Genomic DNA, 57,671 nt, shown 5'->3' with positions numbered 1-57,671 from the left:
ATTAATGCCGAGCTGGATGTCCGTCACCGGATCATGCTTGCCCGGAAACTCCAGGATTTACGTTGCCAGGTGTTTATTACGTCCATCGAACACCCCGAACCGGATGTGTTGTGGACGGATAGACAGGCACCAGAATACAGAATGTTCCACGTGGAACATGGAAAATTGACGGAAGAATAAACTGGGTAAGGTTGCAGCAGATCCTTTAAGTACTGCTGAATCTGTTACCGGGTATCACCTTCAGGAGTCTCGTTAATGAGTGAGTCGAATTACAATTCCTCCAGTATCAAAGTCCTAAAAGGGCTGGATGCGGTGCGTAAACGCCCGGGCATGTACATCGGTGATACCGATGATGGAACCGGTCTGCACCACATGGTCTTTGAATTGGTGGATAACTCCATCGATGAGGCTTTGGCAGGTCACTGTTCTGAAATCGGTGTGCTGATTCATCCGGATGAGTCCGTCACCGTTCAGGATAACGGTCGTGGTATCCCTGTGGATATTCACGAAGGAGAAGGTGTTTCTGCCGCAGAAGTAATCATGACCGTCCTGCACGCAGGCGGTAAGTTCGATGACAACTCCTACAAAGTATCAGGCGGTCTTCACGGTGTAGGTGTTTCTGTTGTTAACGCCCTCTCCTCAAAGTTGACGTTGACCATTCGTCGTAATGGCAGGGTGTATGAGCAGACTTATACACACGGTGTTCCGAACGCACCCTTGGGTGAAGTGGGTGAAACCGATGCATCAGGCACCAAGGTACACTTTATTCCGTCACCTGAAACCTTCACCCAGATTCAGTTCCACTACGATATCTTGGCGAAGCGCCTGCGGGAACTAGCGTTCCTGAACAGTGGCGTGCGTATCCGTTTGACCGATGAGCGCAGTGGCCGAGAGGAAGTGTTTGAGTACGAAGGTGGATTGCGCGCGTTCGTTGAGCACTTGAATACGAACAAGACGCCCATCAACCAGGTATTCCACTTTAACCGAGAGCGTGAAGACGGCATTGCTGTGGAAGTGGCGATGCAGTGGAACGATGCGTTCCAGGAAAACCTCTACTGCTTTACCAACAACATTCCCCAGCGTGATGGTGGTACACACTTGGCAGGCTTCCGCGCTGCCCTCACCCGCTCGTTGAACAACTACATCGAGCATGAAGGCCTGGGCAAGAAGGCGAAGGTGGCCACCTCCGGTGACGATGCACGGGAAGGTTTGACGGCTATTGTCAGCGTGAAAGTGCCTGATCCGAAATTCTCCTCCCAGACCAAGGATAAGCTGGTTTCTTCAGAGGTGAAGACCGCGGTTGAGCAGGAGCTGTACCAAAGCTTTGCCGAATACCTGCAAGAGCATCCGAACGAAGCCAAACTGATCGTGAACAAGATGATCGAAGCGGCTCGTGCTCGTGAAGCAGCCCGTAAAGCCCGTGATATGACTCGCCGGAAAGGTGCGCTGGATATCGCTGGTCTGCCGGGCAAACTGGCGGATTGTCAGGAAAAAGACCCCGCCCTCTCTGAACTGTTCATAGTGGAGGGTGACTCTGCGGGTGGTAGTGCCAAGCAGGGTCGTGACCGGAAGACGCAGGCTATCCTGCCTCTGAAAGGTAAAATCCTGAACGTAGAGAAGGCGCGCTTCGATAAGATGTTGTCCTCTGCCGAGGTTGGCACGCTGATCACTGCATTGGGTTGCGGTATCGGCCGAGAGGAATTTGATCCTGACAAGCTGCGTTACCACTCCATTATCATCATGACGGACGCCGACGTGGATGGATCTCACATCCGCACCCTGCTGCTCACCTTCCTGTTCCGTCAAATGCGGGAAATCATCGAGCGTGGCCATGTCTTTATTGCTATGCCGCCGCTGTACAAGGTCAAGCGTGGTAAGCAGGAGCAGTACCTGAAGGATGAGAAAGCCAAGGTGGCTTACCTCACACAGACTGCTATCGATGGCGCTCAGTTGTTTGTAAACCCGGATGCCCCTGCGATCAAGGATTCCGCTTTGGAAACCATGATCAAGGACTACCAGGCCGTCATGAACATGATCGAGCGCTTGTCCCGTGCCTACCCGGCCAAGGTGCTGGAGCAGATGGTTTACAACGATACCCTGACGTTTGAACAGCTGAAAGACGAAGCCGCCGTTGCCGCTTGGGTCGGCCGCTTGGGTGACGGCTTGGAGCTGGATACTCGCACGGGCACCAAGTACACCTTCTCCGTAACACGGGATGAAGAGCGTAACTTGTTCCTGCCAAAGGTGACGGTGTTCATGCACGGTATTCCGTATGAGCATGTATTTGGTCATGACTTCTTTGAGTCAACGTCTTACAAGGCGATTGCCGATCTGGGAGAGACCCTTGAGGGTCTGATCGAAGAAGGCGCCTACATCCAGCGTGGCGAGCGCAAGCAACCGGTTCTGTCTTTTGCCGGCGCACTGGCGTGGTTGATGAAGGAAGCTCAGCGCGGCTTAAACATTCAGCGCTATAAAGGGCTGGGTGAGATGAACCCGGAGCAGCTTTGGGAGACCACTATGGATCCTGAAAGCCGTCGGATGATGAAGGTCACCATCGAGGATGCCTTTGCGGCAGACCAGATCTTCACAACCTTGATGGGGGACGATGTTGAGCCCCGCCGTGAATTTATCCAGACCAATGCACTGGAAGTTACCAACCTGGATATCTGATTCATCAGAACATCCGGTACAAAAAAACGGTGGTCTCCGAAAGGAGCCACCGTTTTTTTATTGAAAGAATAAACTGGGCGAATTACTTAGAAGACTGCGCCCTCTTCCGCTCTTTTTCCTTCTCTTTTTCAATCAGGTGCGGAGACATTACCTCTTCCAGCGTGTGCCCGGTAAGCCGGCGAATAGTCCGCCACAGGTACCAGAAGATCAGCATCATCATCACCATGGACGGAATAGCGATCATCGGGTAGCTGACCAGTGTCATGCGCCCCAGCTCTTCGTTAAAGGCTTGTGTACCAGCCGGACTGACCACAATCCACTTGGCCAGCACGTAGTTCATGATGGATGAGAACAGGAAGGTACCGGCGAAAAAGTAACTGGCTTTCAACAGACGGTTTTCGAATTCATCCACACTGTCCCGCTCTTCCAGCGACTGGTGAATCTTATCCACATCCAGCACATTCGGGTTATACAGCAGCGTTCTTACTAATGGGTACTTGGTACGGGTAGAGATCAACACCGCTAGACCAATCACGGCGGGAATGGCCGCTTCTTTGATGGCTAGCCAGCCGGCATCCAGTTCAAGCAGACCAATACCTCCGGTTAAGGCGACACTGATCAGGCCTAACAGAGCAATAAAGTTCTTTTTGCGATACCGGATCAGTTCGAACAAGCCCCAGCTTAGAGGGAACGCTAAACCGATGATCAGTGCGTTCACGCTGCCCAGATGCTCGTCGCCACTGAACTTCATAAGAATGACTGAAGGGATGACGATACTGACCAGAAGATCGACCCACGGGCGTGGCTGGTGGTCAGGAATAGTCGGGGAATTCGGGGACGTCATGATTACCGCCTGATAAATAGTTCAACGAGAGGAATAACACAGCTGAAGCCGCTTAGGCCTCCAGCAGTATACGATGAATTGAAAGGCCAAGGTAACCGCTTCCGGAGGTGTGCTTGTCTGGAAAACGGCACTAGGAAAAACGCCGGGCGTTGGCCCGGCATGCCTAGATTACGCGGGTTCAGGCGCCGGTTTCTTTGAGGCATTCCTCAACAATCGCCAGGCCTTCTTCCAGTATGTCGTCCTCAATCGTAACAGGCATCAGAAAGCGTAAGGTGTTGCCGAACATGCCGCAGCTGAGCAGTATCAGGCCTTTCTCTTTGGCTCTCTTGGTAACCGAAGCGGCTAGATCCGGAAGCGGCTTCCGTGAGCTTTTACTTTCCACCAGTTCAAAGGCTGCCATCGGGCCCAGATTTCGGACGTTATCCACATGGGCAAATTGCGTTTGCCATTGTTCGAAGCGTTTTCGCAAGGTTTCGCCCAAGCGCTGGCTTTTGCCCAGTATGTCTTCCTGCTCGATCACGTCAAATACGGCCAGAGCTGCCGCACAAGCCGTGGGGCTGCCTGTGTACGTGCCACCCAAGGAGTTGGGCCCGGAGGCGTCCATCACCTTGTCGGTGCCAACCACGGCGGAAATGGGCATACCGTCAGCCATGGATTTGGCCATGGTCATGATGTCCGGTTCAACGCCGCTGTGTTCAATCGCAAACAGTTTTCCGGTGCGGCCAAAGCCGCTCTGAACCTCATCGACGATTAGCAGGATGTTGTTGTCATCGCAGAACTGCCGTAGTGCTTGAAGAAAACTTGTCGGGGCCGCATAGAAACCGCCCTCCCCCAGTACCGGTTCCAGAACAATGGCGGCAGTATCCTGTGCGGGCGAATCAGTCTTCACGGTCATCATCAGGCCGCGGAGCGCATCGTCCTCGGAGACACCGTGGTACGGAACAGGGTATGGCGCCCGGTAAACCAGCCCGGGCATCGGGCCGAATGAGGTTTGGTAGGGCGCGGCCTTGCCGTTCATGGCCATGGTGAAGAACGTTCGGCCGTGATAACCGCCATCGAAACAGATGATGTTGGGCTTGCCGGTGGCAGCGCGGGCAATCTTGACGGCATTTTCCAGCGCCTCGGCGCCGGAGTTGGCCAGCATGACTTTAGCGTGGCCCCGAATCGGCGTGACTTCACTCAGCTTCTGGGCGACTTTCACATAGCCCTCGTAGGGCATCACGGTCTGGCAGGTGTGCATCAGTTTATCGAGCTGTGCTTTTACCGCGGTCACCACTTTCGGATGGCGATGACCGATGTTGAGGACACCAATGCCCCCGGCAAAATCGATCATTCGTTTACCATCGGCGTCCCACAATTCCGCGTTCAGGGCATGATCGGCAAATTGTTCATTGGGACTAGCGGCCCCTGCAGCCACGTACCGCTCTTTGAGTGCTTGCAGTTCTTGGTTGTTCACGTGTGCATCCCCCTGCGTCCGAGTGACGAATGTCTAACTTCAGTGTAGGAAGTACGCCGGCAGTACACAAACCGACCACAGAGGGCGGCAGGCACACGCCTGCGTTCTGCAGTAAACTCAGGCCGGTATCTGGATAACTTTATCCACAGCCTGATAACTGATTCCGCTCTGAACTTGAGGATGCCCTGTGCGCGCTTACGCCGATAACGATTACCCAGCCGACCACAAACCCGATTGGAAGCTGGTTGCCGGGCTCTGGCCTTATCTGGCCGAATTTCGTGGCCGGGTTGTGCTGGCGCTGTCTCTGCTGGTGCTGGCGAAGCTGGCCACGGTCGCCACGCCCATAGCGCTGAAATACATTGTCGACTATCTGGACCAGACCCATGCAGCCGACGTAGTGCTGTGGATCCCGGTGCTGTTGGTGTTGGCATACGGTGGCCTGCGCTTCGGCAGTACCCTGTTCAGCGAATTAAGGGACGCGGTGTTTGCCCGAGTCGCTGAACGGGCTATGCGGCGGGTGTCTTTGCGAGTATTCGAGCACTTGCATCAGCGAGAGCTGAGTTTTCATCTGGACCGAAAGACCGGCGGACTGGCACGGGACATTGAACGCGGTACCAACGGCATCAGTTTCCTGCTGCGCTTTACCTTGTTCAACATTGTACCCACGCTGCTGGAAATCCTGATGGTTGCCGGCATTCTGTTGGTAGTATTCAACGTCGGTTACGTACTGGCCATATTGGTGGCGGTAGTGGTGTATGTGGTGTATTCCATCAAAATTACGGAATGGCGCACCCAATTTGTCCGGGAAGCCAACGCGCGGGACAACGAGTCCAATTCACGGGCGATCGATAGTCTGCTGAACTACGAGACTGTCAAATACTTCAACAACGAGCGTTATGAGGCAGAGCTGTACGACCAGGATCTGGATAGCTGGGAACAGGCACGTCTGAAGAACCGGCTATCACTGGCGGCCCTGAACACCGGCCAGGCGTTGATTATCGGTGTTGCGCTGATTGTCATCATGACGATGGCCGTGCGGGAAGTAGCCAGCGGTGAGATTACGTTGGGCGATTTCACCATGGTGAACGCCTATTTGTTGCAGCTGTTTATCCCGCTGAACGCTTTGGGGTTCGTTTATCGGGAAATTCGTCAGGCCCTGGTAAACGTAGAACGCTTGTTCAAACTGCTTGGGGATAAACCGGCGATTCAGGACGCACCAAACGCCACCGAACTGGCTGTGGATAACTCGGAAGTCCGGTTTGAGCACATTCATTTTGCCTATCGGGCAGACCGGCCGATTCTTCAGGACGTTAACTTCTCGATTCCGGCTGGCCATACCGTGGCGGTGGTCGGTGCCAGTGGCGCCGGCAAGTCTACCCTCGCCCGTTTGTTGTTCCGCTTTTACGATGTGGGTAACGGGAGCATCTGCATTAACGGGCAGGATATTCGGCAAGTGGCTCAGGACAGTCTGCGCTCGGCCATTGGCGTGGTGCCGCAGGACACGGTGTTATTCAACGATACACTCTACCGGAATCTAGCCTATGGCCGCCCGGATGCAACCGAGGAAGAGGTGCATCAGGCTGCTCGGATGGCCCATCTGGAAAACTTTATCCACAGCCTGCCGGACGGTTACAACACCAAGGTGGGTGAGCGGGGTTTGAAACTTTCGGGCGGGGAAAAACAACGGGTGGCCATCGCCCGGGTGATCTTGAAGAACCCGCCCATTCTGATTCTGGATGAAGCGACCTCGTCACTGGACTCGTTGTCCGAGCAAGCGATCCTGAGCGCGTTGAAAGAAGTAAGCCAGCAACGCACTACCTTGGTGATTGCCCACCGGCTTTCGACGGTCCGTGATGCCAATACGATTCTGGTGATGGATGCGGGCCGTATTGTCGAGAGCGGCAGTCATAACGAGTTGCTGGCCCACGGCGGCTACTACGCTCATTTGTGGGAGCAGCAGCACCGCAGTGATGACGACAGCGAGGCTTAATCCTCGCTGAGGCGTTGGGCCAGACCTGAGGCGCGTACAACCTGTGTCTCGACGCTGTCCTGCAACACCTTGGCGTCGCCAGTGATCAGACTGAACCAGTGCCTGGCTCGAGTAATCCCGGTATACACCAGTTCTTTAGTCAATACCGGGCTGAGCCGGTCGGGCAGCACCAGACAGGTGTGGATAAACTCCGAACCCTGAGATTTATGCACAGTCATCGCGTACACCGTTTCCAGTTGCTGCAGCCGGCTGGGGGAAATCCAGCGGATACCTTCGCTGCTGTCACCACTCGGGAAGGCCACTCGCAGGGTATCTTTGGCATCGCCGTTGGCGGTTTTATCCCAAGGTACACGGAAGGCAATGCCGATATCGCCGTTCATCAAGCCGAGGTTGTAGTCGTTACCGGTCACTAGCACCGGACGGCCGGGGTACCAGCCTTCCGCTCGTGAAATCAGTTTTTCCGACAGCAGGTGTTTAGCCACCCGATCGTTCAAACCTTCCACGCCCCAAGGCCCTCGGCGCAGCGCACAGAGGATCTGGAAGTCGTTGAAGGCGTTCAGTACCTGAAGTGCCAGCGCATCCCATGCTTCGCGGGGACTGTCTGCATTGAGGTTATGATCCCGCATCATTTCGAGGTAGTGACGATAGCCCACCGGTGGCGGCAGCGCTTCACCGTTCACGACCCTGCCCTTGCCAGCGTTACGAAAACCCTCCGGACTGCCGGTAATGGCATGCTGGCAGATTTGATCCAGAGTCGTTTCCAGCTCGGGCTTTTGCGTGTGGCCATTCAGCCAGATCACGTCATCGAACTCGGCTTCGCGCATTTTCTGGCGCACGAAGTTATCCACAGCACCACCATTGACCGCCTCGGACACAGCACGAATGCCACTGCCCTCACCGAAACGGTAACTCTTGCGCAGCATTGCTACCGCTTGGTCCAAGGCATGGCCGTGGGTGTCGATCAAGGTCTCTGGTACCTGAGTACCCGTAATGGAGGCGAGCCAGGCGGCGGTATTTGGCGTGTAATGGCCTACCTTGGCGCGCTGGCACAATTCACCCAGCACAGCACCGGCATCCACCGAGGCCAGCTGGTCTTTGTCCCCTAATAGGATCAGCTGGGCTTGGGCGGGCAGCGCATCGAACACCGAAGCGATGAGGTCTACATCGACCATGGACGCTTCATCGATCACCAGAATATCCACCATCAACGGGTTATCTTGGTTATGCCGGAACTTACGGGAGTCCGGGCGGCTGCCGAGTAGCCGATGCAGAGTGGTGACTTTGGTGGGGATATCGTCCAGTACAACTTGTCCGGGCAACTCAGTAAAAGGCAAACGGTTGGCCGCTCCGGAAATGGATTCGTTCAGGCGCGCGGCGGCTTTACCGGTCGGCGCCGCGAGGCGAATGCGGTATTTGCGACCTGCTCGTTCTGGGGATTCACCCGCGACCGCTTGTAGTGCCGCCAGCAGCTTCACCACGGTGGTGGTTTTCCCGGTGCCCGGGCCGCCGGTGATCACCGAGAAGCAGCTGCGAGCAGCCACGGCACAAGCGAGCTTCTGGTAGTCGATGTCTTCGCTCGGAGCGAACAGCGTGTTCAAAGCCTGCGAGAGCGTGCGCGCGGCGGGCGCATCGGGCTCCGCCACTGGGGATGGCAAAGCCAACCGTTGCAAAATGCCCTCGGCAATACGCTGCTCGTAACGCCACAGCCGGCGCAGGTAAAGCCGGCCTTCGGTCAGAATCAAAGGTGACATGCGGGTGCCTTCACTGACCGCGAAGGATTCCGACAATGCGGATACGCAATCCGACAGAGTTATTCGGGCCAGTAGATCCTCCGGTTTCAGGTGGTTCAAATCCAGGGGCGTGGCTTGATTCAAGTTATCCACAAGTGGCTGCGCCTCGTTGGAAGATTCCTCCGGGGGGAGCGACAAGGTGGCATCGGCGTCGTCCAGCAGAGTGGCCAGATCAATGCACACGTGGCCTCGGCCGACTTGGTGGGAGATCAATGCCGCCAACAGAAACACCAGGGGATGCAGTGGCTCACCCTGCTCTTCGGACAAATCCCGAAGGAGTCGGGCAAAGCCCAGATCCAGAGGTCGAATCCACTCAGCCTGCTGCCATTGTTCCAGCAGTGCATCGGTTTTATCCACAGTGGCCAACAAGCGTGAGTTATCCACAGTCGGGTTTGAGGGCTCAACAGTGTTCTCATCACCCAAATCCATCGTCATCTGGTGGTCATTATTTCGGGTACGGCTCATGCGGCCACCTCCCCTGAAGCAGAGTCGCCATCAAACAAGGCATCCAGTTGCTCGATCAGCGCCTTCGGTGGTTTGTCGACGAACGCGCCACCGGTGGCAGAGTTCACGCCTCGCAGGAACAGATACACCGCGCCTCCAATATGCTGGTCGTAGTCGTAATTCGGCAAACGGGCTGTTAGCAAACGGTGCAGGGCCAGGAGGTAAAGCACGTACTGCAAGTCGTAGCGTTTATCCAGAATGGCCTCACCCATGGCTTGGTCGGTGTAGGCACTGTCATCTTCACCCAAAGTATTGGATTTATAATCCAGCACGTAATACTGCCCGTTGTGCTCGAACACCAAATCAATAAACCCTTTGATCATGCCATTGAAGCGTTTTGCCTCGGCCTGCGGTCGGTCGGCGGCGTTGAGCGTGTGTGCTTTAACCAACTCGTCGAGCTTTTGCACATTGACGTTGCGGCTTTCGAACCAGAATTCCAGTTCCGGGCGCAGGCTGGTTAGCTCGGCCAGGCTCACACGTTCATCGCCCGAGCGTTGCAGTGGGATGGGCTGAGTCATCAGCGCCAGCAGCCAGTGCTGCAAGGGTTCAACCCAATCACTCCAGCCGCGAGTACTGCAGCGGCGGGTCAGTTGCTCCCGCAGTTGCTCGGGGTTATCCACAACCCACTGGAAGCCGTGGTGGGTGCACCATTCCAACAGCTCATGCAGGAAGGTGCCGGGGCCCGCGCCTTTCGGAAAGTGGTGATGGTTTCGCTGGTCTGCCACCACTGCAGTGTCTTCCTCGGTATTCTGGGCGCTTTCTTCCAGCAAGTTCTGGGTTTCAGCGTCTTCAACCTCACCGGTGAACACAATGCCGGTGCCAGCCATACCGGTGTATTCGATCGACGAATAGCTGGCAATCCACCAGTCTTCTTTGGCTTCCCGGCTGGAAACCAGTGCCGGACCAAGGGCTTCCGGTGCCTGTTCGGTGTAGAGTGTGTCTTCCGGTTCCGGTAGCGGAGTGACTGTAATCTCCGGCCTGCCCTCACCCAAGGTGTTCAGGCACTGGCCGATGCTTTCTGCCCCGCTGCCGGAAATCAGGTATCCCAGCCCGCTTTGTTGCCAGTTATCGAGGGCTGCGGCACCCACCCAAGTGGCGAACCTTGCCCGGGTCAGCGCTACGTAGATCTTACGGATGTCTTCGCCCAAGCGTTCCTGATCGGCTTTGGCGACATCCTCGGCACTCGGGTCGAATACGGTGATCAGTTTGTTGTCGCTGTCGTGGTAGCTGACAAACGACTGCTTTTCACTCTGGGCCCGGTAGGCGGTGCCAAAGGGCAGGAACACCAAGGGATATTCCAGGCCTTTGGACTTATGCACAGTAATCACTTTCACCAAGGCGGCATCGCTTTCGAGGCGCAGTGTGCGGTGTTCATCTTCCTCGTCGGCAGCGCGAAGAATTTGGGTGAAATGGTGTACCAGCGCGTGTTCGCCGTCCAGCTGCAGGCTGTCTTGTTGCAGCAGTTCGGCAATGTGCAGAATGTCGGTCAACCGGCGCTCGCCATCGGGCCGTTGGAGCAAACGACCGGGCACTTCAAAATCCATCAGGAAGCTGCGCAGCATCGGCAGCACGCCTTGGTTCTGCCACTGCTGTTGATAACCTATAAAGCGCTCTATTTCCCGTTCCAGCACCAGCTCATCGGTGAGCAACTGGTTCATCGCCTGCCAGGATTGACCCAAAGTGGGGGTTGCCAGCGCAGCCCGGATGTAAGCCAGTTGCCGGGGTTCGGCAAAGGCTCGCAACCACGACAACACTTCTTTGGCTTCCGGCGACGTCAGCACCGAGCCCCGGTCGGACAAGTAAACGCTTTTGATGCGCCGGCGGCCCAAGGCATCGCGAACGGCACTGGCTTCATCCCGGTTGTTGACCAGCACGGCAATGTCTTGCGGGCTGACCGGTTCCAGATCGTTCGGATCATCCTGCAACACAAAACCAGCCTTCTGGCCCTGCCCCAGCGTTAGCAGGCGCGCAATTTCACTGGCACAGGTTTCGGCGATATCGGCGGTGGCGGTGCCTTTGGCGATCGCTTTGGGGCTGCCGTCTTTATGGGTATCGCCGGATTCGTGGGTCCAGAATATCAGGCTGGGTTGCGGTTCTCCGGTCACCGACCACACCCGTTTGGTGCCGTTGGCCGCGACACCCTGAAACGGCAAGGGTGAGGTATCGCCCTGACCAAACAGGAAGGCACCGTTGCGGCTGTGTTGGTCGCTGTATTCGAAGACCCGGTTTACAGCGGACACCATGGTTTGTGCAGAGCGGAAGTTTGTCCCCAAGGTGTAGGTGCGGTCTTGCACTCCTTGGCGAGCCTGTAGATACGTGTAGATATCCGCGCCTCGGAAACCGTAGATGGCCTGTTTCGGGTCACCGATCATCAGTAGGCAGGTATCTGGGTTGTTCTCTTCAACCTGGTAAATACGGTCGAAAATCCGGTACTGAACCGGGTCGGTATCCTGAAATTCATCAATCAATGCAACCGGAAACTGGCGGCGAATGGTGGCGGCCAGTTGTTCGCCCCGAGGGCCGTGCAGGGCATCGTCCAGCCGCGTCAGTAGATCGTCAAAGCCCATTTCCGAGCGTTTCTGTTTTTCATCTTCCAGCCGTTGGGCGATCCAGTGACTGGCGTGGCGCAGGATGTCGGATTTCGCGCTGGGCTGGTTCTGGCCGAATTCCATCAGGTCTTCGATGGCGTCGAACGCCGGATGATGCGGGGCCGGATCGTCGCCTTTCAGGATGTTATCCAACCCTTCGGGGGTCTGGTTTTTGAAGCCCGCGGCTGAGTCCAGCTTCTCCGGTAGCAAGTCGTTGGAGCCAGCCCAATCCACCAAGGTGTCCCAGACTTTCAGCATGGCGTTCTTGCTGCCACCGTGTAGCCGCTTGTTTTTGTTGAGCTCGTTCAGCAGATCGGCTACTTCCCCCTGCCACTTGGCCCAGTCGTAGCGTTTCAGCGCTTTTGACTGGTTTTCTCTTGCGGTGACCGCCTGTTCGATGGCGTTATGCACATCTGTGGGTGGCGTGCCGAGGCTTTCGGGATCGCCGATTAGGTTGCGGACGGCCGCACGAAGATCCGTTGGGGTTTTCCAGTGACTCAGGGCTTCATCCATCAGTGCCGGCGGTAGTGGGTAAACAAAGGTACGCCAGTAATCCCGGGCGACCTCGTCCAACAACTCGCTCTGGTCGGTTTCCAGCGTAAGTTTGAACAGGCTGCCACTGTCGAAGGCGTGCTCGCTCAACATGCGGTTGCAGAAGCCGTGGATGGTGGATACCGCGGCTTCGTCCATCCACTCCGCGGCGAGCAGCAGTTTTTTGCGGCAGTCGGGCCAGCTGGCCGGGTCCGGGTAGCTGTCGTCCCGTAGTTTGTGGATAAGTGCCGTTTCCGGTGATGGCTCAAGGCTGGCGGCGTGCTCGGAAAACACCTCGGCGGCCTGGGTCAGCCGGGTGCGGATACGGTCCCGGAGTTCTTTGGTGGCTGCTTCGGTAAAGGTCACCACCAGCAGGTTGGGCGGCAAGAGGTCCTGCAACGGGCTTTGTTCCGTCTGGCCGTGGCCTAGCACTAAACGCACATACAGAATGGCGATGGTAAAGGTTTTCCCAGTACCGGCACTGGCTTCGATCAGGGCGCTGCCGTTCAGGGGCAACGCCAACGGGTCGAGATTGGGGTTTCGCTTGTTCGTTTGCTCTGTCATTCCATGTTCTCGATCTGTTCAGCCGCGGACTTGCCCTGCTCTGCTTCCCACAGGGGTACATATAAGTCGTGCAAGAGCGCTTCAAATTCTCCACTGGCCATGAGTGATTCCGGGGTTTCGAAGGCACCGCGCAGGTAGCCGGTGTCTCTGCTCAACGCAGTGGTATAGGCGTTCTCGGCTTCATCAATGGCGCGTTCATGATTGCCCACGTGTTTCTTGCCGCCGTAGAAACTGGTGACCCAGGCAAAACCGGCATCGCAGTGAATCGGCAAGGCCCGGGTGGTGGCTTCCATCCAGCGCTTCACAACGGTTTCAAAGTGGTGCTTGGCGGTCTCGGTTGTCATTGGGGCAAAGGTAAACTTGCGGTCTTCTTCCTTACCCAGAATCAGCGTTGCAAACGGTTGGCCGCTGAGTTGCCCGGCGAGATGAATTAACCAGTCCCGCAGTAGGTTGGCGTAGCGTACTTTCCGATTGGAGCCCGAGCCGGTAAGCAGACCAGAGTTGGCGACCACCAGCCGGCACAAATCACCGCTGGGGTTGCGGCGCAGGCCATCAATCAGGTCGGCCACCTCCACGACACCGGTGGTATTTTCAAACGCGTAGTTGAAGGCCAAGGGTTCAGCCACGGCTTCCGGCCATTCTGCCAGTGCGATTTGGTAGCGCCCGAACAGGTTCGGCAAGCGCCCGGACAATTCGCTGCGCAGGCGGTGCTCAGTCACTCCCATGCCGAGATCACCCCGCCGTGCCATGCGGTCCAGCGTGGTTTCCAGCCGCTTGTTCAGTTCCTCTTCGGTACCGGCTTTGAGCAGGCTCTGCTGAATCAGTTCGTTATCCAGCCGCCAACGGTCCAGCCCGTTCAGGTCGAAGTTTTCGTTGTCGGTATCGTCGTCTTCCACCTCTTCAAAACGCACCTGAAGGCGGCGTTGATAGAAGGTATCGATGGGCTTTTTCAGAAAGCCGGCCAGGTCATTCAGGCTAATAGGCTCTTCCGGCGCCTGATACGGCAATGGGGTTTGAGTTTGTGCTGCCGGTTCAACCCCGTGGGCGCTGCGCCATTCCCGTTCATAGGTGAACAAGTTTCGGCTTTCCAGAACCTCAGCCAGAGGCTTGGCGGTGTCTTCCGAGCTGTTTTCTTTTGCATTGGCCTTGGGGAAGTAATCGCGGCTGAAGGGCTGCAACGGGTGTTGGGTGGTCAGCGCTTTCGTTACCTTCTGGCCCGGCTGCCCCGATACTGTCCACAGGCTGTCGAGGTGATCCTGAAGCTGGCCCACCAGCACCGATGGCGGCCGCTCGGAATCGTCCTTGATGCTGCGCCCTACCCAGCTGATGTACAGCTGTTCGCGTGCTGATAATAAAGCTTCCAAGAACAAATAGCGGTCGTCCTCGCGGCGGGAGCGATCTCCCGGGCGGTAGTCTTGGGCCATCAGATCAAAATCCACAGGTGGTCGGGAGCGGGGGTAATCGCCGTCGTTCATCCCGAGCAGGCACACTTTGCGAAAGGGAATCGCCCGCATAGGCATCAGGGTGGCGAAGTTGACCTTGCTGGCCAGGAAACGCTGGTTCAGGCCGCCTTCGTCCAAGCCGGACAGCAACACATCTTTGACGATATTGAGCGGCAGGGACTGATCGCTCAACCCGGCCGCCAGGGCATTTTCCAGCCATTGCTCCAGATGCCGGCGGAAGCGGTTAAGCAGCAACAGGTCACTGCCTTCTACCTTGTGGAAAAACTGCTCCAACATGCCCGAGAACAGCGTCTCCCACTGCTCGGGGGTGCGTTGGGTTTGCAGTGCCTGCCACAAGGTTTCCAGTTGATGCACAAAGTCACTGAGCCGGCCGGCCAGATCGGCTTGCAGGCCGCCGATTTCGCCATAGGGCTCTACGCCTGCCCAAGGGTCGTCCTCACCCATGCCGTAACCTAGCAGCATGGATCTAAGCCCCGATTGCCAGGTATTGCGGTCCAGTTCTGCGGGTAAATCCAGACTTTCCCGGTGTTGACCGTGCAGGCCCCAGCGGATGTTGGCCCCTTCCACCCAACGCCGGGCCAGCGGAATATCGTCTTCGTGGATGCCAAAGCGATCCCGAATGCCGGGGACTTCCAGCAGGCTGATGATTTCACTCACACCGAAGCGACTGCGGGGCAACGACATCAGCGTTTCCAGTGCGATCAACACCGGTTCGTGGTGGCGCTGCCCTTGGTCAGAAATGGTGAACGGAATGTGGCGTTTACGACCGGGTTGGTAACGGCCAAACACCGCCTGAATATGAGGGGCGTATACGTTGATGTCGGGCACCATCACGATGACATCGCGGGGCCGAAGGTTCGGGGCGGCATTAAAGGCTGCCAGCAGCTGATCGTGAAGAACTTCTACTTCTCGCTGAGGACCGTGGGCTTCGTGAAAGGCAATGGAATAATCCTGGGTCAGGTCCAGCTCGCGGGCTTGCTCTCGAATTTCCTGCAGCGGTGTCAGGTTGTAGATGTCATTCTGCAGTTGGTTCAACAGGCTGGGGGCCTCCCCGTTGCCGTGCTCCGAGAAGATATCGATCTTCTGGTCCGGGGTCTGGAAGCTGCTGCGGTATTCCTCCGGGTTGTCGAATTCGTCCAGCAGGCGAATATAGTCCCGGCCTTGTTTGCCCCAAGCCGCCAGCAACGGGTTGGCGTGTTGGTGCAGTTGGTCTTTATCATCGATCTGCGACAGTACCGGATGGGCCAAGCCACGTTTACGGTTGGCGCGAAGCAGTTCCCGGTCGCTGATGATATCGGCCCAGTAAAACTGGCTGGGGTTGTGCACACACAGCACCACCTGACTAAAACGGCTAAGCACGTACAGTGCTTCCAAAGCCTGTCGCGGCAGTGAGGAAACGCCAAACACGACGATGCGTTTGGGCAGTCGGGCCGGGTTAGCGGGCGTGGTGATGCGCTGGCCCTGTTCCATAAAACGAGTGTGTATTTGCGAACGGCTGGTACGTGAGGCTTCGCCCACATCTTCAACCAGCTTGCGCCACAACAACGGCTGCCAGAGAGTTTCCGGTGTCAGTGGTTTTTCTTCGCCCCTGGGCGTAATGAGAACATCCCGGCCCTGCTCCCAAGCAGCGAGCCAGTCGGCGCGGAAGACCTGATATTGGTCGAACAGATCCGCCACTTTTTCAGCCAACTGGAAGTTCCGCAGTTCGGTGTCGGTGCCTTCCAGAAAACGGGCTAGCGGAGTGAAGGCTTCGTCTTGCCCGACCAGTTCGGGTAAAAGCCGGTATAACCGCCACACCAGCCGGCTTTTATCGAAGGGTGACTGCTCGGGTACTTCGCCGTCCGGTAACACTGCTCGGTAGGCTTGCCAGATAAAACGGGCCGGGAATAGAAAGTCCATGCCGGCAGCAATACCCAGCCCGCCTTCCATGCCGTCTTCGGTGCGCTTTTCAGCCAGTGCCAGCTTCAACCATTGGGCAATGCCGTTACTTTGCACCAGAAACGTTTCGCTCTGTAGCGGCGGCATCGGGTTTTGCCGGCAGATGTACACCACCGCCCGGCGCAGATCTTCCAGATGGTTGGCGTGGATGGCGTGAAAGCCGGGTTCAATACTGTTGGTCTCAGGCATACCAGTGTTATCTTGATTCCGGAAAATGGGTCTGGGTGACAGGTTACCCCAAACCCGAGTTTGTTTCGTTAGGCAGGATATCCCTTTCATGCGACAAATGCGGTCGTATCCGACCACGGCGGATCTTGAGAACCCGTTGTACTACCTGGAAAACATGAACACCTTGGTGGACTGGGTGGCGGCGCATCACGGCGATCTCCTGACCGAGTTCGAGCGCGCGCGGCTGGCGAATTTCCGAGCGTTGCCGGTGGCGGCGCGGGCGCTGCTGACTCGCATGGTCATGCGCACCGGTGACTTGTTCCGTGTGGATAAGTTGAATTACCCCGAACTGCCTCAACCGGAAACCGAAGCCGTGGCCGAGCTGATTGCTCAGCAATGGTTGGAGCCTGCCCCGTTGCTGGGCCTAGAGGATGTGTTTCGGTTGTTTACCCTCGCCGAACTTCGGCCGCTGTTTGCGGACTGGTTGGCGCAGAACCGTTTGCCCAAAAGCTTACCCAAAGCCCAGCTGCGTGAGGCCCTTGCCGCCGCCTTGCCCGAACCCAAGCCGGTTCACCGCTGGTTTGATCAACCGGTGCCGCAGGTGGTGCAAGTACAGGATATGGCTCTGTTTGATCGCATCCGCCTGATGTTCTTCGGCAACCTGCGCCAAAGCTGGACCGACTTCGTGTTGGTGGAGCTGGGCGTACAGCAATTTGAAACGGTGCCCTTTACCCCCGAATCCCGGGCCTTCCAGCAGCGTGCTGAGGTGGACAGCTACCTGCAGATGCATCAGTGTCGGGAGCGCTTGGATGCCGGTGAGGCGGCAGACGAGGTTTGGCCGGATATTCCAGAGCCTGTGGATAACTCATGGTTAGTCAGCCGCCGAAACCGTCTGCTGTTGGAACTGGGCCGACAGGCCGAGCGACAGGGTAACCCGGAATTGGCGCTACAGGCTTGGGCCGCCAGTGGACACCGGGAAGCCCGGCTCAAGGAGTTACGATTGCTGGAACGCCTGAAACGGTTCGAGGAGGCCTGGGCCATCGCCGGTCAGTGGCAAACCGGCGAACTGAGCGATGCCGAAGCTCAAGGACTGGAGCGAATTCTGAAACGGCTGGCACCGAAAGTGGGCGAGCCGAAACCACAGGCGCCGCCCAAGCCGTTGATCCGGGAAATGACGGTAACCCTCCCCAAACCGGACACCGGATCAGTCGAGCAAGCAGCGTTGGCACACCTCAGCACCGAAAGTGCCCCGGTGTTCTATGTGGAAAACACACTGATCAATGCCCTGTTCGGCTTGCTGTGTTGGCCGGTGATTTTCAAACCCATCGCTGGCGCGTTCTTTCACCCCTTCCACATTGGCCCGGCAGACCTGACTCGAGAAGACTTTGTAGCCCGCCGACAAACGGAGTTTGACCAGTGCTTTGCTCTGCTGGAAACGGAGGCCTATCGGCGAATAATCCGTGAAACCTTCAAAGCGAAACAGGGCCTTGCGAACCCGTTTGTCGCGTGGCCGGTGGTCACCGAAGACTTGCTGGAATTGGCCATGGAGTGTATCCCGCCGGCACATCTCAGAGCGCTGTTTGACCGGCTGCTAACCAATGTGAAGGAACACCGCAGCGGCTTCCCGGATTTGATTCGTTTTATCCCCAACGGAGAAGCCCCGGAACACCGTTATGAAATGATTGAAGTGAAAGGCCCCGGCGACCGACTGCAGGATCACCAACGCCGATGGCTCGCTTTTTTCGACCAACAAGGTATACCCGCCAGCGTGTGTTACGTGCGTTGGCAGGATGCGGGGGGCAGTTCATGAAGGTGGCCGTTCGTACCCTGTGTGAGTTCGCTGCTCGCCACGGCGATCTGGACTTCCGATACACCCCGGCCCCCAGCGCGGAAGAAGGCATTGCGGGCCACCAAGCGATTCAGGATAACCGCGGTTACGGTTACAAAAGCGAGTATTCACTTACCGGTGAGTGCTTGGGTTTAGAGCTATCCGGAAGAGCTGATGGTTATAACCCGCACAACGGCCGGCTGGAAGAAATCAAAACCCACCGGGGCGATGTATCGCGTATTCGCGAGCACCAACGGGCGCTGCATCGAGCCCAATTGCGGGTTTATGGGGCACTGTTATGCAAACAAGAAAAGCGCAAAAAGCTGGAGCTGGCGCTGGTCTATTTCGACATCGGCAAGAGCAAAGAAACCACACAGGTAGAAACCGCCAGTGCCGACGAGCTGTGGCAGGAACTCGAAGCTCTATGCACCCTGTATCAAGCCTGGGCCGAGCAGGAAGAACATCATCGGGAACAGCGCAATGCGTTGTTAGCCGAGCTGAGCTTCCCTTTCCCGGACTTCCGCCCACGCCAGCGGCAGCTGGCGGAAACGGTGTACAAGAATGCTGTAAAAGGTGAAACCTTATTGCTGGAGGCACCCACCGGGCTGGGTAAAACTTTGGGCACCCTGTTCCCGGCGTTAATGGCGATGCCCGCCGCAGGACAGGATCGGTTGTTCTACCTCACCTGCAGAAACACCGCGCGGCAATTGGCGCTGGATGCTGTGGATAAGTTGCGTTCGGCTCAAGACCCACTGCATCCCTGGCCGCTGCGCACCTTGGAATTGGTGTCGAAAGACGACGCTTGTGAACACCCGGACAAAGCCTGTCACGGCGATTCCTGCCCGCTGGCGAAAGGCTTTTTCGATCGTTTACCGGATGCGCGAGCCGAAGCTATTCAAAGCAAAAGCCCGCTAACTCAAGATATTTTGCAGCAAATCGCTGCAGGTCACGACATTTGCCCTTATTTTCTGGCTCAAGAAATGGCCCGTTGGAGCGATCTGGTGATCGGCGATGTGAACCGGATGTTCGACCAATCCGCCCTGCTCCACGGTTTGATCCGCCAAAACAACTGGAAAGCCAGTGTACTGGTGGACGAAGCCCATAACCTAGTGGACCGTGGCCGCGGCATGTACTCGGTACGCCTGGACCAGCAGCGCTTGCTGAAGGTTAAGAAAACTGCGCCCAAACCGCTGAAGTCAGCTTTGGACCGAACCGCTCGGGCCTGGCAGAGCCTGATTCGCGATCATGGCGATCAAAGCCAACCGGTGTTTCTGGCCACCCTGCCCTCACAGATATTGGGGGCCTTGCAGGCGATGGTCTCCACCATCACAGATTACCTCGCCGACAACCCGCCAGACCTCCCCTTGCAAGACGTGATGTTTGAAAGCGTGGCTTTTATGAAGCTGGCGGACAGCTTCGGTGATCACTCGCTGTGTGAATTCCAGCGCAGTGGCCGGGGACGGGCCAGTTTAACTTTGCAGAACCTGATTCCGGCAGATTTTCTCCGCGATCGCTTTGCCGCCGCCGACTCGGTGTTGCTGTTCTCCGCCACCCTAAGCCCCGGCGTTTATTACCGGGACTTACTGGGTATGACGGAAGACGCACGGTTTACCTCCCTGCCCAGCCCGTTCAGTGCCGATCAACTGCAAGTGAACTTTACCCCCGGCATCAGCACTCGGCAGGTTCACCGAGAGGCTTCGCTGCAACCCATTGCGGAGGTGATTGCCAGCCAGTACCGGCAACGCCCGGGCCACTACTTGGCGTTCTTCAGCAGCTTCAAATACGCCAAAGAAGCCAGCGACGCATTGTTGGCATACGCCTCAGACATTCCCCAGCGCAGCCAGCAACCGGGCATGAGCCCGGAACAGCGGCGCGAATTTCTGGCGGGGTTCCAGAACCCGAATGGCAGCGTGGCATTCGCGGTATTAGGCGGGGTGTTCAGTGAAGGCATTGATCTGCCCGGGGACCAGTTGATCGGTGCCTTCGTCGCCACCTTGGGCCTGCCGCCCTTCGACGCCTGGCACGAAATCCTGAAAACCCGACTGCAGCAGCGGTTTGGCAACGGCTACGACTACACCTACCTGATTCCGGGATTACAGAAAGTCGCTCAAGCGGCGGGCCGAGTCATCCGAACACCACAAGACCAAGGGGTGATCTGGTTGATTGATGACCGATTCATGAAACCTTCGGTGAATCGGTTGCTACCGGGTTGGTGGTTTCCTGCGACTAATTACTATTGCTAATTTAGATTGCATGCTTACAATTCGCCAGCTTCTCCCGCTTTCTTCACTTATCCTCAGGGCAGACACTGCAGATGAATAACACGGATCTTGTATTCCAGAGCTATGGCCGTTGTTGCCGAACAGAAGAGTTTTTTGTCGACTTCTACGATTTCTTCATGGCGAGCTCAGAGGCTATTCGCAAACGTTTTGCCAACACCGATATGTCGGCCCAGCGTCATCTTTTGCGGCATGGCGTTATGCAGATTATTCTCGTGGCACGAGGCATGTCTGACCGAAAACTCAGAGATTTGGGAAAAAGTCACAATCGCGACAACTATGACATTCAGCCGGAATGGTACGACTTGTGGGAAGAAGCGCTGTTGAAAACCGTGCGACTGCATGACCCGGAATATTCGCCAGCCTTGCGACAAGCCTGGAAAGACGTGTTAAAGCCGGGGATTGATCTGATTCGCGGGGCTTATTGAGGCTGAGGCGCCGAGTTTTTCTGAAGGTAGAAAAGGCCCTGTAGTTTTGAGCTGCAGGGCCTTTTTCGATCAACCGAACTGGAAGAACGCCAGCTTGTTGCCGTCTGGATCGCGCACGTAAGCACCGTAGAACTGGTTCGGGATACGCTGCCCCGGCTCACCGTCGCAGGTGGCACCCAGTTCAATGGCTTTCTTGTAGTAGCTGTCTACGGCTTCTTTCGAACCCGGCTGAAGGGCCAGCATGTTGCCGTTGCCCGGGTTGTTCGGTTCACCGTTGAACGGTGTGCACACCGCCAACATGGGCGAGCTCATGTCTTTGCCAATGAACGCAATGCGCCCCATATCCAACAGTACTTTTGCGCCCATGTCTGCCAGCAGGTCGCTGTAGAACTGCTTGGCCTTTTCCATATCGCTGACACCCAGAGTGACATATCCGATCATGATGAATCTCCGCTTAGGGGTTAATGTTGGGTAAAGCACTGTACTGAACAATACTCCGGTTACGAACAGGTTGCACCGAAATACCGAAAGCCGCCGCTGGAAGCGAGCGTGCAACTCCTCTTCCAGCCTGCATGCGAAAACCTTTGCGGTGGACGGAAATAGGCTGCTTTTAGGCTCGTTCAACTTTGACCCGTGATCGGTTTATATCAACACCGAGCTAGGCTTTGTAATTGAAAGTCCGGAACTGACTCAGTTGATGGAAAACCACTTTGAAGAGCAAGCGCGGATAACCGCCTACGAGGTGGTGCTGGACGATGAAGGCGATTTGCAGTGGGGTGAGCGAAATGGGGAGAAAGAGATCCGGCACAGCCATGATCCGGGCGTTGGGGTACTCAAGCAGATGAGAGTTTCGGTGTTTTCGTTTTTGTCGATCGAGCATTTGTTGTAGAGAGGCGCTTCACACACGCCTTCGCTATTCGATGACACAAACAAACTCACCGACTACTTGATACTGAAGGGCGCTGTCCTCATTCAGCTCAAGGCTCTCGAAGCTTTGATCATAGGAGTTGGGCTTGAGCTGAATGTGCGTATGGCGCCAACCGTGTTCGTCCTCGGTTTTAAAGCTTTCATACACTTTTACGGTGTAACGTGAACCGAAGTCGGCATCGACGCTGTCCGTGTATTCTACCAGTACGGTCTTGCCGTTTCGGCTGCCGCCACTATCAGGGCGGAACAGGCACAAAGTGCCATTGGGGATAACCCGATTCATCGATTCTCCGATCACCCGGCAGGCAAACATCCCTACCCGTACTTGAACTCCGTTGGGCACGATCACCCAGTCGTTGCTTTGTGCTTTCTGTAGGTCGCTGAACGTGCCGGCGGCTGCTTGTAGGTCAAACAAGGGCACAGCGTTGACGTAGGGCTCTAGGTCCACGACTTCCGAGGCTTCAAGTGCCGCCTGGCTGGGAGCACGGAGAGGAATGTGTTGTTTGAGGTATTCCCGAAGCGCCTTATCACAAGCATAAACGAAGGTTCCCCGAATTCCCCGAAGCATGATGGTTCGGTAGATATTGATGATGTATTGCTTCAGCTCTTCCGGATCTTTAATGCCCTGACCGCCAGTCCGGTCGAAATAGTTGGCCTTATCGATGACGATGGATTGGCTTTCCGTATCGAAACGGATCTCTTCCCCGAATATGATGCCGGCGTAGTTTAGGTCATAGCCCTGTGTGGTGTGGATGCAACCGACCTCGCTGTGCGAGCCCTCTTTGTTAATCCAATCGGTATTGGTGCTGTTCCAGCGAAGCTGCACGCCACCGACAACAATGTCATACGCTGTATTGTCTTTTTTCGAGATCCACGGCCATGAATAGCCGGCAATTAGCCGGGACAACCCGACCTGCGTTTCTTTCTCGTTGATGGCCTGTACCATATCGCCGAGCGATTCGAACACTTCGAATTCATAGTTTTTGGCTCGGAAGACTTCCTCTTCTTTAACACGACCGTTGAGCAGGTTATCAACAAACTCGACGTAGGGTTGCCCAGCTTTTACGCGGAACTGAGACAGGAGCGAATGTGTCACTGAATCCTTGGCGGCTTTAAGACGCAGGAAAACTTCCGTATCGGCATCCGAAGGTTTGATCGATTGCCCTTGGTCATAGAAGAAAATGGCTTTTTCAGATTGCTGGCACACCCAATCAACTTCGCTACAGCTGTGTTTGTCCATGCCCAATGCGGCACAGGTTTTGTCAAAGCCACCGAAGTAGGCGCCAAGGTTTTTGCGCTTTCGAAGGCGATGGGATTCATCCACCAACACGATGTCGTAGTGCTGTTTTGCCAGTTCAGACGGACTGATAACCATGTTGGGACTGAGGCCTGAGACGTGTCTGAAGGCCTTCTTCAGTGTGGTTCGAAAGGACGTCATCGGCACCACCAGTGCCATCTTTGGCTTGGGTTTGGCCTCCCGTAATTTCGAAAGTAGCGACTGAATTTCTGTTTCGTCTTCGGAGAAATCTCGAAGATCAACGTGATGATTTTCTGAGAGTAGCAGCTTGAACAGAAAGATCGCCAAGACGGATTTTCCGGTTCCTGCGCCGCCTTCAACCACGATGTTTTTTACACCGGGGTTGAGCAATTCATGCATGATGGTGAGCAGCCCCTGACGCTGATCGAAGGACAGTGATTTATAGGGGGAATATTTGAACACATCGGAGTTGTCGAGGTGATCCAGAGTACGAGATACCACCCCTTTGGCGATCAAGCGGTTCCAAACTTCTCGGAACACTTCGTTGTAGAGAGCGTCACGCTGGTAATAGTTGTGATCGGCGAGCCCGAGATTGCCGTTCAGCAAAGTATATTTGCCATCCGCCGCCATGTACTTAATCAGCAGCGATTCAACGTCCAGAGTCGCCGATTTGTTGAAGTATTCGCTGGTGATCAGATGAACAGCCGTTAGCAGTTGTTTCTCGTTGTGCTTGAGGTGGGTGCTCATACGGGTGAGCGTGTCTGTGGTTTCGCCGATGTAAGCACGTCGGTGTTTTTCATCACTGAGGACATACACCAAGGGCCAGCTATCTGCGGCAAAAGCGTTGTTACGTAACTCGCTTATAGCATCCTGGCTGAAAGGGTAACGTTGTACTTCTACCATCGACGCTTGCCTCATAGCTCCGTGTATTTTTTAGCGGTTCCTTTAGCCTTACTAACGGGGTATTTCTGCTCGTTCTTGGCAATCTTGTCGAGGACGATTTGTTCTAGATTCAGATCGTAGCTGTCTGCCAGTAGCAAGGCGTAGGCAACAACGTCTGCTAACTCCTCTTTCACTTTCTCTACATTAGCCTGTTCGGGGGACTTCCAGAGAAACAGTTCCAGCAACTCTGAAGCTTCGATGCTCAGAGCCAGCGATAAGTCTTTGGGGTTATGGAATTGTTTCCAATCTCTGTCGTCCCGGAATTGTCGTAGCCGGGCCAGTGCTTCCTTCATGTACGCCCCCTTCTATTTGATTGAAATATGGTTGGCAGCAAATCGCTGCTTTAAATATCGAGCATCAACAATTTGTTTCCAGAACATTAGCAGACTTACGAAGGATACAGAAATGCCATCCCGGAAAGGGGCATAGAGTGATAACAAAGAGGGAAAAAGAAAGAAAAGCGGGAAAATGGTCGGCGTGGCAGGATTCGAACCTGCGACCCCTTCGTCCCGAACGAAGTGCGCTACCAAGCTGCGCCACACGCCGATCAACGGCCGGTATTATACGGATTACCGGCCATTTTGCTAGCCCCTTCCTTGGGGAAATACCTACTTAAAACTGCGTGTTAGCGCTCTTAACCGGCTGTAGGTAGCAGGGAAATATCCGCAACGCGCAGGAACAGGTTGCGAAGGCGATTGAGCAGCGCCAACCGGTTGTTTTTAACCGCTTCGTCGTCGGCCATGACCATGACTTCGTCGAAAAAGTTATCCACAGGCTCGCGCAGGCTGGCCAAGGAAGTCAGAGCCGTGGCGTAGTCGCCCTGCTCAAACAACGGCAGCACTTTTTCTGCTTGCTCTTCGACCTTCTGGGCCAGAACCTTTTCGGGTTCATCCTGCAACAAAGCGTTGTCGACGGTTTCGCCGATGCTGTCGCCACCCTGCTTGGTCAGGATGTTCGATACCCGCTTGTTGGCGCCGGCCAGGGCCAAAGCTTCTGGCAATTGGCGGAAGGCTTCAACGGCTTTTACGCGGCGATTGAAATCCAGTGGGCTGGTCGGGCGACGTGCGTGCACGGCCAGATAGACTTCGGCACTGATGCCCTGCTCGTCGTAGAAGGCTCGGAAGCGTTCCAGCATGTAGTTGACCACGGTGCTGGCGGTGTTCTCTTCGGTCAGGACCGTAAAGTTCTCTTCGGCCCATTCACACAGGGTCTGCAAGTCCAGTGGCAGTTCGCGCTCGATGATGATGCGCAGAACACCGAGGGATGCACGGCGCAGGGCAAACGGGTCGCGGGTACCGGAAGGTGGCTGATTGATGCCAAACAGGCCGACCAGTGAATCGATGCGGTCAGCGATGGCAACGGCGCAACCGGTCAGCGTAGTCGGCAGATCGTCGCCGGCAAAGCGCGGCATGTACTGCTCGTTTAGTGCCTTGGCAACGTCGGCGTGTTCACCGTCGTCGGCGGCATAGTAGCTGCCCATGATGCCTTGAAGATCGGTGAACTCCAGCACCATTTCGGTAACCAGATCAGTCTTGGCCAGCATAGCAGCGCGCTCGGCCAAAGCAGGATCACTGTCGATGGCTTCGGCGATTTTCTTGGCCAGTGCAGCGACGCGCACAGACTTGTCGTAAATGCTGCCCAGTTTTTCCTGGAATACGATCGGCTTGAGCGCATCGATACGGTCTTCGAGCTTGGTTTTGCAGTCGGTTTCGAAGAAGAAGGCGGCGTCCGACAAGCGTGGGCGGATGACTTTCTCGTTACCAGCAACAACCTGAGCCGGATCTTTACTTTCCAAGTTGGCGACGGTGATGAACAACGGCAGCATCTGGTCGTTGTCGTCGACCACGTGGAAGTATTTCTGGTGTTCCTTCATGGAGGAGATCAGCGCTTCGGCAGGCACTTTCAGGAAGCGCTCGTCGAAGCGGCCGATCAATGGCACTGGCCATTCGTTCAGGGCAGTGACTTCGTCCAGAAGGTCTTCGTCAATAACGGCGACACCACCGGCTTCGTTCTTGGCCAGTGCGTTCACGCCTGCCCGAATCTGCTCGCGACGCTCGGCGAAATCGGCCAGTACGTAACCTTCTTGCTTGAGTACGGTTTCGTAGTCGGCCGGGGTCGGGATGATCAGTTCTTTCGGGCAGTGGAACCGGTGGCCACGGGTTTTGTTGCCGGGCTTCAGGTTCATGATCGGGGTTTCAATCACGTTGTTGCCGTACAGCATGATCAGCCAATGGACTGGACGCACGAATTCTGTGCGGTGGGCACCCCAGCGCATGCGCTTGGGAATCGGCAAAGCAGACAGTGACTGGTTGATCAGTTCAGGCAGCAGCTCAACGGTGGGCTTGCCCTTTTCGACGGTGCGAAACACCAGCCAAGCGCCTTTGTCGGTTTCCAGCGTGTCCAGTTGATCGGGGGTAATGCCCAACGAGGTGGCGAAACCGGTCAGTGCGCGGGTCGGGTTACCCGCATCATCGAAGGCGGCTTTAACCGCGGGGCCGCGTTTTTCCACAGACTTGTCCGGCTGAGCATCGGCGAGATCCCGAATGCGCACGGCCAAGCGGCGTGGGGCTGCGAAAGCTTCTACTTCGCCGAACGCAACACCGGCGTCTTCCAAACCTTTGATAATGCCTTGGGTGAAGGCGTCAGACAGGCCTTTGAGGGCTTTCGGAGGCAGCTCCTCAGTACCCAGTTCGACTAGAAAATCCTGTGTAGCCATTATGCTTTCCCCTGTTCCTGCTGAGCCTTTTTCGCTTTTCCGGACTTCTTGCCTTTGGCTTTGGCGTCAGCCGCATCGGCAGCTGCCAGCACCTCTTTGCGGAGCTGTTCGGGCGCCAACGGGAAGCCTTGCTTGCGACGGCTTTCAAAGTAAGCCTGAGCAACGGAGCGAGCCAGGGTGCGTACACGCAGGATGAAACGCTGGCGCTCGGTCACAGAGATGGCGTGACGAGCATCCAACAGGTTGAAGGTGTGGGAGGCCTTGAGTACCTGCTCGTAGGCCGGCAGCGGCAGGCCGGCTTCGATCAGGCGGGCACTTTCCCGCTCGTAAACGTCGAAGCTGTGGAACAGGAACTCGGTGTCGGCGTGTTCGAAGTTGTAGGTGGACTGTTCCACTTCGTTCTGGTGGAACACGTCGCCGTAGGTGACGACGCCGTCCGGGCCGTTGGTCCAAACCAGATCATAAACGCTGTCGACGCCTTGCAGGTACATCGCAATACGCTCAAGGCCGTAGGTCAGCTCACCGGTGACCGGGTAGCATTCCAGACCGCCAACCTGCTGGAAGTAGGTGAACTGGGTGACTTCCATACCGTTCAGCCAGATTTCCCAGCCCAGGCCCCAAGCGCCCAAGGTCGGAGATTCCCAGTTATCTTCCACAAAGCGAATGTCGTGTACCAGCGGATCCAGACCCAAAGCACGCAACGAGTCGAGGTACAGCTCCTGGATGTTATCAGGAGACGGCTTAAGAACGACCTGAAACTGGTAATAGTGCTGCAAGCGGTTCGGGTTTTCACCGTAGCGGCCGTCGGTTGGGCGGCGGCTGGGCTGCACGTAGGCAGCGTTCCAGGTTTCGGGCCCGATGGAGCGCAGGAATGTGGCCGGGTGGAATGTGCCGGCGCCGACTTCCATATCGAGAGGCTGTAGTACCACGCAGCCATGCTGCGCCCAGAAATTCTGCAATGCCAGAATCAGACCCTGAAAGGTCTTGATGTCTGGCGCGGAGTTATTGGTTGCCTTGTCTGTCACGACGATTGCCTGCTGGTCAGTCTGTGTGTGGCGCTCCGGTTTTACGGAGCACTCCGAAATTTGAAAACGCGCATTATACGCTGGCTGGCGCCGCTTTTCTAAGTGCCAATCTGCGTATTGATTTGCCGGGGAACCATCAGAAGAAGGTGAGCCCCACATGGAATAGCTTCTCGACGTCCCGGATCCGGGATTTGTCGACCAAAAAGAGAATAACGTGGTCGTTTGGCTGCACGCGCAAATGATCGTGTGCAATCAGCACTTCGCCATGGCGCACAATGGCGCCGATAGTGGTGCCCGGCGGCAGATGGATTTCATCCAGCCGTCTGCCAACCACTTTGGAGGAGCGGTGGTCACCGTGGGCGATGGCCTCAATGGCTTCGGCTGCTCCTCGGCGCAGAGCGTGTACGTTAACCACGTCGCCCCGGCGCACGTGTGTCAGCAAACTGCCAATGGTGGTCTGCTGTGGCGAGATGGCAACGTCGATAACACCGCCCTGAATCAGATCCACATAGTCCGGGTTGTTGATCAGCGTAAGCACCTTACGGGCACCCAAGCGCTTGGCCAACAGCGACGCGATAATGTTGGTTTCATCGTCGTTGGTGACCGCGCAAAAGACATCGGTATTCTCGATGTTTTCTTCAAGCAAGATGTCTTTGTTGGCACCGCTGCCTTCGAGGACCACGGTCTTACGCAGTTTTTCCGACAACATCACGCAGCGGTCGTGGTCCCGCTCCAGAATTTTCACCTGATAGCGGCTATCAAGCGCCCGTGCCAGCCGGTAACCAATGTTGCCGCCGCCACAAATGAAGATGCGCTTATACGGCTTCGACAGTGGCTGTAGCTCACTCATGACCGAGCGGATGTGGTCTGTGGCGGCGATAAAGAACACTTCATCACCATCTTCGATCACGGTATCGCCTTTCGGGATGATGGCACGGTCTTTCCGGAAAATGGCGGCAACCCGTGTGTCGATCTTCGGCATATGGGTGCGCAGATAGGACAGTTCGCGGCCAACCAGAGGGCCACCTTCGATGGCTTTGATGGCGACCAATCGGGTAAGACCTTTGGAAAACTCCAGCACCTGAAGCGTACCGGGATACTCGATGAGCCGGGTGATGTGTTTGGTGACCAGCTGTTCCGGGCTGATCAAGACATCAATGGGAAAGCCTCGAAGTTTATCCAGGTCTTTCTCTGTATCTTTGTTATAGAACAGAGCGGGATTGGCCAGATACGAGCCGGCGCGCACCCGACAGATGGTCGTGGGCGTTTTGTGCAGCAGCTTGGCAACCTGACAGGCCACCATGTTGGTTTCATCGCTGTTGGTGACGGCGATGACCATGTCGGCATCCTCGGCATTGGCCTCGTTGAGTACCGCAGGATAAGATGCCTTGCCGTGTACCGTGCGAATGTCGAGGCGATCTTGTAACTCCCGGAGGCGAACGCTGTCGCTGTCGATTACGGTGATGTCGTTGGCTTCATTGGCGAGGTGTTCGGCCAGCGTACCACCGACCTGGCCAGCACCGAGAATCAGGATATTCATGCGTCAGGTTTCTCCAGCACGGCGTAGAAAAAGCCGTCATGGCTGTTGGGATCCGGCAGCAAATTACGACCGGCATCCATATCCAGGCCCCAGCTCGCTTCGATCGGAATCAGCTGTGCGTGTTCTTGCTGTTTCAGGAAGCGCTGAATTATACGGTGGTTCTCTTGTGGAAACACCGAGCAGGTGGCGTAGACCAAACGGCCTCCGGGTTTCAGGATAGACCACATGGCGTTGAGCAGGCCAAGTTGGATGCCGGCAAGCGGCACAATGTCTGATTCACGGCGCAGCAGTTTGATGTCCGGGTGCCGGCGGATGACGCCGGTGGCGCTGCAGGGAACATCAAGCAGAATACGGTCGAAGGCCTGACCATCCCACCATTGCTCTGTGTCAGCCGCGTCCGCCTGTAACAGGCTGGCGGACAGATCGAGCCGGTCCAGATTTTCCTGAACTCGAGGCAGGCGATCTTGCGACTCGTCGATGGCAATGACTTCGGAAAGTTCGGCGCAGCTTTCAAGGATGGCGCAGGTTTTTCCGCCGGGCGCTGCGCAGGCATCCAACACTCGCTGGCCGGGCTGCAGATCCATCAAGGTGGTACACAGCTGCGCAGCTTCGTCTTGAACACTGACGGCGCCGTCGTCAAACCACGGCAGGTAGTCAACCGGAACCGGGCGCTCCAACTGAATGCCAAACGGGGCGAAGCGGGTTGCTTTCGCGCCAATGCCGGCGTCAGTCAGTAGCTTCAAATATTCATCGCGGCTAAAGCGCAAGGCGTTGACGCGCAGAGTCATTGGAGCCTGGGTGTTGTTGGCATCGAGAATGGCTTGCCAGTGGTCCGGCCAGTTGTGGCGCAGCTTTTCCACCATCCAGACCGGGTGGCTGTAGCGGCTGCTGTCGTCGCTAGGCTGCGGCGCGCCTTCCCGCTCGGCCGCTCTTAATACGCCGTTGACCAGCCCGGTCAGGTGCGGCCGATCGAGTGCGCGGCACGCTTCCACGGTTTCATTGAGCACGGCGTATGTAGCCTGTTCACTGAAACGAAGCTGAAACAGTGCCACCAGCATCAGATGATGAATAACCCGGTCGGGTTTGCGAATGGGTTTCTTCAGGCGCTGGTTGAGCTCGCCGTCCAGTCGGTGAAACCAGCGACAGGTGCCGTAGCAAATAGCCTGCAACTGGGGCCGTTGCTCCGGTGGTAGCTGGCTCAGTGCGTACGGTAGGCATTGTGAGAGCGACTGACCGTTCTCGACGGCGAGCAGCACGTCGGCTGCAACCGCGCGAAACGGCAGGGAGTCATAGAACATGATCAGTTCAGCTCCTGTTCGGGCATTAACACGGGTTTGCCGCCGTTAATCAAGTCGTTCACGCTCAGCGCGCGGGTGCCGGGTAGCTGCACCTGGGTGACTCTCAAGCTGCCGGTGCCACAGGCAATGTCGATGCCTTCCCGTTCACGGCGAACGACGGTGCCGGGGGCTTTGTCGCTGTCCTGCTCGAACGCCTGGGCCTGATGCAGGCGGATGCGTTGCTCACCCAAATCGGTAAAGGTGCCGGGCCACGGATTGAACGCGCGAATCAGTCGTTCGATGTCGGCGGCGCTTTTCGTCCAGTCGATGTGGCCTTCCTCTTTGGAAAGCTTGTGGGCGTAGCAGGCTTCGTCGTCGTTCTGGGGCTCGCCGGTCAGTGCGCCTTGGCGCAGTTTTCCCAGAGCGTCGACAATCGCTTCGCCACCCATATCGGCCAACCGGTCATGCAGACTACCGCCGGTGTCGTCCGGGTTAATTGGGGTGGCGGTTTTCAGCAGCATGTCGCCGGTGTCCAGGCCGACATCCATCTGCATGATGGTGATGCCGGTTTCCGCGTCACCGGCGGCAATGGCCCGCTGAATGGGTGCGGCACCGCGCCAGCGAGGTAACAAGGACGCGTGGATGTTCAGGCAACCGTGGATGGGAATATCCAGAACCGCTTTCGGAAGAATCAGGCCGTAAGCCGCAACGATCATCACGTCCGGTTTCAGCGCGGCCAGTTCCTGTTGTGCCTCTTCGGGCTTCAGGCTCTGGGGCTGGAATACCGGAATATCGGCATCCAGTGCCACTTGTTTAACCGGGCTCGGCATCAGCTTGCGACCCCGGCCGGCTGGCCGGTCAGGCTGACTGTAAACGCCTACGACAGTGTGCCCAGTCTCAAGAATGGCTTTCAGGGCGATGGCAGCGAAATCCGGGGTTCCGGCAAAAACAATGCGCACGGTGGTGTTATCTCTGTGTCGTTGAATACGAAAAAACCGGGTCGTAACCCGGTCCTGAATTCGGTCTGAAGTTGAGCGGCGCTACTCGGCTCGGATTCAGGCGCTCTGCTTGTGGAGCTTTTCCAGCTTCTTGCGAATGCGGTTACGCTTGAGAGAGCTGAGGTAATCCACAAACAATTTACCGTTCAGGTGGTCCATCTCGTGCTGGATGCAGACCGCCAGAAGGCCGGTGGCTTCGAGTACAAACTCTTCACCGTTCTGGTCTTTGGCCGTAATCCGGCAGTGTTCGATGCGTTTTACGTCTTCGTAAAAACCGGGCACCGAGAGGCAGCCTTCCTGCATGGCTTCCAAATCGCCATCCAGTACTTCCACTTTCGGGTTGATGAACACCCGCGGCTCGCTCTTGTCTTCGGACAAATCCATCACGATGATCTGCTTGTGCACGTTCACCTGTGTCGCCGCCAGGCCAATGCCGGGCGCATCGTACATGGTCTCGAACATGTCGTCGATCAGCGTACGGATTTCGTCGGTTACCTCGTCTACCGGCTTGGCAATGGTGCGAAGGCGCGGATCCGGGTACTCAAGAATATCTAAAATCATAGTGCTCTGGCTTCTCTGAAATGCGACAGCGTACTGCGCAAATTTTCTTCACAAATCTATTATGAAGCATGTGTGATGGGGGTATTATCCGATAAATTACCGATTGAGTACAAACTGATCAGTTAATAGTAGGATTCTATCGAGTATTTCGCAGAATTTACTGGAAGAACAAAAGATAACATCACAAATCCCCATACATCTTCTATAGTAACGGGAATAACAGTGTAACAAGCCGCGGGTGAACTGTGGTGCCGTTACCGAACGCTAAGATTCAAGGCACGCGATCAAGGATACAGACAATGAGGAAATTGTTGTACGCTCTGGCGGCTACTACGCTGCTGTTTACCTCCTGGGCCCACGCACAACCCGAGTTCAAGGCTGACCATCCTGAGCGTTACACGGTCGTCAAAGGGGATACCCTTTGGGACATTTCAGGGCGTTTTTTGAATAACCCCTGGTACTGGCCGGAAATCTGGCACGTTAACCCGCAGGTTGCCAACCCTCACCTGATCTATCCGGGTGATCGTTTGGCGTTGGTTTACATTGATGGCAAACCGCGCATTACCAAGGTTGCCTCCGGCGATGTGAAACTGTCTCCGCAGATTCGTTCTGAAGCCATTGATACTCCGATTCCCGCGATTCCGCTGGATGCCATTGCCAGCTTCCTGACCGACACGCGCATTGTCAGCCCTGAAGAGATCAACGGTGCGCCTTATGTGCTGGAAGGTGAAGATGGCCGCATCATCACCGGCGCCGGCGACAAAATCTACGCCCGTGGGGAAAAGCCCGCAGATCGCGTTGGCGTGTTCCGCCGCAGTCAGGAGTTTGTTGACCCGGATACCGGTGAGTTCCTGGGTCTGGAAGCGCGCAGCATTGCTCGTGGTAACGTCGCGGCTGAGAACGGTGACGTATTGACGGTCAACCTGACGAGTTCCAGTGAAGAAGTTCGCATTGGCGACCGCTTGCTGGTGAGTGAAGATCGCCGTCTGACCACCAACTTCATGCCCAGCTCACCTGATGAGCAGATCGAAGGCAAGATGATCTCTGTCGATGGTGGCGTGAACCAGATTGGTCAGTACAATGTGGTGGCCATTAACCGCGGTGCCCGTGAAGGCATGAAGGCCGGTAACGTGCTGGCGGTGATGAAGGCTGGCAACCGTGTTCGCGACCCAATCACCGGTGAGACCATTGAGCTGCCTTCCGAGCGTGCCGGTCTGTTGATGGTATTCCAGGTGTATGAAAAGTTGAGCTACGGGTTGGTATTGAAAGCAACTCGTGCGCTGTCGGTGGGTGACAAGGTCGTTAACCCCTGATACTTCCCTGCCCCTATATTCAGTGAAAGCTGGTTGTGGGGATAGCAGTACCACTGAATGGCTGGGCCGGAGCGCCCGGCCATTGTTGTTTTCAAGGATGAAAAAATGTCGGAACAGGAGTTTCTGCAGTCTGAGGCTGGCCGCTGGCTGGTGCTTTCTCTTCTCCCCCGGTTTGGTGTGCGAGTTCGTGAGCGCGTGCAAGCCAACACCTCCAGTTTGATTGATGCGCTTGATCTGAATGCCGCTACCCTCAAAGCGTTGGGTATGGGTACAGAAGCCATTGAACTGGTGCATGCCTGGCAAACGGTGGATATCAGTCACCCGAAAATCCACTACGCGCTCCGGATTCATCAATCGTGTCTGCAATATGGCATTGTGTTAATTGGCCAGAGTCATCCCGATTTTCCGGAGGCGCTACGGCAGATACATAATGCGCCCCTGGTGCTTTACCTTTTGGGCGACAGCCGGTTGTTGTTGCAAGACCAGATCGGCTTAGTGGGTAGTCGCAATGCCACCCGGCAAGGCTTGGATCATGCCCGTCAATTTGCAGCAGAGCTGAGCAAGCGCGGCCTGTTGATCACCAGTGGGCTGGCACTGGGCATTGATGGCGCAGCCCATGCAGGCGCGCTGGATGCAGGGCACCCGACCATTGCGGTGGTGGGGTGTGGATTGGACCGGCTCTACCCGGCGCAGCATCGCAAGCTGGCGCACCGCATTTTGAATAACGGGCTGATTGTGTCGGAATACCCGCCGGGTACGCAGGCACGGGCCGCCTATTTTCCGCAACGGAACCGGATCATCAGTGGTTTGAGTCGAGGCGTGCTGGTGGTGGAGGCGAGTTTGAAAAGCGGCTCGTTAATTACCGCGAGAACTGCCCTTGAGCAAGGCCGTGAGGTGTTTGCCATTCCCGGCTCGATCCACAGCTCGGTCGCCAAAGGCTGTCATCAGTTGATCAAGCAGGGAGCCCGGTTGGTCGAAACGGCGGATGATGTGCTGGAAGAATTAGGTACCTGGTGGTCGATGCAAGACAAACCGGCGCCAGTGGCTGCCAGCACGATTGAGAAGCCCGATCTCGACAGTCGGGAAATCGCGGTATTCGAGGCTTTGGGGTATGATCCACAGTCTACCGATGCACTGAGTCTTGCCACCGGATTACCGGCCGACCAACTGATGCAGTCGCTTTTGCTTCTGGAGTTGGAAGGTTTGGCGTGTTCTGCCCCGGGTGGGTATTTGCGGCGAGGCTGATCCGTGCATTTCCATTGTTTGATTAAGCAGGTTGTACGATTTCTCTATGTCGCCGACGTCGTCCTTGAATGCCTGGCAACTGCACTGTGCTCGTCGCACCGTGTTGGCCGGCGGAGTAATTGCTTACCCCACCGAAGCGGTATGGGGTTTGGGGTGTGATCCTTGGAATCATCAGGCTGTTGAGCGCATCCTGGAGCTGAAACAGCGGCCGATGGAAAAGGGCATGATTCTGGTGGCGTCTTCCATCGATCAGGTACGATTCCTTCTGGACCCACTGCCACGTGTGCTGCAATGGGAAGCAGAGCAGCACTGGCCTGGGCCAATAACGTGTTTGATCCCGGACGTACTTGAGCAAATCCCGGAATGGGTGAGGGGCCAACACAGCACCATCGCGGTTCGAGTATCTGATCACCCCTTGGTACAAGACCTGTGCGAAGCAACCGGGATGCCGCTGGTTTCAACTTCGTGCAATCCGGCAGGCCGCGCGCCTGCACGCAATATTTGGCAAGTGCGACGTTATTTCGGCAAGGAACTCGACCGCGTGATACCGGGAGCACTCGGGGGCAACCGTAATCCCAGCCGTATTATCGATATCCTCACCGGAAAACAGTTTCGTTAGGAGCAAGCATGTCACAGCAGCCAGACTCTCAGGCCGTTAAAGCGTATTTACTGAGCCTTCAGGACCGCATTTGCCAACGTCTGGAAGCACTGGACGGCCAAGCGTCCTTTATCCGAGACAGTTGGGACCGGCCGGAAGGCGGCGGCGGTATCAGCCGGGTGATTTCTGAGGGCAAGGTGTTTGAAAAAGGCGGCGTGAACTTCTCCCACGTGATGGGCGCCACCATGCCGCCGTCGGCGACGGCGCACCGACCTCATCTGGCGGGTGCACCCTGGCAGGCTATGGGGGTGTCTTTGGTGATGCACCCCGAGAACCCGTATGTGCCAACCTCCCACGCCAACGTTCGCTTTTTCATTGCCACACCTGAAAAGGGTGAACCGGTGTACTGGTTTGGCGGTGGATACGACCTGACCCCTTATTACGGTTTCGACGAAGACTGCGTACATTGGCACCGCACCGCGCGCAACGCGTGTGAGCCTTTCGGCGACGATGTTTACTCGAGGTTCAAGCACTGGTGCGACGAGTACTTTTACCTGAAGCACCGGCAGGAGCCTCGCGGTGTCGGTGGTCTGTTCTTTGACGATCACAATACCGGCGATTTCGATCGGGACTTTGCCTTCATGCAATCCGTGGGCGACAGTTATATTGAGGCCTACGAGCCGATTGTAAAGCGCCGGATGGATCATGCTTGGGGCGAACGGGAACGCGATTTCCAGCTCTATCGCCGTGGACGTTATGTGGAATTCAATCTGGTGTATGACCGTGGCACGCTGTTTGGCTTGCAGTCGGGTGGCCGGACGGAATCCATCCTGATGTCGCTGCCACCGATGGTGCGCTGGGATTACAGCCGCCAGCCGGAGCCCGGCAGCGAAGAGGCCCGGTTGACCGATTACTTCCTCACGGACCGGAACTGGTTGGAGGGTGTTGATGAAAAATGAACTCTACGCGGTGGTCGGAAACCCGATCAACCACAGCAAGTCGCCCCGGATTCACAGCTTGTTTGCCCAGCAAACCGGTGAGCCGGTGGAGTACACCGCGATTCAGGCTCCCTTGGACGATTTTGCAGGAACCGTAAAACAGTTCTTTGAAGCTGGCGGCAAAGGCCTGAACGTCACCGTGCCGTTTAAAGAGCATGCCTGGGCGCTTGCCGAGCACAGAACGCCCAGAGCGGAGAAGGCCGGCGCGGCTAATACGCTGTATCTGGATCAAGAAAACGATCTTGTGGCCGATAACACAGATGGTGTCGGCATTGTTCGCGATTTGCGTGAGAACCAGAAGGTACAGCTCCAAGGCGCGCGTATTCTCGTGTTGGGGGCTGGCGGTGCCGTGCGGGGAGTGCTTGGCCCGATACTGGCGGAACAGCCTGCGGCACTGACCATTGCCAATCGCACCGTTGCCAAAGCCGAGGCTTTGGTACGGTTGTTTGCCGAAGAGGCGGCCTCGGCTGAGTTGTCAGCCTGCGGTTTTGAACAGCCGGCACAGCCGTTTGATGTGGTTATCAATGGTACCAGCGCCAGTTTGCAGGGTGATTTGCCGCCGATCTCGGGGAGTGTAATCGGGCCGGATACCGTGGTGTACGACATGATGTACTCTCTGCAAACCACCACGTTCAACCAGTGGGCGCAGGATAACGGCGCCCAACGGGTTTACGACGGTTTGGGCATGTTAGTCGAGCAAGCGGCAGAGGCGTTTCATGTGTGGCGGTGTGTCCGCCCTGAAACTGCACCGGTTGTGGAAGAACTTAGAAACGACTGAGCCGGGGTTGATAACGTCGGCCATAAAGGATGGTCATGGATATTCTGACGCTTGTAGGGCTGCTTGCCGGAGTTGTGATTGTGCTGCTTGCCATGTTGGCAAACGCGTCGATTACGACCTTTCTGAATCTGCCGGGTTTGGCCATTGTTCTTGGCGGCACCTTCGCCGTTACTCTGATTAAGTTCCGGTTAGCCACCGTGGCCAGCGCGTTTCGGCTTGCGGCTAAAACCGTGTTTACCGATCGCCTTCCCCGCCCTTCTTCGTTAATTCTAGAAGTGGGTGAGCTGGGCCGGATGGTCCGTAAAGAGGGCATTTTGGGCCTCGAAGAGCACGAAGCCAGCGATGAGTTTCTGAAAAAGGCGATCAGCCTGTGTGTCGATGGCCACCCACCGGAGTTGGTGGAAGAGGCACTGCTGCAAGAAAGTCAGCAAATTGCCGAGCGCTACGAAGTGGCCGAGCGGGTATTTCGGGGTATTGGTGAATCAGCACCGGCGATCGGTATGCTGGGCACCCTGATCGGGTTGGTGCAGATGCTGAATACGCTTGATGATCCCTCCACCATCGGGCCCGCCATGGCCATTGCCCTGCTGACGACTCTATACGGGGCATTTCTTGCCCAATTGATTGCCCTGCCCTTGGCTGAAAAGCTGCAGCTGAAAGCCGAAGACGACGCTCGAAATCAAATGCTGATCATCACCTCCATCAAGAGCATCATGCGAGGCGAAAATCCCAGAGTGATGACAGAGCTTCTGTCATCCTACGTATCCCCTGAGCACCGAACCGATCTTGCGCCTGAAAAGGAGGCATAAGGTTTGTTGCTGCCCCGGCCTCGCAAACGGCAAAAAGCCAAAAACGGTGCGCCAGACTGGATCGTAACCTTTGCCGATCTGGCCACCCTGCTGCTGACGTTTTTTATTCTGCTGTTGTCGTTTGCGGAAATGGATGTGGAAAAGTACCGAGCCATGGCGAATTCCATGTCGGTGGCGTTTGGTTCCCAAAACGTTATTGGCGAAGGGATTGGAGGATCGCCGATTACGCTGGTGGTATCCAATACGGTGTCACTGCCGGAGCCATCGGACACGTTGCAAGACCAGCCAGAGTTTATTGACGAACGAGCGGAGCGGCCGGAAATCCGCCAGGTCCCGGGTGGTGTTCTGGATTTGAGTTCCAGGCTGGTGCGAGAGCTGGAACCGGAAGCCGCGGCCGGTACGTTGCAAGTGAACTATGACGAAGATCAGGTGGTGATCCGCTTTGCCGAAGAAGCGACGTTCCGGTCTGGGGATGCGGCCATCAAGCCCAGCATGATTCCGATTATTGAGCGGGTCGTGACGGTTTTAGCCGGTTGCGAGGGCGATGTGGTGGTGTCTGGCCATTCGGACGATCGCCCGATTTCCAGCAATAAGTACCGTTCCAACTGGGACCTTTCGGCCGCACGGGCGGTCTCGGTGGTGCATGAGCTGGTGATGAACCGGCAAATTCCTGCTGACCGTGTGATGGCGGCGGGACGAGCTGAAACCCGCCCATTGGCGGCGAACGATAGCCCGGAAAACCGCGCCTTGAACCGCCGAGTGGAAATCTCCATCCGAAACCCGGAGTGCCAAACAGACGAAGCGGTGGCTGATCTTCCTATCGAAATTCTGCCCTGACACCGGCTGTCTTATGCTTGCAGTGCAGATCCTCATAGTACTTTCATATAACTGAAACAGATTCAAAACCTTATACTGTGCGGCCTAAACATTTTGAATCCAGAAGGAGTGATATCAATGAGCGGACCGGATAAGCCAAAAGTTCTTGATGAAGTTTGGAGTGACGAGCGGGTAAAAAGCTTCCTGGACCTTGAGCCCTATGACAAGACGATTCAGGCAGACCACTTCGTACTGTTACGCGCCTATGAAGCCATGCGTGCCGACGATTTCGAGCGTTTTGTCGGTTTCTTTGTCGCCGCCGGTCGTAACCTGGACGCTACAGACGAGCACGGTGAAACCATGCTGGACCGTATCTCCAAGCATGGCCGTAGCGGCGATTACGCCCGCGCGCTGGAAAACGCAGGCGCCAAGGCGGCCGCCGGAAACTGAGTTCCGGCAGAGGTTATTCTGAAGCTTCGAGGTATTCGTTCTTCAGCTTCACGTAGTTGGCAGCGGTGTATTTGAAGAAGGTTTTTTCTTTGTCGCTCAGAGCCCTGGCTTGTTTGCAGGGCGAGCCGACATAGAGATAACCGGATTCAAGCCGTTTGCCCGGAGGTACCAGTGTACCGGCACCGATGATCACCTCGTCCTCGACGATGGCCCCGTCCATGACGGTACACCCCATGCCGACCAGCACCCGGCTGCCAATGGTACACCCGTGCAGCAGTGCTTTGTGTCCCACGGTCACATCGTCGCCCAGAATCAGCGGCCAACCACCCGGGTTAAAATCACTGGCGTGGGTGATGTGCAAAACCGACCCGTCCTGAATACTGCAGCGGTCGCCAATGCGGATTTTATGCATGTCGCCGCGGATAACGGTCATCGGCCAGACTGAGCAATCGTCGCCCATTTCCACATCGCCGATCACCACGGCACTCTCGTCTACCCAGGTACTTTCACCAAATTTTGGTGTGCTACCCTTGTGAGTTCGTACATTCGCCATTACATATACCTTTTACAGGCCTCGAATTGAGGGGAAGGAGTCTTTGGGAGGAGAGCTTTCAAAAAAACGCTCAAGCCATCCGTGGGCGCTTCTGCTCCGCCATCCATGGCTGCGCAAATTTTTGGAAAGCTCTCCTCCCAAAGACTCCCCCAAGTATTGGGGTTGCCTGAAAGTACCTTAAACTGAAATAGCTGAGAAGGGGACTTATGAATAACCCGTTACTAACTGACGATCTGCTGCCGAAGTTCGAGCACATTCGCACCGAGCACATGGAAACGGCGATTGACCAGATTCTCAGCAAGAACCGGATGAAGATCCAATCGCTGGCCGAACAGGAAGACCCCACTTGGGATACGCTGGTGCAGCCCATGCAGGCGATGGAAAATGACTTGAGCAATGCCTGGTCCGTGATCTCCCACCTGAACGGTGTGATGAACAACGACGACCTGCGCAAGGTGTATAAAAACTGCTTGGAAAAGCTGACCGAATACAGCACCGAAATCAGCCAGAATGAAACCCTGTGCAATGCCTATAAGAAACTCGCAGCACGGGACGATTTTAAAGATCTGAGTGAAGCCCAGCGCAAGTCTATCGAAAATACCCTGCGAGATTTCCACTTGGGCGGCGTTGATCTGCCGGAGGACAAGAAAAAGCGTTACGCGGACTTGTCCCGTGAGTTGGCCGAGCTGTCCAACAAGTTCAGTGACAACGTATTGGACGCCACCCAGAATTGGTTCAAGCACATTACCGATGTCAGCGAATTAGCCGGTGTACCGGAAAGCGCCCTCGACGGCGCTAAGCAGGCCGCTCGGCAGAAAGAGCTGGATGGTTATGTGATCACTTTGGACTTCCCCAGCTTCCATCCGGTGATGACTTACTGCGATAACCGGGAGTTGCGTCGGGAAGTTTATGAAGCCTTCGTTACCCGCGCTTCTGACCAAGGCCCGGATGCCGGCACTTGGGACAACACCCCGGTGATGGCCGAGATTCTCAAGCGCCGTCATGCGTTGGCGCAGCTGCTGGGCTTTAATAACTACGCCGAGCGTTCGCTGGCCAAGAAAATGGCCCGTAGCGTGGACGAGGTGTTGGAATTTCTGAACCAGCTGGCGGATAAGTCCAAGCCGCAGGCCGAGAAAGAGTTTGCCGAGCTGAAGGCGTTTGCCAAAGACGAGCATGGCGTAGACGATCTGCAAGCTTGGGATGTGGGCTATTACAGCGAGAAGCTTCGCCAGAAGCGCTACGACATTTCGCCAGAAACCCTGCGCCCTTGGTTCCCTGTGGATAAAGTGGTTCCGGGTCTGTTCCGGGTGGCTGAGAAGCTGTTTGGTATTCAGATCAAGGCAAAGCCCGAAGTCGAAACCTGGCACGAAGACGCCACAGCCTACTGCATCAGCCGCAACGGCGAGCCCATTGCCTGGTTCTATCTGGACCTGTTCGCTCGCCAAGGTAAACGTGGTGGTGCCTGGATGGCTGATTGCCGGGTACGCTGGCGCAATATGCAGGGCCATTTGCAGCTGCCGGTCGCCTTCCTGACCTGTAACTTCACTCCGCCGGTGGATGGCAAGCCGTCGTTGCTCACGCACGATGAAGTAACTACCCTCTTCCACGAGTTTGGCCATGGCCTGCACCACATGCTGACGCAGGTTGAGGTAATGGATGTATCCGGTATCAACGGCGTGGCTTGGGATGCGGTTGAGCTGCCGTCTCAATTCCTGGAAAACTGGTGCTGGAACCCGGAATCTCTGGCGTTGATTGCCAGCCACCACGAGACTGGTGAGCCGCTACCCGAAGATCTGCTGCAGAAGTTGCTGGCGGCGAAGAATTTCCAGTCCGGCATGGGCATGGTGCGTCAGTTGGAGTTCTCGTTGTTCGATTTCCGCTTACACGCGGAGTTCACTGACGAAGCCCCCACCAATCCACTCGACATGCACCGCAAGGTGCGTGAAAACATTGCGGTGGTGCAGTCGCCGGAGTTTAACCGCTTCCCGAACGCCTTCTCCCACATCTTCGCGGGTGGATATGCAGCGGGCTACTACAGCTACAAATGGGCTGAGGTGCTGGCGGCCGATGCCTTCTCGCTGTTCGAGGAAAAAGGCATCTTCGACCCGGAAACCGGCAAGGCGTTTTTGCAGAACATTCTGGAGAAAGGCGGTTCGCAGGAGCCCATGGAATTGTTCAAAGCCTTCCGTGGCCGTGAGCCTCAGGTGGATGCGTTGTTGGAGCAATCTGGCATTACTGGCGAAGTAGCCTGATACAATGAAAGCTGGCCGTGCTATTGCGGCCAGCTGGTTAATCTGGAGTTGAGTTATGCCGAGTCCAAAGCGTTTTATCGCCGGTGCAGTGTGTCCGCGCTGTGCGGAGATGGACAAAATTACGATGTTCACGGACGACAAAGGCGATCAGGTGCGTGAGTGCGTGGCCTGTGGATATACCGATGCCTTGTCTGAGGTTGAGCAGCCAGCGGCTCCCGAGATTGAAACCCGGGTGAATAAGCGGGGTAATGAAGACGACCATACGGTTAAACAGGTGGTGTTTTTTAAGGCTGGCTCTGAGGACTGACCGTTTTTGGAGAATGGCTTTGTAGCTTGGTTGTTTGGGAGATGGTCGGGGTTCGGGAGAGGGGGCCAAAACGGAAAACGTGGTTTTCCTGATAGTTTTGACACCCCCTACCAACCCCGAACCGCCCCGCAAAAAAGCAGGCTACAAAAGGCAGGCTACTTACAAAGTTAAAGAACCATAGCCGCCAACCACCCAAAGCCAAGCAGTGGCAAGTTGTAGTGCAGGAAGGTCGGAACAACCGTATCCCAAATGTGGTTGTGCTGACCGTCTACGTTCAAACCAGCAGTAGGCCCAAGGGTGGAGTCAGAAGCTGGGGAACCCGCATCACCCAGAGCACCGGCGGTGCCTACCAAGGCTACGATGGCCAGTGGGCTGAAGCCCATTTGCAGAGCCAGCGGAACATACAAAGCCGCGATGATGGGAATGGTGGAGAACGACGAGCCGATACCCATGGTAATCAGCAGACCGACCACCAACATCAGCAACGCCGCGAGTGGCTTGTTCTCGCCGATGGTTGCCACCGAGCCTTCTACCAGGCTGGCGATTTCGCCGGTTTCCCGCATAACCTCTGCAAAACCATTGGCAGCGATCATGATGAAGCCGATCATCGCCAGCATTTTCATACCTTCGGTGAACAAGTCATCCGCTTCTTGCCATTTAACAACGCCCGACAGGTTGAACAGAACGAAACCTGCCAATGCGCCCAAGATCATAGAGCCCAGCCAGAGCTGAACCACGAAGGCTACAACAATGGCGATCAAGGCCATGATCAGGGTTTTCGGGCTGTACTTAACATCCACCCGCTCAGTCTGGCTGATCAGTTTCAGATCGTAGTCGCGATCGCCACGGTAGCTGAAGAACACCGCAATCAGCAGACCCACCAACATGCCCAAGGCGGGCAAAGCCATAGCTGACATTACATTTAGCTCACTGGCATCCACGCCGTTGTCTGCCACGTTAGCCAGCAGAATTTCGTTCAGGTAGATGCCGCCGAAGCCCACGGGCAGGAACATGTACGGGGTGATCAAACCGAAGGTCAGTGCACAGGCCACCAAGCGGCGGTCCATCTGAAGCTTGGCCATAACGTACAGCAGCGGCGGCACAACCAGCGGGATAAAGGCGATGTGAATGGGCAGGATGTTCTGGGAAGACATCGCAACGGCGACCAGCACGCCGATAATCATGAAGCGAATGCCGGTGGCTGCGCCGCCTTCGTCTTGTTTGCCTACCAGAGCGAGTGCTTTGTCGGCCAGGGCGTGGGCAAGGCCGGATTTACCGATAGCGACAGCGAAGGCACCCAAAGTAGCGTAGGATAAAGCTACAGTTGCGCCGCCGCCCAAACCGGCGTTGAAGGCATCAATGGTGGACTCAAGAGACATTCCTGCGACAAGGCCACCAGATATGGCGCCGACAATCAGGGCAACAACAACGTGGATGCGGCACAAGCTCAGTACGAGCATGATCAGCACCGCGGCAACAACGGCATTCATGGCAAACTCCGGCTGAAAACTGAAAGTTAGCTGGCACCTCCAGGGCGCCAACGGTACGAAAAGTGGGCTAATGTGCAGGAAATGGCCGTGTCAGTCAAAGTGGTTGTGTAACTAACCTTTGGTGTCTACCCGGGCAAACCTGGGTACTTCTTCCCCGGCCACTTGGACCGTTTCGCGAAACATGCTGAGCGGGCGTACCCACAAACTGTGGTCTCCATATAGGCAGCGGTATACCACAAGCGACTCTTCGGTTTCGCTGTGCTGTGCCACGCCGATGACTTCGTAATCGCGGCCTTTATAGTGGCGGTAGCGGCCCGGAGTGATTGTTTGCGAGGATCGGCTCATGGATGTTGCCCCGTGCGAAGTGAGCTATGCTCAGTGTGTGCATAAAATTTAGCCAGTTAAACCATAGTCCCCGGCCAGTCGATGAGCAATGGTAGACGTGTTGTGACAGCTATTCTATTTCTTTTGCTATACCTGATCAGCCCTATAGCTCTGTCAGGCCCTGTGGCTTTTCAATGGCTGGAATCGTCTGCTGGCGATCTGACGCTGAACGATGTCCGCTCAGCACCCTAGACTCAATGGCGATCGCTATCCGCGAGTGAGGCCTTTAATCAGGGTTTTAGTGAAAAAGAAGTTCTGGCTGAAAATCCCGTTGCCTGTGGATAAGCGCAACCGACTTTTGGTCATTGGGTATCCGTTGCTTGATGAAGTCTCCGTCTACTGGGATAAAGGTGGTCGCCAGGAAGCCCAAGAGCATGCTGATGACGCACTTTACAGGGCCAAAAATAGTGGCCGAAATCGGGTGGTAGTCTGGCGTGATAGCCAGCCAACCACCGTCATCTGATCCTCAATTCTTGAGTTTATATCGGCCCGGCCCAAGGAAAATAACCGCTAACGCAGTAAACAAGAAGAAGCCTTGGAGCTCTAGTGACCAGCCACCGTTGCTGCTGAGTGACAAGAGCTGATGGCTGTGTACCAGCGCGATAGCCACAATCATATTGAAGACAACAATAAGCGCGCCAATGCGGGTCTGGTAGCCCAAAATGATCATCAGCGGGGCGATAATCTCACCGATGTAAACGCCATAGGCCAGGATAGCCGGCAAGTTGTGGCTGACTAATTGACTTTCAATAAATCCAATCCCGTTGAGCAATTTTGACACGCCGTGGAACAGCAGAAGGCCGCCGAGGGTGAGTCTAATAATCAGTTTTCCCAAGTCTGCATTGTCCAGCACGAGTGTTGTCTCCCTAGTGATTTCAACAAGTAAGGTGTATTCGCGGCGTTCAGTTTAGCGGGTTGCCGGGTAGCCTGAAAAGAACCGTGCAGAGTTGACGGGTAAAAGGGTCGGCGGGAAGGCTAGAGAACACTGGGCCTTAGCGAAAACTGGATGTGATTGCGGTCCAGAAGGTGTTCCCAGAACTGCCTCATCCAGTCCCACGCGCGGTTGTTGACCTGATTCACGAAGGGTTCGAGGTCGAGGCTATAGTAATCGGGTGTTCCCGCGATCTGAAGTACGGTGATGGTAATCGCATCATCCAGCTCATTGGCAAAAGGTTCGCCAATCAGCTCATGAACCAGCAGGTTGGCTCGGGTGGCTTCAAGGTCAATGAGCTCGCTGGCACGAATGGATCGGTTATTGTCGTGCATCTCTTCCATCAGGCGGTGGCACATGTAAGCCCGGATCAGTAGTCCGTCCAGACCATCGTACTGAACCAGCAAAACCGAAGGCTGAGTAAAGTATCGTGCTGCCCCGTCAATAAAAGGTCTGAACAACTCTTGTATACCGGCTTCTTGCGCGCAAGCATCCACGCACTCAATCAAGCGGGGCGCCATTTCGATGTATTCGATGGCGAATTGGAACAGGCTGGTGGCAGGATTCGAGCCGCCTACCACGATCGAGGTGGGTAACTGGTTCACCTTTTCTTTCATCTGGCGCAGAAACGTGCCGGAGCGAGCTTCCTTACGCCGAGCCTGATCAATAATCTCAAGGACTGCTTGTGGTGTCATTGCAGGAGATGCCGCTGTTTGTACGAGTTGAGGTCGCAAGGCCCCTCCTTGGTTTTACCAAGAGCAACCGGGAGCAGGAACGAGGTGGCTGGCCACCACAATACGCCTGCCATTTCTCGTTATTGTAGCCAAAATTCGCGAGAGTGCTGCGGCCGAGTGTTAAATAAAGTTTCGGCTGTTGGTGCCCGGTTTTAGCTTAGTGATGCTGAAACCAGCGATCATGACGTGTGTACTGCCAGCACAGCCAACCCATACTGGCGGCCCGGGCCAGCATCAGGCTGACCAGTGATAACCACAGGCCATGGTTGCCCCAGCCGGTTGTTAGCCACCAAACCGGAAGAAATACCACGAGTGCTGAAAACAGCATGGTGTTCTGCATCTCCCGGGTGCGGGTTGCGCCGATGAATACACCATCGAGTAAAAACCCCCAGACGGCTGCGAAAGGCAATAACCAAAGCCAGGGCAAGTACTGCCAGGCTGTGGTTTGCACGGCGTCGATGTCGGTCAACAGACTGATCAGCCAACGACCACCCAGTACGAAGGCAATGGTAAGCAGCAGTGCGCCCCAGATCGACCAGCGCAGTGCGCTGCTAAAGACGGTTTTAAATTGGTCTTTACTGTCCTTGCCAATGGCTTCGCCAATTAACGCCTCCGCGGCATTGGCAAAACCATCCAGCGCGTTGGAGATCACCAGCAGGAAGGTGATCAGCACGGCGTTGGCGGCCAGGATAATATCACCCTGTCGGGCGCCTTGGGCGGTGAAGAAAGCGAGCACCAATAACAGAGCGATGGTGCGAACCATGATGAAACGGTTCACCTGCAAGATGCGCAAGTAATCAGCGACATGGCCAAACAACTCTCGGGTCAGCTTTTGGCCTTCAGGCATGCGTTTGAGCACGATGGCAAAACCGATCGCAGTGGCGCCGTATTCCGCCATGACCGTGGCCATGGCGACCCCGCGACTGTTCCAGCCCAGTACGGTGACGAAGAAGATATCCAGCACGATGTTGATGCCGTTGGCGATGATCAGCATCACCATGGGCCCGCGGGGGAACTGGGTGCCGATCAGCCAACCGACCAGCGTGTATTGGCACAGCACGGCAGGCGCACTCCAGATCCGAATCGAGGCGTATTCAGCCGCTAGTTCAGCCACCGACGGGCTCGGGTTCATCAGATGCAAACCCGTTGCAATCAGGGGTGGATGGAACACGATCAGCAATAGCCCGATGCCAACCGCCAGCATCAGTGAGCGCAGCAATAAAGCGACCTGACGGAACGCATCTTGTTGCCCCCAAGCCTGAGCGGCGAGCCCGGTAGTGCCCATGCGCATAAAACCGAAGGTCCAGTACAAAATGCTGAATAGGTTGGCACCTACGGCCACGGCTCCGAGATATTCCGGGTTGTCTAGGTGGCCGAGCACGGCGGTATCCACCAATCCCAAGAGCGGCACAGTGAGGTTGGTCAGCATCAGAGGCCACGCCAGTACCCAGAGGCGCCGGTCTGTTGAGCTGAACAAAGTCTTATGCAGTTTATTCATCAAAACGGGCCGTTTATCTCATTTAGGTTTAAAGAGTTTTTTAGTGTTTTGCTAATCAGTGTCTACACTGACCAGTGATGTATCCATAAGCAGGCTTTCACTCGCGGACGTTTTGGTGTTGCGAGCACCGGAACCGACCGCAGAGGGATGACGCAAAATCCGACAAGAATAACACTCTGTGGAGACACAGTATGCGCGTGCATGCCAAGCGGGCAATTGCCCTAGTCGCTGGTCTGTTGCTACCGGCTGTGGTCATGGCGGACTGGACCATGAACATGACGCCGGGCGTAACCGGCACCAGCAATGAGATATTCAGCCTTCACATGACCATTCTGTGGATCTGCGTTGCCATCGGTGTGGTGGTTTTCGGGGTCATGTTCTGGTCTATCTTCGCCCATCGTAAGTCTCGGGGCTATAAACCTGCCAACTTCCATGAAAACACGCTGGTAGAGGTGCTTTGGACGGCTATCCCGTTAGCCATTCTGGTGGCCATGGCGGTGCCGGCCACGGCGACCCTCATCGAAATGTACGACACCACCGAATCCGAGGTCGACATCAAGGTAACCGGGTATCAGTGGCGTTGGCAGTATGAGTATATCAATGACGACTTTGGCTATTTCTCCAGCCTGTCCACGCCCCGTGACCAGATTGAGAACCGGCAGGCCAAAGGCGAAAACTATCTGTTGGAGGTGGACAAGCCGCTGGTGATCCCGGTGGGCAAAAAGGTTCGCTTCCTGTTGACCGCAAACGACGTGATTCACTCTTGGTGGGTGCCGGCGTTTGGTGTGAAGAAAGACGCCATTCCAGGCTTCATCAACGAAACCTGGACCCGTGTTGATGAGCCAGGCATCTACCGTGGCCAGTGCACCGAATTGTGCGGCAAGGACCATGGCTTTATGCCAGTTGTCGTCGAAGCGGTGCCGGAAGAGGAATACCGGGCTTGGGTCGCAGAGCAGAAAGACGCTGCAGAGGCAGAGCGACTGTTGACCGAGAAAGACTGGACTATGGATGAGTTGATGGCCCGTGGCGAGAAAGCCTACGCCAGTGCCTGTGCTGCTTGCCACCAGCCGAATGGTGCCGGCATGCCTCCGGCTTTCCCGGCACTGAAGGGTAGCCCCATTGCCACCGGCGATATGGCGGCGCATATCGATATTGTGGTGAACGGGGTGTCCGGCACAGCGATGCAAGCCTTTGGCGGGCAGCTGAGCGAGGTAGATCTGGCGGCAGTGATTACCTACGAGCGTAATGCCTGGGGTAATAACACCGGCGATATGGTCACGCCGAAAGAGATCTTTGATTACAAAAATAAAGAGTAGTTGACGCCAGATAACAACAATCACCAGCCATAATAAACGGCGGTAACGGGGGTTTTCATGAGTGCGGTTGCAGATACCCACAGCCAAGAACATCACCACGGCCCGGCCAAAGGCATCAGCCGTTGGCTGTTGACCACCAACCATAAGGATATCGGGTCTATGTACCTGATATTCAGCTTCGCTATGTTCTTGCTGGGCGGCAGTATGGCGATGGTGATCCGGGCCGAGTTGTTCCAGCCAGGTTTGCAGATTGTTCAGCCTGAATTCTTCAACCAGATGACCACCATGCACGGTCTGATCATGGTGTTCGGTGCGGTTATGCCAGCCTTTGTCGGGCTGGCCAACTGGATGTTGCCGCTAATGATCGGCGCGCCCGACATGGCCTTGCCACGGATGAACAACTGGAGCTTTTGGCTGCTGCCTTGTGCGTTCCTGATTCTGGTTTCCACGCTGTTCATGGAAGGCGGTGCGCCCAACTTCGGTTGGACCTTCTACGCGCCTTTGTCCACCACCTACGGGCCTCCGAGTACCACCTTCTTCATTTTTGCCATCCACATCATGGGTGTGTCATCGATCATGGGTGCGATCAACGTTATCGCCACCATCCTGAACCTGCGGGCTCCGGGCATGACCTTGATGAAAATGCCGCTGTTCGTCTGGACCTGGTTGATCACCGCGTTTCTGTTGATCGCAGTGATGCCGGTATTGGCCGGTGCGGTCACCATGATGCTGATGGACATTAACTTCGGCACCAGTTTCTTCGATGCCTCGGGCGGCGGCGATCCGGTGTTGTTCCAGCATGTGTTCTGGTTCTTCGGGCATCCGGAGGTGTACATCATGATCCTGCCGGCGTTCGGCGCTGTTTCTCATATTGTGCCGGCGTTTTCTCGCAAGCCCTTGTTTGGTTACGCCTCTATGGTTTATGCCGTGGGTGCGATTGCATTGCTCTCCTTCCTGGTTTGGGCGCACCACATGTTTACCGTTGGCATTCCACTGGCGGGCCAGCTGTTCTTTATGTACGCAACGTTGCTTATCGCGGTACCCACCGGGGTGAAAGTGTTCAACTGGGTCACCACCATGTTCCGAGGCTCGTTGAGTTTTGAGGCGCCCATGCTGTTTGCCGTGGCCTTCATCATTCTGTTCACTATCGGCGGCTTTTCCGGTTTGATGCTGGCCATTGCACCGGCAGACTTCCAGTATCACGACACCTACTTTGTGGTGGCTCACTTCCATTATGTTCTGGTGCCGGGTGCCATCTTCGGCATCTTCGCCTCGGCCTATTTCTGGTTGCCTAAATGGACCGGCAACATGTACGACGAAACCCTGGCCAAAACCCATTTCTGGTTGTCATTTGTCGGCATGAACCTGGCGTTCTTCCCGATGCACTTTTTGGGGCTGGCGGGCATGCCGCGGCGGATTCCCGATTACGCGCTTCAGTTCGCTGATTTCAACATGGTGTCGAGCGTCGGGGCCTTCATGTTCGGCGTTACCCAGCTGTTGTTCCTGTTCATCGTGGTCAAGTGTGCACGGGGCGGTGAGAAAGCAGCGGCAAAGCCGTGGGACGGTGCAGAAGGTCTGGAATGGACCGTGCCCTCGCCCGCGCCTTATCACACCTTCACGACACCACCCGAAGTGAAGTAATCAGGAGTTTCGTCATGGCTGATCAGCAGCAAGGCAAACGCAGTAACAGCCGGGTTATAGCTTGGTGCATGGCCGGTGTTGTGGGCATGTTTGCGTTTGGGTTTGCCCTGGTTCCGTTGTACGACGTGTTCTGTGATATCACCGGAATTAACGGCAAGACCAGTGGTCGTTATGAGGCTGGCACCAGTGACCAGGTGGATGAGAACCGGACAGTCACGGTGCAGTTTCTGGCCAGTAACGGACCGGGTATGACATGGGAGTTCCGCCCTGTGGTGCGCAGCGTAAAAGTGCACCCTGGTGAAGCGGTAACGGTGAATTTCTTTGCCTCTAATCCGACGGATAGCAACATGGTGGGCCAAGCAGTGCCCAGCCTGTCGCCATCGGAAGGCACCTTGTACTTCCATAAGACCGAATGTTTCTGTTTCAACCAGCAACCGCTGGAGGCCGGGGAAAGCGTGGAAATGCCGCTGGTTTTCATTGTGGACCCGGAGCTACCTGAGCACATTACCAAGCTGACGTTGTCTTACACCCTGTACGATCAGGGTAAGCCCGTGAACGTTTCTGGCCCTGCAACGGCAGACACAATAACCAACAATAACGGCTAAGCCATCGGAGAGAACTATGGCGGATCACCAGACCTACTACGTTCCCGAACAGAGCAAGTGGCCCATCATCGCCACTGTTGGCCTTGGGGTGACCCTCTACGGTGCCGCTTCCATCATGGTCAGTGGTAATCAGGGCGAAAGCACGACGGGCTCATGGGTCATGTTCTGGATTGGCGCCATGATTATGGCTTACATGCTGTTTGGCTGGTTCGGCAGTGTGATCCGTGAAAGCCGGGCGGGCCTGTACAGTGAACAGATGGACCGTTCGTTTCGCTGGGGCATGAGTTGGTTCATCTTCTCTGAGGTGATGTTCTTTGCCGCCTTCTTCGGAGCACTGTTCTACGTGCGGGTGTTCGTGGTGCCCTGGCTGGGGGGCGAGGGTGACAAAGGCAGTACCAACATGCTCTGGGAAGGCTTCCAAGCCAGTTGGCCATTGGTCAACAACCCCGATCCACAAGCGTATCAAGGACCGTCAGAGGTGGTTGGGCCTTGGGGATTGCCGTTACTCAACACCATTCTACTGGTGACATCCTCGTTCACCGTGACCATTGCCCACCACGCCTTGAAGGCCGGCGATCGCGCCAAGGTGAAGCTCTGGATGGCGCTGACCATTGCGCTCGCCGTGGTGTTCCTGTTTGTTCAGGGTTACGAATACGCCCATGCATACAACGATCTGGATCTGACGCTGCAGTCTGGTATCTATGGCAGTACGTTCTTCATGCTGACCGGTTTCCACGGGGCCCACGTTCTGTTGGGTACCATCATGCTCACGATCATGCTGATTCGGATCACCAAAGGGCATTTTACCGCAGACAACCACTTTGGCTTTGAGGCCGCGGCTTGGTATTGGCACTTTGTGGATGTGGTCTGGCTGGGATTGTTCGTGTTTGTTTATGTGCTTTGAATGACAAGCGCCATCATGGCGTTGGGTTGAGGGTAATGGATCCGGACCAGAGCGCGATCAACAGCAGGGCGAGCAATATCACACTCAAGGCGACCCGGATGGCTAAAGAGTTCACAACGCGCCGGGATTTGCCGCCATCGTGGATCAAGAAAAACAGACCGCTGAACAAGCTCACAATGACTGCGATCAGCAGTAGGACGATGGCAATTTTGAGCATGGTGTATCCCGTTGTTGTCGATCTTTATGGAGTGAACAGCGCCGGGTTAAACCGGCAGCGTGTATTCACTATAGCAAAGCATGGGTAGATCGTTTTGATGGAACGCCGATGGCATTTTGATTGGCGTCTGCTTGTTTTCAGCGGGTTTTTCCTACCGCTGCTTCTGAGTTTGGGTGTTTGGCAATTGAACCGCGCTGGGGAAAAAGAAACCCTGTTGCAAGCCTGGCAGCAACAAGCGACCGATACGTCTTGGCCAGAGTTGATTGCTGGTGACGCCCAGCCAGGCCTGCCGGTATCCCTTACCGGCTTTTACGGTGAGCAAACATGGTTACTGGATAATCGAACTCGAGACGGGGTACCCGGCTACGAGGTGTTGACCGTGTTCCGACCGCTTGAAGGGCCGGCGGTGGTGATTAATCGAGGATGGGTTCAAGGCGCACGCACACGAGATACCTTGCCTGAAATCGATACACCCAACGCATTATTTACCTTGAAAGGGCGCTTGGCAGAGTATCCGGAGCCCCCTGTGTTGGCCGATACAAAATCTGCAGCCCGCACTTGGCCAAGACGCGTACAGGCTTTGTCGAAGGCCGATGTTGCCGTGTTCGTTGATGAGCCGGCTCCGATAACCGTGATGTTAGCCGATCCGCAACAACCTGGAGCCTACCGGGCTGATCGAGTTCCGGATGTTATGGGGCCACAAACTCACTATGGATATGCGGTTCAATGGTTTGCGCTTGCCGGAGTGCTGACTATATTGACTGTAGTAGCGAGTTATAGGCGCAGCGAGACATAACAATAACGAATGACTGAAAGGCAGGACCCGACAATGACAACGACAACGGCTGACTCCGTGAGTGGGCGTGATGCCCCCAGCGCGGAACAGGTTCGCCGTGGCCGGCGCACAGCAATATTGCTGTTTGCTGTTGGCTTCGGGCCTATGGTTCTAGCAACCATCATGTTTTACACCGGCTGGCTCAACCCGGCAGGCATCACCAACAGTGGTGAACTGCTGCAGCCTGTGGTGTCCGTGCAAACCCTGAACCTCGAAACCGTCAGCGGCGAACCCCTTGCTGAGCGGTTCGGAGTGGAGAAGGTCGATCCTCAGTGGCTAATGCTGGTCGCGGCCGGAAACTGCACCGAGGCCTGTGAAAAGCTGCTGTATTTGGCCCGCCAGGTGAACATTGCTCTGGGCAAGAACGCACCGCGAGTGAGTCGCGCGGCCTGGTTGGGCACGACCCCGGCAGCCTTGGAAGCCCGCTGGAATGAAGAATATCAGCGGATGGAACGGCTACAGCAGGTGCCCGGTACCACCCCCGTGTGGCCTGAAGGCGTTAACCCGGACACGGAAGCCCGGATTTTGCTGATCGACCCTTTCGGCAATGTGATGATGCATTACGGTGCTGAACACACCGGCAAACAGATGCTGAAAGACTTAAAACAGCTGCTGAAGTTGTCGCAAATTGGCTAAGCGGGAGGTCAAAGCGGTGAAGCAGACTCCAACAGACGTTCTCGCCCGTAAGCTGGCAACATGGTCCACCCTGGCCTGCGCCCTCGCCGTGGTGGTGATCATGCTCGGTGCCTGGACGCGCCTTGTGCATGCCGGGCTTGGCTGCCCGGACTGGCCGGGTTGCTATGGTTTTCTTACCGTGCCCCAAGGCGAAACCAACATCGCCATCGCGAATGCTCGCTTCCCTGAGACCCCGGTGGATGTCGCCAAAGGCTGGCCAGAAATGATCCACCGATATGCGGCCGGTACGCTGGGGTTGGTGGTCTTCGGGCTGGCTATTGCCGCCATACGCCATCGTCGGGAACAATTGCCTGTGCGTTTGCCGCTGTTCATAGCCGGGTTCATTGTACTGCAGGGCGCTTTCGGCATGTGGACGGTCACTTTGAAGCTGTGGCCTCAAGTGGTGGCATTGCACCTGCTGGGTGGCTTTACCACGCTCAGCCTGCTTTTGCTGCTGACTTTGAGGCTGCGCAAGCGCGCAAACCTACACAGTTTGTCGGCCGGCGTGGTTGCTTTAAGCCTCAGCAGGCTTCGACCATGGCTCTACGGCGGTTTGTTATTGGTCGTGCTTCAGATTGCGCTGGGGGCCTGGACCGCCGCCAATTACGCGGCAGTAGCCTGTACCGATCTGCCGACTTGTCAGGGCCAGTGGTGGCCGGACGGCATGGATTTTCAGCATGGTTTTGATATTGCCCAGCAGGTCGGCCCGAATTATCTGGGTGGGCAACTGACGGATGATGGCCGGGTTGCTATACATGTGACGCACCGGCTGGGGGCCGTGATTGTATTGCTTTACCTCAGTCTCCTGCTGGTTAGACTCTGGCGGCAGCGGGGCAATAGTGGTCTTGAACGAAGCATCGTGTTGGTGGTCGGGGTGCTGGCGCTTCAGTTCAGTCTGGGACTGGCCAATGTCTGGCTGCATATTCCATTGGCCATCGCCGTGGCCCACAACGCGATGGGCGCCGGGCTTTTGCTATCAATGATTAACCTGATTTGGCGGCATACCCAATTGCCGCATTCAAAAGCAGTGAACACATCCCATACAACAACCATAAATCGGGAGGTAACGGCATGAGCGAGCAAGTGAAAGCGCTGCCGGTGCAAGAGTCTACTGGGTCAACACACATTTCGTGGCGCGATTATCTGGAACTCACCAAGCCACGGGTTGTGGCTTTGATGATCCTTACGTCGCTGATCGGCATGTTGCTGGCGGCTCCGGGAGTGCCCGGCTGGAGTGTTCTGCTGTTCGGTAATCTGGGAATAGCGTTGCTGGCCGGTGCCGCAGCAGTGGTCAACCACGTGGTGGACCAGAAAATCGACACTGTGATGGCACGTACCCGCAAGCGCCCGGTGGCGACTGGCCGGATTGCGCCCTTTGATGCGATTCTGTTTGCCGTGGTGCTGGCGGCGGCCGGAATGATTGTGCTGATGTGGCAAGTGAATGAGCTGACGGCATGGCTTACGCTGGCTTCATTGGTCGGCTACGCGGGTATCTACACGTTGTTCTTGAAACGGGCCACGCCCCAGAACATCACCATCGGTGGTCTGGCCGGGGCTATGCCGCCACTGCTGGGCTGGACCGCGGTAACCGGTCAGGTCGAAGGCCATGCTCTGTTGCTGGTCTTGATCATCTTCGCCTGGACCCCGCCACACTTTTGGGCGCTCGCTATTCATCGCAAAGAGGAATACGCCAAAGCGGGCATCCCGATGTTGCCGGTCACCCATGGCAACAAATACACCGAACTGCATATTGTGCTGTATACCGTGATGTTGCTGGTGGTCAGCCTGCTGCCTTTTGTCACCGGCATGTCGGGCGGTATTTATCTGGTGGGTGCACTGGCGCTCGGCTTGAGGTTCTTGCAATATGCTATCCGCTTGCTGAAAGATGATGATCGCCGAGTCGCTATGGACACCTTCAAGTATTCCATCGTGTACCTGATGGCGTTGTTCGTGGTGTTGCTGGTGGATCACTTCGTCTTTTTCTGAGCAGTGAGCATCACATTGATCTGACTGGGAGGCACCATGGGGCGTTCGTTGCGCTTTACGCTGATAGTGTTGTTTCTGGTGGTGGCACTGGGCTTCGGCCTGACGGTCGGCCGGCAGGTGTTTCTGGCAAACAATGAGCCGGCACCGGCGCCGAATCTCAGTGAATACAATACTTATGTGTACGATCAGCCTCGAGAGCTGACGGAGTTCACCCTGATCAACGAGCACGGTGAAACCGCCACGCGGGAAGATCTGAAAGGCCGCTGGACCTTCGTCTTCGTGGGTTACACCAACTGCCCGGATGTTTGCCCTGCGGCCATGGCGAACCTGCGCCAAACGGACAAACTGCTGTCTGCTGAACTGCCCCAGCCGGATTACCTACTGGTGACCGCAGATCCGGAGCATGACACCCCGGAAACACTGAAAGCCTATACGGGCTTCTTCGGCGAACATTTCCACGGCCTGACCGGTGAACTGGATACACTCAGAGCACTGGCTAAAAGCCTGAGCGCTGTCTTCGTTCATCGTGAAGTGGGCGGTCAGCTGCTGGTCGATCACAGCGGACACTTCGCGCTGCTAAACCCTGATGGCAAGCTCCAGGCCCTTATTCAGCCACCGCACAACCCGCAGGAACTGGCAGCAGCCTTTGAACGCATTTACCGCTGGGCCAAGGCGAATCACCCCAGAGCTGAGGGCACCTGATTGTGTTGGGCCAGGGTCCCACTGACAAAAACAACTGTCTACCTTATACTCCGCGGCTATAACTTAATTCTTGCATGGCCGGGCTGTAACCATGACTTCCTCATCGCACGTTTCCAGCAAACAGCTATTCACCGTGTTATTGGCCGGCGGTTTGTTGCTGTTGGTGGTGCATACCCTTGGCCGCTTTATATACACGCCCTTGTTGCCTTATCTGGTGGCTGATAATCAGATCAGCGCCTCCCAAGGTGCCGCCGTGGCAACCTGGAATTATCTGGGTTACCTGATGGGGGCCATGCTGGCCATTCGCTGGCATCGAATCGATCAGATCCGTTTCCTGTTACCGCTGTTTATGGTGGTGCACGTCATTACAACGCTGATCATGACTCAAACCGACGACCTAACGGTGATGTCTGTGATTCGCTGGATCAATGGCGTGGCAAACGGCGTGATTTTCGTCCAAGCGCCCGCTTTGATTCTGGAATGGCTGGTGTTGCGTAACCGAGCCTCGTTGAGTGGTTTGGTGTATATCGGTGTCGGTACAGGGTTGTTGGTATCCAGCGGCTTGGTATCGGGCACAGCGGATCTCCTCGAAGGCGCCCAGCGCTGGTGGCCGGCTGCTCTGGTCTCTATTCCTCTGGGGTGGTGGGGCGTGCAGCAGCTGCGAAAACTCGACGTTCCCGTTCGTGAGCAAGACGATTCCGGCCGAGCTATCACCACCACACCCCTATTGGACCGGGCCAGTGTGCCTTTGTTTCTAAGTTACGCCGGCGCGGGCTTGGGGTACATCCTGCCCATGACCTTTTTGCCGCTGCTGGCCAACCTCGAGTTGCCTGCCGATCACTTTTTACAGGATGGCACCTGGATGATCGTTGCGATTGTGACCATCCCTTCGCCCTGGCTTTGGAACAAACTCGGTGCCGTGATCGGCGATCTGCGGGCTTTAAGGCTAAACTTCATTATCCAGCTGGCAGGCGTGCTTGCTGCGGTTCTGTGGCCCGGCGCTGTTGGTTTGGTGTTGTGTGCGGTGCTGGTGGGCAGCACGTTTGTGGGAACGGTCCTGCTCACCCAAAGAACCGGCCGGGCTTTGCACCCTCACCAAGGCCCAAGGCTGTCGGCAGCAATGGTCGCGCTGTATGGTTTTACCCAAATGGTTGGCCCGTGGCTAACCAAGCAGTGGCTGGACGCCGGTGGCACTCTGTTGTCTGCATTCGGCATCGGTGTAGCGGCTCTGGCATTTGGGTTAGTGTTTGCGTTCTTTGTGCCTCGTCCTGAGGTTTGGCATTCAAGGGCATAGTCTGGCCCAGGACTGCTGGTTGTGCGGGATTGATCGGGGTGGGGGGGTATTTTTT

At 56.0% G+C, this 57,671-nt stretch carries 49 protein-coding genes and 1 tRNA gene (1 of these 50 only partly in view); 28 read left to right on the top strand and 22 right to left on the bottom strand.

Translation table 11 applies throughout. The features are described from left to right. Together recF and gyrB are read left to right on the top strand one after the other, a co-directional pair. Positions 1 to 180, top strand: partial view of a DNA replication/repair protein RecF gene (gene recF, locus ACNQ6O_RS13720; RefSeq protein WP_418053791.1) — the 3' end only. Its footprint begins 954 nt before the window's first position; 180 of the gene's 1,134 nt are visible here — the last part of the coding sequence; its start codon lies off the left edge, out of view; it ends in the stop codon at positions 178 to 180. A gap of 75 nt (positions 181 to 255) precedes the next feature. After that, a complete protein-coding gene (gyrB, locus tag ACNQ6O_RS13715) occupies positions 256 to 2,670 on the top strand; it encodes a DNA topoisomerase (ATP-hydrolyzing) subunit B (protein ID WP_418053790.1) in 2,415 nt (804 codons plus the stop codon). Positions 2,671 to 2,752: 82 nt separating this feature from the next. Here the strand turns inward: gyrB and ACNQ6O_RS13710 are convergent, their stop codons facing one another. Together ACNQ6O_RS13710 and gabT are read right to left on the bottom strand one after the other, a co-directional pair. After that, a complete protein-coding gene (locus tag ACNQ6O_RS13710; protein ID WP_418053789.1) occupies positions 2,753 to 3,514 on the bottom strand; it encodes a VC0807 family protein in 762 nt (253 codons plus the stop codon). A 178-nt stretch (positions 3,515 to 3,692) separates the two neighbouring features. Continuing rightward, positions 3,693 to 4,970, bottom strand: a complete 1,278-nt coding sequence (gene gabT / locus ACNQ6O_RS13705) for a 4-aminobutyrate--2-oxoglutarate transaminase (RefSeq protein ID WP_418053788.1) — start codon at positions 4,968 to 4,970, stop codon at positions 3,693 to 3,695. 187 nt (positions 4,971 to 5,157) lie between these two features. Here gabT and ACNQ6O_RS13700 point away from each other — a divergent pair, with 187 nt between their 5' ends. Further along, on the top strand, positions 5,158 to 6,960 hold the full coding sequence (locus ACNQ6O_RS13700) for an ABCB family ABC transporter ATP-binding protein/permease (RefSeq protein WP_418053787.1): 1,803 nt from the start codon (positions 5,158 to 5,160) through the stop codon (positions 6,958 to 6,960). Here the strand turns inward: ACNQ6O_RS13700 and recD are convergent. Genes recD through recC form a run of 3 tightly spaced genes read right to left on the bottom strand, consistent with a single transcriptional unit; the run spans position 6,957 to position 16,527 of the window. Beyond that, the gene (gene recD / locus ACNQ6O_RS13695) at positions 6,957 to 9,215 is read right to left on the bottom strand and encodes an exodeoxyribonuclease V subunit alpha (protein WP_418053786.1); all 2,259 of its coding nucleotides are present in this window, start codon (positions 9,213 to 9,215) and stop codon (positions 6,957 to 6,959) included. The genes ACNQ6O_RS13700 and recD overlap by 4 nt on opposite strands. Next, positions 9,212 to 12,937, bottom strand: coding sequence for an exodeoxyribonuclease V subunit beta (recB, locus tag ACNQ6O_RS13690; protein WP_418053785.1), 3,726 nt, complete (start codon positions 12,935 to 12,937; stop codon positions 9,212 to 9,214). The genes recD and recB overlap by 4 nt, the downstream gene beginning before the upstream one ends. After that, positions 12,934 to 16,527, bottom strand: a complete 3,594-nt coding sequence (recC, locus tag ACNQ6O_RS13685; protein ID WP_418053784.1) for an exodeoxyribonuclease V subunit gamma — start codon at positions 16,525 to 16,527, stop codon at positions 12,934 to 12,936. The genes recB and recC overlap by 4 nt, the downstream gene beginning before the upstream one ends. 88 nt (positions 16,528 to 16,615) lie before the next feature. On the opposite strand from recC, the gene ACNQ6O_RS13680 reads away from it, so the two are divergent. The 3 genes from ACNQ6O_RS13680 to ACNQ6O_RS13670 all read left to right on the top strand — a co-directional run bounded on the left by ACNQ6O_RS13680 (position 16,616) and on the right by ACNQ6O_RS13670 (position 21,041). Next, positions 16,616 to 18,316, top strand: a complete 1,701-nt coding sequence (locus ACNQ6O_RS13680; RefSeq protein WP_418053783.1) for a VRR-NUC domain-containing protein — start codon at positions 16,616 to 16,618, stop codon at positions 18,314 to 18,316. Next, positions 18,313 to 20,577, top strand: a complete 2,265-nt coding sequence (locus ACNQ6O_RS13675; RefSeq protein ID WP_418053782.1) for a helicase C-terminal domain-containing protein — start codon at positions 18,313 to 18,315, stop codon at positions 20,575 to 20,577. Before ACNQ6O_RS13680 ends, ACNQ6O_RS13675 begins: the two co-directional genes overlap by 4 nt. Positions 20,578 to 20,648: 71 nt before the next feature. Beyond that, on the top strand, positions 20,649 to 21,041 hold the full coding sequence (locus ACNQ6O_RS13670; protein ID WP_418053781.1) for a globin: 393 nt from the start codon (positions 20,649 to 20,651) through the stop codon (positions 21,039 to 21,041). Between the two features lie 69 nt (positions 21,042 to 21,110). On the opposite strand, the gene ACNQ6O_RS13665 is transcribed toward ACNQ6O_RS13670, so the two are convergent. Then, a complete protein-coding gene (locus ACNQ6O_RS13665; RefSeq protein ID WP_418053780.1) occupies positions 21,111 to 21,482 on the bottom strand; it encodes a VOC family protein in 372 nt (123 codons plus the stop codon). A 256-nt stretch (positions 21,483 to 21,738) separates the two neighbouring features. Between ACNQ6O_RS13665 and ACNQ6O_RS13660 the strand changes: the two genes are divergently transcribed. Beyond that, a complete protein-coding gene (locus ACNQ6O_RS13660) occupies positions 21,739 to 21,930 on the top strand; it encodes a hypothetical protein (RefSeq protein ID WP_418053779.1) in 192 nt (63 codons plus the stop codon). A 24-nt stretch (positions 21,931 to 21,954) separates the two neighbouring features. Here ACNQ6O_RS13660 and ACNQ6O_RS13655 read toward each other — a convergent pair whose 3' ends face one another. From ACNQ6O_RS13655 to def, 9 genes are all read right to left on the bottom strand, one after another. Next, positions 21,955 to 24,129, bottom strand: a complete 2,175-nt coding sequence (locus ACNQ6O_RS13655; protein WP_418053778.1) for a DNA/RNA helicase domain-containing protein — start codon at positions 24,127 to 24,129, stop codon at positions 21,955 to 21,957. 11 nt (positions 24,130 to 24,140) lie between these two features. Further along, entirely contained in the window at positions 24,141 to 24,461 is a 321-nt protein-coding gene (locus ACNQ6O_RS13650) for a nucleotide pyrophosphohydrolase (RefSeq protein WP_418053777.1), read from the bottom strand. Positions 24,462 to 24,637: 176 nt separating this feature from the next. Beyond that, positions 24,638 to 24,714: transfer RNA gene (locus ACNQ6O_RS13645), tRNA-Pro, on the bottom strand. Positions 24,715 to 24,802: 88 nt separating this feature from the next. Then, positions 24,803 to 26,884, bottom strand: a complete 2,082-nt coding sequence (gene glyS / locus ACNQ6O_RS13640; RefSeq protein ID WP_418053776.1) for a glycine--tRNA ligase subunit beta — start codon at positions 26,882 to 26,884, stop codon at positions 24,803 to 24,805. Beyond that, positions 26,884 to 27,909, bottom strand: coding sequence for a glycine--tRNA ligase subunit alpha (gene glyQ / locus ACNQ6O_RS13635; RefSeq protein WP_418053775.1), 1,026 nt, complete (start codon positions 27,907 to 27,909; stop codon positions 26,884 to 26,886). The genes glyS and glyQ overlap by 1 nt, the downstream gene beginning before the upstream one ends. A gap of 136 nt (positions 27,910 to 28,045) precedes the next feature. Next, a complete protein-coding gene (gene trkA, locus ACNQ6O_RS13630) occupies positions 28,046 to 29,449 on the bottom strand; it encodes a Trk system potassium transporter TrkA (RefSeq protein WP_418053774.1) in 1,404 nt (467 codons plus the stop codon). After that, positions 29,446 to 30,747, bottom strand: coding sequence for a 16S rRNA (cytosine(967)-C(5))-methyltransferase RsmB (gene rsmB / locus ACNQ6O_RS13625; RefSeq protein ID WP_418053773.1), 1,302 nt, complete (start codon positions 30,745 to 30,747; stop codon positions 29,446 to 29,448). The genes trkA and rsmB overlap by 4 nt, the downstream gene beginning before the upstream one ends. 2 nt (positions 30,748 to 30,749) lie before the next feature. Beyond that, positions 30,750 to 31,685: a methionyl-tRNA formyltransferase gene (gene fmt / locus ACNQ6O_RS13620; RefSeq protein ID WP_418053772.1), complete on the bottom strand. Its 936-nt coding sequence runs from the start codon at positions 31,683 to 31,685 to the stop codon at positions 30,750 to 30,752. Between the two features lie 96 nt (positions 31,686 to 31,781). Then, positions 31,782 to 32,285 (bottom strand): peptide deformylase, encoded by a 504-nt coding sequence (def, locus tag ACNQ6O_RS13615; RefSeq protein ID WP_418053771.1) that lies wholly within the window; start codon positions 32,283 to 32,285, stop codon positions 31,782 to 31,784. Between the two features lie 299 nt (positions 32,286 to 32,584). On the opposite strand from def, the gene ACNQ6O_RS13610 reads away from it, so the two are divergent. The 8 genes from ACNQ6O_RS13610 (at position 32,585) to ACNQ6O_RS13575 (ending at position 39,292) form a co-directional block, all read left to right on the top strand. Further along, positions 32,585 to 33,598 (top strand): LysM peptidoglycan-binding domain-containing protein, encoded by a 1,014-nt coding sequence (locus ACNQ6O_RS13610; protein ID WP_418053770.1) that lies wholly within the window; start codon positions 32,585 to 32,587, stop codon positions 33,596 to 33,598. Between the two features lie 105 nt (positions 33,599 to 33,703). Then, positions 33,704 to 34,843 carry a DNA-processing protein DprA gene (gene dprA, locus ACNQ6O_RS13605; RefSeq protein ID WP_418053769.1) on the top strand — a complete coding sequence of 380 codons (1,140 nt, stop codon included), beginning with the start codon at positions 33,704 to 33,706 and terminating at the stop codon, positions 34,841 to 34,843. Between the two features lie 46 nt (positions 34,844 to 34,889). Continuing rightward, positions 34,890 to 35,462, top strand: coding sequence for an L-threonylcarbamoyladenylate synthase (locus ACNQ6O_RS13600; RefSeq protein WP_418053768.1), 573 nt, complete (start codon positions 34,890 to 34,892; stop codon positions 35,460 to 35,462). 8 nt (positions 35,463 to 35,470) lie between these two features. After that, positions 35,471 to 36,400, top strand: coding sequence for an oxygen-dependent coproporphyrinogen oxidase (gene hemF / locus ACNQ6O_RS13595; protein WP_418053767.1), 930 nt, complete (start codon positions 35,471 to 35,473; stop codon positions 36,398 to 36,400). Further along, positions 36,390 to 37,217 carry a shikimate dehydrogenase gene (gene aroE, locus ACNQ6O_RS13590; protein WP_418053766.1) on the top strand — a complete coding sequence of 276 codons (828 nt, stop codon included), beginning with the start codon at positions 36,390 to 36,392 and terminating at the stop codon, positions 37,215 to 37,217. The genes hemF and aroE overlap by 11 nt, the downstream gene beginning before the upstream one ends. 35 nt (positions 37,218 to 37,252) lie before the next feature. Beyond that, the gene (locus ACNQ6O_RS13585; RefSeq protein ID WP_418053765.1) at positions 37,253 to 38,026 is read left to right on the top strand and encodes a motility protein A; all 774 of its coding nucleotides are present in this window, start codon (positions 37,253 to 37,255) and stop codon (positions 38,024 to 38,026) included. A gap of 3 nt (positions 38,027 to 38,029) precedes the next feature. Beyond that, a complete protein-coding gene (locus tag ACNQ6O_RS13580; RefSeq protein WP_418053764.1) occupies positions 38,030 to 38,863 on the top strand; it encodes a flagellar motor protein MotB in 834 nt (277 codons plus the stop codon). A gap of 117 nt (positions 38,864 to 38,980) precedes the next feature. After that, positions 38,981 to 39,292, top strand: a complete 312-nt coding sequence (locus tag ACNQ6O_RS13575) for a PA4642 family protein (protein ID WP_418053763.1) — start codon at positions 38,981 to 38,983, stop codon at positions 39,290 to 39,292. Positions 39,293 to 39,305: 13 nt separating this feature from the next. Here ACNQ6O_RS13575 and ACNQ6O_RS13570 read toward each other — a convergent pair whose 3' ends face one another. Then, positions 39,306 to 39,845 carry a gamma carbonic anhydrase family protein gene (locus tag ACNQ6O_RS13570; RefSeq protein ID WP_418053762.1) on the bottom strand — a complete coding sequence of 180 codons (540 nt, stop codon included), beginning with the start codon at positions 39,843 to 39,845 and terminating at the stop codon, positions 39,306 to 39,308. Positions 39,846 to 40,051: 206 nt separating this feature from the next. Here ACNQ6O_RS13570 and prlC point away from each other — a divergent pair, with 206 nt between their 5' ends. Further along, complete coding sequence (prlC, locus tag ACNQ6O_RS13565; RefSeq protein WP_418053761.1) at positions 40,052 to 42,097, top strand: oligopeptidase A; 2,046 nt, start codon at positions 40,052 to 40,054, stop codon at positions 42,095 to 42,097. 55 nt (positions 42,098 to 42,152) lie between these two features. After that, positions 42,153 to 42,404 (top strand): YheV family putative zinc ribbon protein, encoded by a 252-nt coding sequence (locus ACNQ6O_RS13560; RefSeq protein ID WP_114335080.1) that lies wholly within the window; start codon positions 42,153 to 42,155, stop codon positions 42,402 to 42,404. Between the two features lie 167 nt (positions 42,405 to 42,571). On the opposite strand, the gene ACNQ6O_RS13555 is transcribed toward ACNQ6O_RS13560, so the two are convergent. Together ACNQ6O_RS13555 and ACNQ6O_RS13550 are read right to left on the bottom strand one after the other, a co-directional pair. Then, a complete protein-coding gene (locus ACNQ6O_RS13555) occupies positions 42,572 to 43,894 on the bottom strand; it encodes a Na+/H+ antiporter family protein (protein WP_418053760.1) in 1,323 nt (440 codons plus the stop codon). 111 nt (positions 43,895 to 44,005) lie between these two features. Beyond that, the gene (locus tag ACNQ6O_RS13550; RefSeq protein ID WP_418053759.1) at positions 44,006 to 44,239 is read right to left on the bottom strand and encodes a DUF1653 domain-containing protein; all 234 of its coding nucleotides are present in this window, start codon (positions 44,237 to 44,239) and stop codon (positions 44,006 to 44,008) included. 280 nt (positions 44,240 to 44,519) lie between these two features. Here ACNQ6O_RS13550 and ACNQ6O_RS13545 point away from each other — a divergent pair, with 280 nt between their 5' ends. Then, positions 44,520 to 44,741: a 7TM-DISM domain-containing protein gene (locus tag ACNQ6O_RS13545; RefSeq protein ID WP_418053758.1), complete on the top strand. Its 222-nt coding sequence runs from the start codon at positions 44,520 to 44,522 to the stop codon at positions 44,739 to 44,741. A gap of 3 nt (positions 44,742 to 44,744) precedes the next feature. On the opposite strand, the gene ACNQ6O_RS13540 is transcribed toward ACNQ6O_RS13545, so the two are convergent. The 3 genes from ACNQ6O_RS13540 to ACNQ6O_RS13530 form a co-directional block, all read right to left on the bottom strand. Then, entirely contained in the window at positions 44,745 to 45,131 is a 387-nt protein-coding gene (locus tag ACNQ6O_RS13540; RefSeq protein WP_418053757.1) for a DoxX family protein, read from the bottom strand. 122 nt (positions 45,132 to 45,253) lie between these two features. Then, positions 45,254 to 45,904 carry a hypothetical protein gene (locus ACNQ6O_RS13535; protein ID WP_418053756.1) on the bottom strand — a complete coding sequence of 217 codons (651 nt, stop codon included), beginning with the start codon at positions 45,902 to 45,904 and terminating at the stop codon, positions 45,254 to 45,256. Positions 45,905 to 46,100: 196 nt separating this feature from the next. After that, on the bottom strand, positions 46,101 to 47,441 hold the full coding sequence (locus ACNQ6O_RS13530) for an MATE family efflux transporter (RefSeq protein WP_418053755.1): 1,341 nt from the start codon (positions 47,439 to 47,441) through the stop codon (positions 46,101 to 46,103). 191 nt (positions 47,442 to 47,632) lie between these two features. On the opposite strand from ACNQ6O_RS13530, the gene coxB reads away from it, so the two are divergent. Genes coxB through ACNQ6O_RS13510 form a run of 4 tightly spaced genes read left to right on the top strand, consistent with a single transcriptional unit; the run spans position 47,633 to position 51,907 of the window. After that, the gene (coxB, locus tag ACNQ6O_RS13525; RefSeq protein WP_418053754.1) at positions 47,633 to 48,757 is read left to right on the top strand and encodes a cytochrome c oxidase subunit II; all 1,125 of its coding nucleotides are present in this window, start codon (positions 47,633 to 47,635) and stop codon (positions 48,755 to 48,757) included. Positions 48,758 to 48,814: 57 nt separating this feature from the next. Beyond that, a complete protein-coding gene (ctaD, locus tag ACNQ6O_RS13520; protein WP_418053753.1) occupies positions 48,815 to 50,398 on the top strand; it encodes a cytochrome c oxidase subunit I in 1,584 nt (527 codons plus the stop codon). Between the two features lie 14 nt (positions 50,399 to 50,412). Further along, positions 50,413 to 51,003 carry a cytochrome c oxidase assembly protein gene (locus ACNQ6O_RS13515; RefSeq protein ID WP_418053752.1) on the top strand — a complete coding sequence of 197 codons (591 nt, stop codon included), beginning with the start codon at positions 50,413 to 50,415 and terminating at the stop codon, positions 51,001 to 51,003. A 16-nt stretch (positions 51,004 to 51,019) separates the two neighbouring features. After that, positions 51,020 to 51,907, top strand: a complete 888-nt coding sequence (locus ACNQ6O_RS13510) for a cytochrome c oxidase subunit 3 (protein ID WP_418053751.1) — start codon at positions 51,020 to 51,022, stop codon at positions 51,905 to 51,907. A gap of 13 nt (positions 51,908 to 51,920) precedes the next feature. Here ACNQ6O_RS13510 and ACNQ6O_RS13505 read toward each other — a convergent pair whose 3' ends face one another. Further along, the gene (locus ACNQ6O_RS13505; RefSeq protein ID WP_418053750.1) at positions 51,921 to 52,124 is read right to left on the bottom strand and encodes a twin transmembrane helix small protein; all 204 of its coding nucleotides are present in this window, start codon (positions 52,122 to 52,124) and stop codon (positions 51,921 to 51,923) included. A 97-nt stretch (positions 52,125 to 52,221) separates the two neighbouring features. Here ACNQ6O_RS13505 and ACNQ6O_RS13500 point away from each other — a divergent pair, with 97 nt between their 5' ends. From ACNQ6O_RS13500 to ACNQ6O_RS13475, 6 genes are all read left to right on the top strand, one after another. Then, entirely contained in the window at positions 52,222 to 52,920 is a 699-nt protein-coding gene (locus ACNQ6O_RS13500) for an SURF1 family protein (protein ID WP_418053749.1), read from the top strand. A gap of 33 nt (positions 52,921 to 52,953) precedes the next feature. After that, positions 52,954 to 53,595, top strand: coding sequence for a hypothetical protein (locus tag ACNQ6O_RS13495; RefSeq protein ID WP_418053748.1), 642 nt, complete (start codon positions 52,954 to 52,956; stop codon positions 53,593 to 53,595). A 16-nt stretch (positions 53,596 to 53,611) separates the two neighbouring features. Continuing rightward, positions 53,612 to 54,709, top strand: coding sequence for a COX15/CtaA family protein (locus tag ACNQ6O_RS13490; RefSeq protein ID WP_418053747.1), 1,098 nt, complete (start codon positions 53,612 to 53,614; stop codon positions 54,707 to 54,709). Next, entirely contained in the window at positions 54,706 to 55,620 is a 915-nt protein-coding gene (gene cyoE, locus ACNQ6O_RS13485) for a heme o synthase (RefSeq protein ID WP_418053746.1), read from the top strand. The genes ACNQ6O_RS13490 and cyoE overlap by 4 nt, the downstream gene beginning before the upstream one ends. A gap of 36 nt (positions 55,621 to 55,656) precedes the next feature. Continuing rightward, the gene (locus tag ACNQ6O_RS13480; RefSeq protein WP_418053745.1) at positions 55,657 to 56,322 is read left to right on the top strand and encodes an SCO family protein; all 666 of its coding nucleotides are present in this window, start codon (positions 55,657 to 55,659) and stop codon (positions 56,320 to 56,322) included. A gap of 91 nt (positions 56,323 to 56,413) precedes the next feature. Beyond that, positions 56,414 to 57,616 carry a YbfB/YjiJ family MFS transporter gene (locus ACNQ6O_RS13475; RefSeq protein WP_418053744.1) on the top strand — a complete coding sequence of 401 codons (1,203 nt, stop codon included), beginning with the start codon at positions 56,414 to 56,416 and terminating at the stop codon, positions 57,614 to 57,616. Positions 57,617 to 57,671 lie beyond the last annotated feature (55 nt).

It is taken from the genome of Marinobacter sp. SBS5 (assembly GCF_048285575.1).
Classification (GTDB): domain Bacteria; phylum Pseudomonadota; class Gammaproteobacteria; order Pseudomonadales; family Oleiphilaceae; genus Marinobacter.
Note: the sequence above shows the minus strand (reverse complement) of the source record. Positions and strands in the feature narration are given on the sequence as shown.

Excerpts from the sequence above, each read along its gene's own strand:
- rsmB (WP_418053773.1), bottom strand. The coding sequence starts at position 30,747 with ATGTTCTATGACTCCCTGCCGTTTCGCGCGGTTGCAGCCGACGTGCTG.
- ACNQ6O_RS13600 (WP_418053768.1), top strand. The coding sequence starts at position 34,890 with ATGTCGCCGACGTCGTCCTTGAATGCCTGGCAACTGCACTGTGCTCGT.
- ACNQ6O_RS13665 (WP_418053780.1), bottom strand. The coding sequence starts at position 21,482 with ATGATCGGATATGTCACTCTGGGTGTCAGCGATATGGAAAAGGCCAAG.
- ACNQ6O_RS13575 (WP_418053763.1), top strand. The coding sequence starts at position 38,981 with ATGAGCGGACCGGATAAGCCAAAAGTTCTTGATGAAGTTTGGAGTGAC.
- recD (WP_418053786.1), bottom strand. The coding sequence starts at position 9,215 with ATGAGCCGTACCCGAAATAATGACCACCAGATGACGATGGATTTGGGT.
- coxB (WP_418053754.1), top strand. The coding sequence starts at position 47,633 with ATGCGCGTGCATGCCAAGCGGGCAATTGCCCTAGTCGCTGGTCTGTTG.
- ACNQ6O_RS13475 (WP_418053744.1), top strand. The coding sequence starts at position 56,414 with ATGACTTCCTCATCGCACGTTTCCAGCAAACAGCTATTCACCGTGTTA.
- recB (WP_418053785.1), bottom strand. The coding sequence starts at position 12,937 with ATGACAGAGCAAACGAACAAGCGAAACCCCAATCTCGACCCGTTGGCG.
- ACNQ6O_RS13585 (WP_418053765.1), top strand. The coding sequence starts at position 37,253 with ATGGATATTCTGACGCTTGTAGGGCTGCTTGCCGGAGTTGTGATTGTG.
- dprA (WP_418053769.1), top strand. The coding sequence starts at position 33,704 with ATGTCGGAACAGGAGTTTCTGCAGTCTGAGGCTGGCCGCTGGCTGGTG.
- ACNQ6O_RS13670 (WP_418053781.1), top strand. The coding sequence starts at position 20,649 with ATGAATAACACGGATCTTGTATTCCAGAGCTATGGCCGTTGTTGCCGA.
- prlC (WP_418053761.1), top strand. The coding sequence starts at position 40,052 with ATGAATAACCCGTTACTAACTGACGATCTGCTGCCGAAGTTCGAGCAC.
- ACNQ6O_RS13555 (WP_418053760.1), bottom strand. The coding sequence starts at position 43,894 with ATGAATGCCGTTGTTGCCGCGGTGCTGATCATGCTCGTACTGAGCTTG.
- cyoE (WP_418053746.1), top strand. The coding sequence starts at position 54,706 with ATGAGCGAGCAAGTGAAAGCGCTGCCGGTGCAAGAGTCTACTGGGTCA.
- ACNQ6O_RS13510 (WP_418053751.1), top strand. The coding sequence starts at position 51,020 with ATGGCGGATCACCAGACCTACTACGTTCCCGAACAGAGCAAGTGGCCC.
- hemF (WP_418053767.1), top strand. The coding sequence starts at position 35,471 with ATGTCACAGCAGCCAGACTCTCAGGCCGTTAAAGCGTATTTACTGAGC.
- ACNQ6O_RS13530 (WP_418053755.1), bottom strand. The coding sequence starts at position 47,441 with ATGAATAAACTGCATAAGACTTTGTTCAGCTCAACAGACCGGCGCCTC.
- ACNQ6O_RS13500 (WP_418053749.1), top strand. The coding sequence starts at position 52,222 with ATGGAACGCCGATGGCATTTTGATTGGCGTCTGCTTGTTTTCAGCGGG.
- ACNQ6O_RS13610 (WP_418053770.1), top strand. The coding sequence starts at position 32,585 with ATGAGGAAATTGTTGTACGCTCTGGCGGCTACTACGCTGCTGTTTACC.
- ACNQ6O_RS13655 (WP_418053778.1), bottom strand. The coding sequence starts at position 24,129 with ATGGTAGAAGTACAACGTTACCCTTTCAGCCAGGATGCTATAAGCGAG.
- glyS (WP_418053776.1), bottom strand. The coding sequence starts at position 26,884 with ATGGCTACACAGGATTTTCTAGTCGAACTGGGTACTGAGGAGCTGCCT.
- ACNQ6O_RS13550 (WP_418053759.1), bottom strand. The coding sequence starts at position 44,239 with ATGAGCCGATCCTCGCAAACAATCACTCCGGGCCGCTACCGCCACTAT.
- ACNQ6O_RS13495 (WP_418053748.1), top strand. The coding sequence starts at position 52,954 with ATGACAACGACAACGGCTGACTCCGTGAGTGGGCGTGATGCCCCCAGC.
- ACNQ6O_RS13710 (WP_418053789.1), bottom strand. The coding sequence starts at position 3,514 with ATGACGTCCCCGAATTCCCCGACTATTCCTGACCACCAGCCACGCCCG.
- ACNQ6O_RS13515 (WP_418053752.1), top strand. The coding sequence starts at position 50,413 with ATGGCTGATCAGCAGCAAGGCAAACGCAGTAACAGCCGGGTTATAGCT.
- ACNQ6O_RS13675 (WP_418053782.1), top strand. The coding sequence starts at position 18,313 with ATGAAGGTGGCCGTTCGTACCCTGTGTGAGTTCGCTGCTCGCCACGGC.
- aroE (WP_418053766.1), top strand. The coding sequence starts at position 36,390 with ATGAAAAATGAACTCTACGCGGTGGTCGGAAACCCGATCAACCACAGC.
- ACNQ6O_RS13660 (WP_418053779.1), top strand. The coding sequence starts at position 21,739 with ATGGAAAACCACTTTGAAGAGCAAGCGCGGATAACCGCCTACGAGGTG.
- trkA (WP_418053774.1), bottom strand. The coding sequence starts at position 29,449 with ATGAATATCCTGATTCTCGGTGCTGGCCAGGTCGGTGGTACGCTGGCC.
- ACNQ6O_RS13505 (WP_418053750.1), bottom strand. The coding sequence starts at position 52,124 with ATGCTCAAAATTGCCATCGTCCTACTGCTGATCGCAGTCATTGTGAGC.
- ACNQ6O_RS13535 (WP_418053756.1), bottom strand. The coding sequence starts at position 45,904 with ATGACACCACAAGCAGTCCTTGAGATTATTGATCAGGCTCGGCGTAAG.
- ACNQ6O_RS13480 (WP_418053745.1), top strand. The coding sequence starts at position 55,657 with ATGGGGCGTTCGTTGCGCTTTACGCTGATAGTGTTGTTTCTGGTGGTG.
- ACNQ6O_RS13560 (WP_114335080.1), top strand. The coding sequence starts at position 42,153 with ATGCCGAGTCCAAAGCGTTTTATCGCCGGTGCAGTGTGTCCGCGCTGT.
- ACNQ6O_RS13680 (WP_418053783.1), top strand. The coding sequence starts at position 16,616 with ATGCGACAAATGCGGTCGTATCCGACCACGGCGGATCTTGAGAACCCG.
- recC (WP_418053784.1), bottom strand. The coding sequence starts at position 16,527 with ATGCCTGAGACCAACAGTATTGAACCCGGCTTTCACGCCATCCACGCC.
- ACNQ6O_RS13570 (WP_418053762.1), bottom strand. The coding sequence starts at position 39,845 with ATGGCGAATGTACGAACTCACAAGGGTAGCACACCAAAATTTGGTGAA.
- def (WP_418053771.1), bottom strand. The coding sequence starts at position 32,285 with ATGATTTTAGATATTCTTGAGTACCCGGATCCGCGCCTTCGCACCATT.
- ctaD (WP_418053753.1), top strand. The coding sequence starts at position 48,815 with ATGAGTGCGGTTGCAGATACCCACAGCCAAGAACATCACCACGGCCCG.
- gyrB (WP_418053790.1), top strand. The coding sequence starts at position 256 with ATGAGTGAGTCGAATTACAATTCCTCCAGTATCAAAGTCCTAAAAGGG.
- ACNQ6O_RS13650 (WP_418053777.1), bottom strand. The coding sequence starts at position 24,461 with ATGAAGGAAGCACTGGCCCGGCTACGACAATTCCGGGACGACAGAGAT.